41 protein-coding genes and 2 pseudogenes are annotated in these 48,645 nt (G+C 67.7%); 21 read left to right on the top strand and 22 right to left on the bottom strand.

Annotation, left to right across the window (positions count from 1 at the left end; genetic code table 11):
* The first annotated feature begins 468 nt into the window (after window positions 1–468).
* Together HUW62_RS13725 and HUW62_RS13720 are read left to right on the top strand one after the other, a co-directional pair.
* Entirely contained in the window at window positions 469–1,893 is a 1,425-nt protein-coding gene (locus HUW62_RS13725) for an MATE family efflux transporter (RefSeq protein ID WP_163869173.1), read from the top strand.
* A 166-nt stretch (window positions 1,894–2,059) separates the two neighbouring features.
* On the top strand, window positions 2,060–3,784 hold the full coding sequence (locus tag HUW62_RS13720) for a serine hydrolase domain-containing protein (RefSeq protein WP_368670406.1): 1,725 nt from the start codon (window positions 2,060–2,062) through the stop codon (window positions 3,782–3,784).
* Here HUW62_RS13720 and HUW62_RS13715 read toward each other — a convergent pair.
* Complete coding sequence (locus HUW62_RS13715; RefSeq protein ID WP_163869175.1) at window positions 3,723–4,337, bottom strand: hypothetical protein; 615 nt, start codon at window positions 4,335–4,337, stop codon at window positions 3,723–3,725. The two genes, HUW62_RS13720 and HUW62_RS13715, sit on opposite strands and share 62 nt — an antisense overlap.
* Before the next feature lie 230 nt (window positions 4,338–4,567).
* Between HUW62_RS13715 and HUW62_RS13710 the strand changes: the two genes are divergently transcribed.
* On the top strand, window positions 4,568–5,185 hold the full coding sequence (locus HUW62_RS13710) for a CAP domain-containing protein (protein ID WP_163869176.1): 618 nt from the start codon (window positions 4,568–4,570) through the stop codon (window positions 5,183–5,185).
* A gap of 69 nt (window positions 5,186–5,254) precedes the next feature.
* Here HUW62_RS13710 and HUW62_RS13705 read toward each other — a convergent pair whose 3' ends face one another.
* Window positions 5,255–6,133, bottom strand: coding sequence for an aldo/keto reductase (locus HUW62_RS13705; protein ID WP_163869177.1), 879 nt, complete (start codon window positions 6,131–6,133; stop codon window positions 5,255–5,257).
* A gap of 260 nt (window positions 6,134–6,393) precedes the next feature.
* On the opposite strand from HUW62_RS13705, the gene HUW62_RS13700 reads away from it, so the two are divergent.
* Complete coding sequence (locus tag HUW62_RS13700) at window positions 6,394–7,983, top strand: hypothetical protein (RefSeq protein WP_163869178.1); 1,590 nt, start codon at window positions 6,394–6,396, stop codon at window positions 7,981–7,983.
* Window positions 7,980–9,011 (top strand): DNA adenine methylase, encoded by a 1,032-nt coding sequence (locus HUW62_RS13695; protein WP_176434698.1) that lies wholly within the window; start codon window positions 7,980–7,982, stop codon window positions 9,009–9,011. The genes HUW62_RS13700 and HUW62_RS13695 overlap by 4 nt, the downstream gene beginning before the upstream one ends.
* Before the next feature lie 12 nt (window positions 9,012–9,023).
* Here the strand turns inward: HUW62_RS13695 and HUW62_RS13690 are convergent, their stop codons facing one another.
* The 3 genes from HUW62_RS13690 to HUW62_RS13680 form a co-directional block, all read right to left on the bottom strand.
* The gene (locus tag HUW62_RS13690; RefSeq protein ID WP_176434697.1) at window positions 9,024–9,707 is read right to left on the bottom strand and encodes a MotA/TolQ/ExbB proton channel family protein; all 684 of its coding nucleotides are present in this window, start codon (window positions 9,705–9,707) and stop codon (window positions 9,024–9,026) included.
* Between the two features lie 217 nt (window positions 9,708–9,924).
* Window positions 9,925–10,467 (bottom strand): DsbA family protein, encoded by a 543-nt coding sequence (locus HUW62_RS13685; protein ID WP_163869181.1) that lies wholly within the window; start codon window positions 10,465–10,467, stop codon window positions 9,925–9,927.
* Entirely contained in the window at window positions 10,464–11,003 is a 540-nt protein-coding gene (locus HUW62_RS13680) for a redoxin domain-containing protein (RefSeq protein WP_176434696.1), read from the bottom strand. The genes HUW62_RS13685 and HUW62_RS13680 overlap by 4 nt, the downstream gene beginning before the upstream one ends.
* A 165-nt stretch (window positions 11,004–11,168) precedes the next feature.
* Here HUW62_RS13680 and HUW62_RS13675 point away from each other — a divergent pair, with 165 nt between their 5' ends.
* Window positions 11,169–12,101, top strand: coding sequence for an RluA family pseudouridine synthase (locus tag HUW62_RS13675; RefSeq protein WP_176434695.1), 933 nt, complete (start codon window positions 11,169–11,171; stop codon window positions 12,099–12,101).
* Here HUW62_RS13675 and HUW62_RS13670 read toward each other — a convergent pair.
* The 3 genes from HUW62_RS13670 to HUW62_RS13660 form a co-directional block, all read right to left on the bottom strand.
* Window positions 12,083–12,835, bottom strand: a complete 753-nt coding sequence (locus HUW62_RS13670; RefSeq protein ID WP_163869184.1) for a class I SAM-dependent methyltransferase — start codon at window positions 12,833–12,835, stop codon at window positions 12,083–12,085. The two genes, HUW62_RS13675 and HUW62_RS13670, sit on opposite strands and share 19 nt — an antisense overlap.
* 175 nt (window positions 12,836–13,010) lie before the next feature.
* Complete coding sequence (locus HUW62_RS13665; RefSeq protein ID WP_163869185.1) at window positions 13,011–13,760, bottom strand: hypothetical protein; 750 nt, start codon at window positions 13,758–13,760, stop codon at window positions 13,011–13,013.
* Window positions 13,761–14,078: 318 nt separating this feature from the next.
* A complete protein-coding gene (locus HUW62_RS13660) occupies window positions 14,079–14,591 on the bottom strand; it encodes a hypothetical protein (RefSeq protein WP_163869186.1) in 513 nt (170 codons plus the stop codon).
* Between the two features lie 74 nt (window positions 14,592–14,665).
* On the opposite strand from HUW62_RS13660, the gene HUW62_RS13655 reads away from it, so the two are divergent.
* The 5 genes from HUW62_RS13655 (at window position 14,666) to HUW62_RS13635 (ending at window position 17,653) form a co-directional block, all read left to right on the top strand.
* The gene (locus HUW62_RS13655) at window positions 14,666–14,884 is read left to right on the top strand and encodes an SDR family oxidoreductase (protein WP_176434694.1); all 219 of its coding nucleotides are present in this window, start codon (window positions 14,666–14,668) and stop codon (window positions 14,882–14,884) included.
* A gap of 71 nt (window positions 14,885–14,955) precedes the next feature.
* The gene (locus HUW62_RS13650; protein ID WP_163869187.1) at window positions 14,956–15,339 is read left to right on the top strand and encodes a hypothetical protein; all 384 of its coding nucleotides are present in this window, start codon (window positions 14,956–14,958) and stop codon (window positions 15,337–15,339) included.
* 241 nt (window positions 15,340–15,580) lie between these two features.
* Complete coding sequence (locus HUW62_RS13645) at window positions 15,581–16,327, top strand: class I SAM-dependent methyltransferase (RefSeq protein ID WP_163869188.1); 747 nt, start codon at window positions 15,581–15,583, stop codon at window positions 16,325–16,327.
* 11 nt (window positions 16,328–16,338) lie between these two features.
* A complete protein-coding gene (locus HUW62_RS13640; protein ID WP_163869189.1) occupies window positions 16,339–16,893 on the top strand; it encodes a pyridoxamine 5'-phosphate oxidase family protein in 555 nt (184 codons plus the stop codon).
* A gap of 112 nt (window positions 16,894–17,005) precedes the next feature.
* Window positions 17,006–17,653, top strand: coding sequence for a hypothetical protein (locus tag HUW62_RS13635; protein ID WP_163869190.1), 648 nt, complete (start codon window positions 17,006–17,008; stop codon window positions 17,651–17,653).
* 37 nt (window positions 17,654–17,690) lie between these two features.
* Here HUW62_RS13635 and HUW62_RS13630 read toward each other — a convergent pair whose 3' ends face one another.
* The 6 genes from HUW62_RS13630 to HUW62_RS13605 all read right to left on the bottom strand — a co-directional run bounded on the left by HUW62_RS13630 (window position 17,691) and on the right by HUW62_RS13605 (window position 24,803).
* Window positions 17,691–17,888, bottom strand: coding sequence for a hypothetical protein (locus HUW62_RS13630; protein ID WP_163869191.1), 198 nt, complete (start codon window positions 17,886–17,888; stop codon window positions 17,691–17,693).
* Between the two features lie 218 nt (window positions 17,889–18,106).
* Window positions 18,107–20,185, bottom strand: a complete 2,079-nt coding sequence (locus tag HUW62_RS13625; RefSeq protein ID WP_163869192.1) for a sodium-translocating pyrophosphatase — start codon at window positions 20,183–20,185, stop codon at window positions 18,107–18,109.
* A 525-nt stretch (window positions 20,186–20,710) separates the two neighbouring features.
* A complete protein-coding gene (locus HUW62_RS13620) occupies window positions 20,711–21,346 on the bottom strand; it encodes a TetR/AcrR family transcriptional regulator (protein ID WP_176434693.1) in 636 nt (211 codons plus the stop codon).
* Window positions 21,343–21,660, bottom strand: a complete 318-nt coding sequence (locus HUW62_RS13615) for a multidrug efflux SMR transporter (protein WP_163869194.1) — start codon at window positions 21,658–21,660, stop codon at window positions 21,343–21,345. Before HUW62_RS13615 ends, HUW62_RS13620 begins: the two co-directional genes overlap by 4 nt.
* Window positions 21,661–21,682: 22 nt before the next feature.
* Complete coding sequence (locus tag HUW62_RS13610; protein WP_176434692.1) at window positions 21,683–22,423, bottom strand: 3-oxoacyl-ACP reductase family protein; 741 nt, start codon at window positions 22,421–22,423, stop codon at window positions 21,683–21,685.
* 133 nt (window positions 22,424–22,556) lie between these two features.
* Window positions 22,557–24,803 carry a S41 family peptidase gene (locus tag HUW62_RS13605; RefSeq protein ID WP_176434691.1) on the bottom strand — a complete coding sequence of 749 codons (2,247 nt, stop codon included), beginning with the start codon at window positions 24,801–24,803 and terminating at the stop codon, window positions 22,557–22,559.
* 136 nt (window positions 24,804–24,939) lie between these two features.
* On the opposite strand from HUW62_RS13605, the gene HUW62_RS13600 reads away from it, so the two are divergent.
* The 4 genes from HUW62_RS13600 (at window position 24,940) to HUW62_RS13585 (ending at window position 28,831) form a co-directional block, all read left to right on the top strand.
* Window positions 24,940–26,142, top strand: coding sequence for an SGNH/GDSL hydrolase family protein (locus tag HUW62_RS13600; RefSeq protein WP_176434690.1), 1,203 nt, complete (start codon window positions 24,940–24,942; stop codon window positions 26,140–26,142).
* 47 nt (window positions 26,143–26,189) lie between these two features.
* Window positions 26,190–26,687 (top strand): hypothetical protein, encoded by a 498-nt coding sequence (locus HUW62_RS13595; RefSeq protein ID WP_176434689.1) that lies wholly within the window; start codon window positions 26,190–26,192, stop codon window positions 26,685–26,687.
* Between the two features lie 211 nt (window positions 26,688–26,898).
* Window positions 26,899–27,690 (top strand): DNRLRE domain-containing protein, encoded by a 792-nt coding sequence (locus HUW62_RS13590; protein WP_176434688.1) that lies wholly within the window; start codon window positions 26,899–26,901, stop codon window positions 27,688–27,690.
* Between the two features lie 214 nt (window positions 27,691–27,904).
* Window positions 27,905–28,831, top strand: a complete 927-nt coding sequence (locus HUW62_RS13585) for a hypothetical protein (protein WP_176434687.1) — start codon at window positions 27,905–27,907, stop codon at window positions 28,829–28,831.
* 80 nt (window positions 28,832–28,911) lie between these two features.
* On the opposite strand, the gene HUW62_RS13580 is transcribed toward HUW62_RS13585, so the two are convergent.
* The 5 genes and pseudogenes from HUW62_RS13580 to HUW62_RS13570 all read right to left on the bottom strand — a co-directional run bounded on the left by HUW62_RS13580 (window position 28,912) and on the right by HUW62_RS13570 (window position 31,685).
* The gene (locus HUW62_RS13580; protein ID WP_368670405.1) at window positions 28,912–29,454 is read right to left on the bottom strand and encodes a transposase; all 543 of its coding nucleotides are present in this window, start codon (window positions 29,452–29,454) and stop codon (window positions 28,912–28,914) included.
* 98 nt (window positions 29,455–29,552) lie between these two features.
* Window positions 29,553–29,759 (bottom strand): annotated as a pseudogene (locus HUW62_RS48710) (hypothetical protein); the annotation flags it as partial.
* Between the two features lie 86 nt (window positions 29,760–29,845).
* Window positions 29,846–30,196, bottom strand: a pseudogene (gene tnpB, locus HUW62_RS49960) (IS66 family insertion sequence element accessory protein TnpB); the annotation flags it as partial.
* 433 nt (window positions 30,197–30,629) lie between these two features.
* Window positions 30,630–31,184: a hypothetical protein gene (locus HUW62_RS13575; RefSeq protein WP_163869200.1), complete on the bottom strand. Its 555-nt coding sequence runs from the start codon at window positions 31,182–31,184 to the stop codon at window positions 30,630–30,632.
* Window positions 31,185–31,253: 69 nt separating this feature from the next.
* A complete protein-coding gene (locus HUW62_RS13570) occupies window positions 31,254–31,685 on the bottom strand; it encodes a hypothetical protein (RefSeq protein WP_176434686.1) in 432 nt (143 codons plus the stop codon).
* A 280-nt stretch (window positions 31,686–31,965) separates the two neighbouring features.
* On the opposite strand from HUW62_RS13570, the gene HUW62_RS13565 reads away from it, so the two are divergent.
* Window positions 31,966–34,332 (top strand): hypothetical protein, encoded by a 2,367-nt coding sequence (locus HUW62_RS13565; protein ID WP_176434685.1) that lies wholly within the window; start codon window positions 31,966–31,968, stop codon window positions 34,330–34,332.
* Window positions 34,333–34,394: 62 nt separating this feature from the next.
* On the opposite strand, the gene HUW62_RS13560 is transcribed toward HUW62_RS13565, so the two are convergent.
* Window positions 34,395–35,717 carry a carboxypeptidase-like regulatory domain-containing protein gene (locus tag HUW62_RS13560; RefSeq protein ID WP_255203409.1) on the bottom strand — a complete coding sequence of 441 codons (1,323 nt, stop codon included), beginning with the start codon at window positions 35,715–35,717 and terminating at the stop codon, window positions 34,395–34,397.
* Between the two features lie 537 nt (window positions 35,718–36,254).
* Here HUW62_RS13560 and HUW62_RS13555 point away from each other — a divergent pair.
* The 3 genes from HUW62_RS13555 (at window position 36,255) to HUW62_RS13545 (ending at window position 43,502) form a co-directional block, all read left to right on the top strand.
* A complete protein-coding gene (locus HUW62_RS13555) occupies window positions 36,255–40,040 on the top strand; it encodes an FG-GAP-like repeat-containing protein (protein WP_176434684.1) in 3,786 nt (1,261 codons plus the stop codon).
* Window positions 40,041–40,158: 118 nt separating this feature from the next.
* Window positions 40,159–40,980 (top strand): SMI1/KNR4 family protein, encoded by an 822-nt coding sequence (locus HUW62_RS13550; RefSeq protein ID WP_368670407.1) that lies wholly within the window; start codon window positions 40,159–40,161, stop codon window positions 40,978–40,980.
* Between the two features lie 416 nt (window positions 40,981–41,396).
* Window positions 41,397–43,502, top strand: coding sequence for a DUF4157 domain-containing protein (locus HUW62_RS13545; RefSeq protein ID WP_176434682.1), 2,106 nt, complete (start codon window positions 41,397–41,399; stop codon window positions 43,500–43,502).
* A gap of 27 nt (window positions 43,503–43,529) precedes the next feature.
* Here the strand turns inward: HUW62_RS13545 and HUW62_RS13540 are convergent, their stop codons facing one another.
* Window positions 43,530–44,174 (bottom strand): pyridoxamine 5'-phosphate oxidase family protein, encoded by a 645-nt coding sequence (locus HUW62_RS13540; RefSeq protein WP_163869212.1) that lies wholly within the window; start codon window positions 44,172–44,174, stop codon window positions 43,530–43,532.
* Window positions 44,175–44,338: 164 nt separating this feature from the next.
* Here HUW62_RS13540 and HUW62_RS13535 point away from each other — a divergent pair, with 164 nt between their 5' ends.
* Window positions 44,339–45,268, top strand: a complete 930-nt coding sequence (locus HUW62_RS13535) for a LysR family transcriptional regulator (RefSeq protein ID WP_176434681.1) — start codon at window positions 44,339–44,341, stop codon at window positions 45,266–45,268.
* 135 nt (window positions 45,269–45,403) lie between these two features.
* On the opposite strand, the gene HUW62_RS13530 is transcribed toward HUW62_RS13535, so the two are convergent.
* Window positions 45,404–46,651: a sigma 54-interacting transcriptional regulator gene (locus tag HUW62_RS13530; protein WP_163869214.1), complete on the bottom strand. Its 1,248-nt coding sequence runs from the start codon at window positions 46,649–46,651 to the stop codon at window positions 45,404–45,406.
* Window positions 46,652–46,890: 239 nt separating this feature from the next.
* Between HUW62_RS13530 and HUW62_RS13525 the strand changes: the two genes are divergently transcribed.
* Window positions 46,891–48,645, top strand: a 1,755-nt coding sequence (locus tag HUW62_RS13525; RefSeq protein WP_176434680.1) for an SPFH domain-containing protein, incomplete at its 3' end; no start/stop codon positions are given.

Here is a 48,645-nt window from a genome sequence, read left to right as displayed (position 1 = left end):
GCCAAGGGTCGCTGCTGCCAAAAGCGCTCGGAATACATGGTGTTTCATCGATGAACTCCTCATCTGACCACGGGCCATGGACATCACTGCGAGTGAAACCATGTCTCATGGTTTTACAGCTTTTTCAAGCTAGTGCCATCTGGTCAGCATTTGGAGCGACTCGCAGCCGCGGCTGCGGCTGGCGCTGAAGCTGGGGAAGCAGCTGCCCGAGCTGGAGGGTGGGGTTGGACCATGACGAGGGACGCACCTTCATGCGACAGACCCTCACACTCCCCTTCCCCCGCGCTCTCGCTGGATGCCATGACGCGCGCCATCGAGCGCTCGGTCATGGACCTGGCTGGAGAGCCGCTCCCCCCACCCCTTCTCCCGGACAAGGATTTCGTGCTCACCTGCGTCCTCGCGCGTTTTTCACTGCGAGTCCCCGCTCCATCATATTACGCTCATCATACGTCACGCGGGAGCTGAACCATGCAGTTGAAGAGCGCGGTCCCCTTGAGCACCGAAGCCAGCAGCGAGCGCGGGACGCCCCCAGGCCCCGGAGGCGCGAGCGGCATCCGGGAGGCGCTGTTGCACGGCCCCATCCTCCCGACGCTCTTGAAGCTGGCGGTGCCCACCACGGTGGTGCTGGTGGCGCAGGCGTTCGTCGGGGTGGCGGAGACCTGGTACGTGAGCTTCCTCGGCACGGACGCCCTGGCCGGGGTGTCGCTGGTGTTCCCCATCTTCATGTTGATGACGATGATGTCCAACGGCGGCATCGGCAGCGGCGTGGCGTCCGCGATTGCCCGGGCGGTGGGGGCGAACCGGCGGGAGGACGCCGACGCGCTGGTGTGGCACGCGGTGGTGATGGCGCTCGGGCTGGGGCTTGCGTCCACGCTGCTCGCGTGGCTCTTCGGCCCCATGCTCTACCGGACGCTGGGAGGCTCGGGGGGCGCGCTGGAGGCGGCGGTCCGTTACTCGAACTATCTGTTCGCGGGCGCCATCCCCTTCTGGGTCGTCAACCTGCTCGCGGCCGGGCTGCGGGGCGCGGGCAACGTCAAGCTGCCGGCGACGGTGACGCTGGCTGGCGCGGGCATCCTGGTCGTCATCTCCCCCGTGCTCATCTTCGGCGCCGGGCCCTTGCCCGCGCTGGGCATCGCGGGCGCGGGGTTGGCCATGGTGATGTTCTACGTGGGCGCCGCGCTCTTCCTGCTGCGACACCTGGCGTCGGGCCGCACCACGCTGCGCCTGGCACCGGTGCGCCTGGAGGCGCGCCTGATTCGAGACATCCTGCGCGTGGGCCTGCCCACGGCGCTGAGCGCGGTGCAGCCCAACCTGACGGTCATCATCGTCACGGGCGCGGTGGGCCTGTTCGGCGTGGAGGCGCTGGCGGGCTACGGCATGGCGTCCCGGCTCGACTACCTGCTCGTGCCGCTGCTCTTTGGCCTGGGCACGGCGGTGCTCACCATGGTCGGCACCAACGCGGGCGCGGGCAATTTCGAGCGCGTCCGGCGCACGGCGTGGGTGGGTGGCTGGCTGGGCTTCGCGGTGGCGGGCTCCATTGGACTCTTCGCCGCCGTGGCGCCGAACGTGTGGCTGCACCTCTTCAGCAAGGATGAGGCGGTGCTGGCGCCGGGCCTGCTGTACCTGCGCATCGTCGCGCCGTTCTACGGCCTGCTGGGGCTGGGCTTCGTCCTGGGCTTCGCCGCCCAGGGCGTGGCGCGCGTCTTCTGGCCCGTGCTCGCGGGCACCGCGCGCATGGTCGTCGCGGCGGGGGTGGGCTGGGTCGCCGTCGTGTACTTCGGCGCGGGGCTGCCCATGCTGTTCGCGCTCGTCTCCGCGGCGCTCGTGGCGTTCGCCGGAGTGACGGTGGCGGCCACCCTCGCGGGTGCCATCTTCCGCGAGGGGCCGAAGTAGGCCCCTCAGCGGCCGGCAGCCACCCAGGCGTCCATGCGCGGCTCCCACTCCGGGCCATGGTAGGTTGCCTCGCGGCATGGCTCCCATCCGTAACTCGGTTACCAGGAATTTCTCGGCACGCTTGCTCCTCTTCGCCTGGCTCCCATGGCTCATGGGAGCCGCGCCCGTGCCGACTGACGCGGCGGCCGAGTCCCTCGTGGGAATCTGGGGCAGTGAGCAAGTCCTGGGGCCGCAGGTCCGAGGCGAGCTGACGCTGACGCGCGGGGAGAGTGCCTGGCGCGCGCGCATCGCGGGCTTCGACGTGCCGGTGCGACAGGAGGGGAAGGCTGTCTCCTTCGTCCTTCCCGGCGGCCAGGGCGAGCTGCGCGCGCGGCTCACCGATGACCGGACGCGCATCGTCGGGCACTGGATTCAGCCGCGCGTGCGCACCAGCGGCATGACGTTCGCCACGCCGGTGGAGCTGCGCGCCCTCCAGGCCCAGGTCTGGCGTGGAACGGTGGCGCCCCTGGAGGACCGCTTCTCGCTGTACCTGGTTGTCCAGAAAGACGCCGACGGCACGCTGAGCGCCTTCATCCGCAACCCGGAGCGCAACTTCGGCAACAGGCTGCTGTTTCGCGTCAGCGTCCAGGACGGCCTCGTCAGGCTGGTCGCCACGAAGGGAACGACTCGCCTGGAGGGGCGCTTCGATGCCCAGGCCCGACGGTTGTCCTTGTTCTACCCGTCGTTGGACGCCACGTTCGACTTCACCCCGCGCGGGCGCGACCAGGCCGTGGGCCTCTACCCGCGCACGCCGGCGTCGGGCACGTACGCGTATGAGAAGCCCGTCGCGGAGCGGGACGGCTGGACGACGGCTTCGCCCGGCGACGTCGGCATGGACGTGGAGCCCCTGCGCGAGCTCGTGCAGGGCATCCTGGACCAGCAACCCGGGCCTGATTCGACGCCCGCCATCCAGGGGCTCCTCATCGCGCGCCGGGGGAAGCTGGTGCTCGAGGAGTACTTCCACGGCTTCGACAAGGAGCGGCCCCATGACCTGCGCTCCGCGGCCAAGACGTATGCGCCGCTCCTGCTCGGCATCGCCCTGGACCAGGGCGCGCCCTTCACCGTCGACACGCCCGTGGTCTCCCTGTTCCCCAAGTACAACGGGAAGCTCGCCCACCTGGATGCGCGCAAGCGCAAGCTCACCGTCGAAAATCTGATGACCATGTCGACGGGCCTCGCGTGTGACGACGATGACGAGGCCTCTCCGGGCAACGAGGAGCGGCTCGATGACACGGTGCCCGACTGGTACAAGTACACGTTGGATTTGCCGATGGTGCGCGCGCCGGGCACGAAGGGCGTGTACTGCTCGGCGAACATCAACCTGCTGGGCGGCGTGCTGAGCAAGGCCACGCGCACGTGGATACCGGAGTTCTTCACCCGCTACGTCGCCGAGCCGCTCCAGATGCGCGGCTACCACTTGGACCTGATGCCTTCAGGGGAGCAGTACCTGGGAGGCGGCATCTTCATGCGGCCCCGCGACGCGCTGAAGCTCGGGCAGCTCTACCTCTCAGGCGGCGTGTGGAACGAGCGGCGCATCATCAGCCAGCGCTGGGTCGAGCGCTCCACGGCGCTCCACGCGACGATGGAGCCCGGAAGGACCTACGGGTATGCGTGGTGGCGCCACGAGCTGCGCGTCGGCGACCGCGTGTATTCCGAGTACGAGGCCAGCGGCAACGGCGGACAGCTGGTGATGGTCGTCCCCGAGTTGGAGCTCGTGGTGATGTTCACCGCGGGCAACTACAACCACGTGGGCCTCTGGAGGAAGTTCCGCGAGGAGCTGCTCCCCCGGTTCATCCTCCGCGCGGTGCCCCCGCCGCCGCCAGGCCGTAGTCCAGGCGGAACGCGTCCGTGAGCCACTCCGCGAGCTGCGCCCGGTGGGGCGCGAGGTCCAGCTGAAGCGACTTCTCGCGCACCCGCTCACGCACGCGCGTCATCACCTCGCCGCAGTCGCGCTCCTCCACCAGTCGCCCGCCCTCGAAGAGCAGCTCCTGGATGCGCTTGCTGCTCCAGGCGGGGTGCAATCCGTCGTGGTAGGGCACCCCTCGGGTGAAGCCGTCCACCACCAGGAGCCCCCCGGTGAAGGCCACGGGGGTGCGCAGGCGCGTGTAGATGACCCGCTCGTGCGTCTCGCTGAGGTAGGTGGGCAGCAGGCCGGACAGCGGCGTGCCACGGCCCTCCTGGACGGCCTGCTCCTCCTCCGCCGTCAGGCCGATTCTCAGCTCCTCCAACTGGAGCCGCTTGTCCGCGACGCGGTAGAGGCAGAGGAAGCCTCGCTGGCAGGCCGTCGACATGGACCGGGGCGTCAGCCCGTGGGCGGAGGGTTCGAACAGGCCCGAGCCACGGACCCCCGCGAGCTCGAAGGCGTGCTTGCGGTATTCGACGGTGTCGCGGAGCTGCGCGGTCATGGTGGCATGCCTTCGCTGAGAGAGTCACCTACAGCGTACCCCAGACCACCCCCGAACGCGGGCCTCATGGCTCGGATGTCGACGAGGTCCCCTGGAAGAGAGATGGGCGGCAGGACACCGCGCGAGCAGGCGGGCGCAGGTTTCCCTCTCGACATCGAGTCGAGCCTCGCCAGGATGAGGGAACCGCCTTTCGCGAGGCGGCCACACGTCTGGCTGAGAAAGGATTCGATATGAATTCCCGCTCCATTCCCGTGTTCCTGCTGGGTGCCGCGCTGCTTGGAGGTTGTGGAGGTCCCGAGACGCCCATCTCCGCCGCGGAGGAGGAAGGCGCGCTGGTGCCCGCGGTCCGCACGGAGACCGGTGGCACGGCCTCTGGAAACGTCACGGCCAGCGCGGTGTGTGACGACGTGGCGACCTGGGACCCGGCGTGGGCGAGCTTCGAGGACCAGGTCCTCACGCTCGTCAACCAACGCCGGGCCGCGGGCGCCGTCTGTGGAACGACGTCGTACGCGCCCGCTCCCGCGCTCACGCACAACGCCAGCCTGCGGTGCGCGGCGCGCAGACATTCCAAGGACATGGGCACCAACAACTTCATGAGCCACACCGGCTCGAACGGCTCCACGCCCTGGCAGCGCATCACCGCCACGGGCTACACCTACCGGCGCGCCGCGGAGAACGTCGCGGCCGGGTATTCCACGCCAGCGGCGGTGGTCAACGGCTGGATGACCAGCAGCGGGCACTGCACCAACATCATGAACCCGCTGCTCGTGCACATCGGCATCGGCTACTTCAATGCCCCCGGCAGCACCTACCGGCACTACTGGACCCAGGACTTCGGCACGCCTTGATGCCGAGGGGTGGCTCGCCGTGGGCGTCGACTGGCCCACGGCGGTTCGCCGCGTCGGGACGTCGCGGCTTCAGCGCCCCGACGCCTGCGCGGACACGGCGTCCAGTTCGTCCTTGGTGAGCTTCACCTCCGCGCCCGCGAGGTTCTCCTCCAGGTGCTTCACGGAGGAGGTGCCCGGAATCGGCAGCATCACCGGCGAGCGGGCCAGGAGCCACGCGAGGGCAATCTGCGCGGGTGTGGACTGGTGCTTCTTCGCCACCGAGTCGAGCGCGCCGCCGGCCTTCGCCAGTCCGCCCGTGGCCAGAGGGAACCAGGGGATGAAGCCCAGCTTCTCCTGCGTGCAGTAGTCGAGCACCTTCTCGTGCACGCGGTCCGTGAGGTTGTAGCGGTTCTGCACCGACACCACGTCCACCACCTTGCGGGCCCGCTCAATCTCCTCCACGGAGACTTCCGACAGGCCGATGTGGCGAATCTTGCCTTCCTTCTGGAGCGCCTTCAGCTCGCCCAGGGACTCCTCCACGGGGACCTTCGGGTCGATGCGGTGGAGCTGGTACAGGTCGATGCGCTCCAGCTTCAGGCGGCGCAAGGACAGCTCCAGCTCCTGGCGCAGATACTTGGGCGCGCCCACCGGGTGCCACTCATTGGGGCCGGTGCGCACGAGCCCCGCCTTGGTCGCCACGACGACGCCCTTGGCGTAGGGGTGCAGGGCCTCGGCGATGATCTCCTCGCTGACGAAGGGGCCGTAGGAGTCGGCGGTGTCGATGAAGTCCACCCCCAGCTCCACGGCGCGGCGCAGGACGCGCACGGCCTCCGCCCTGTCCTTGGGAGGGCCCCAGATGCCGGGACCGGTGAGCTGCATGGCGCCGTAGCCCAGGCGATGGATGGGCAGGTCGCCGCCCAGCTTGAAGGTTCCGCTTTTCTCGACGGGTCGTGACGAGGTTCCGCTCATGGACGCTTCCTCCTGACCTGAAAGTAGGGCGTCTGCATAACGACCCACCAGCTCGTCCGCACGACCCGTCACCGGGCATGGGGGCGGCAGCGGTGAGTCGTCCGGCACCTCACTGTGGTTCGATGACGTCCAAGCAGGTGAGGGAACGGCCAGCGTCGGCCCGGTATCGTGGGCAGGCGTTCGCGGGCACCTCGCGATATTCTTCGGGCAATCGAGCGTTCCAGCCCTCCTGTTGGACCTTGAGGGAAGAGAGCCCGTCGATGCGTCGAGCCCTGGTCGGTCTCGCTGTGTTCCTTGTCGGTTGTGCGACAACCGCCCGGCCCCCGGAGGACGCGGTGGCGCAGGCACCGGCTCCACCTCCCGCGTCCCCCGCACCGGAGGCACCCCGCTACGAGCACATCTTCATGTTGCCCGTGGAGAAGGCCCTGGCCGAGGCCACGAAGCTCATGACGGAGAAGGGCTGGGTGCTCAAGCCGCTCGAGGACCCGAAGTATCTGCTGACCGAGTGGCGGACCGCGCAGATGGGCAACAGCTCCTGGGGCTGGCAGAGCGACGGTGACGCCACGCGATATCTGGTGGCCGGCGAGCTGCTCTCCGAGCGCGCCTCCGTCATCCGCATCTTCCGCATGAAGCGCGTGTCCTTCGGCAACGACGTCGAAATCAAGCCCGAGGCCTCGGGGGAATTGAACTCGCGCTTCATGTTGATGGAGCGCTTCGAGCAGAGCTTCGTGAGGCGAGGCGCCCCCGTGGAGCTGGCCCAGCGCGAGCGGGACAACGCGCCTTGGATGGAGATGGACGGCGCCGTCCAGGGCACCCGTGACTTGGAGTTGGAGCAGGCCCTCACCCTGCGCCTGGAGTCACGCCCCTCGCTGGAGACGCTCACCGGCTCGCTGCGCCTCACGCGCGATGACTCCTTCGCCAGGGACCCGACCTTCTATCTCAAGCGCTGGAAGCAGGAGGTGCAGGAGCCCTGCGAACGGAAGGTCCAGGGCTTCCAGGCGATGCTGAAGCCGGGGCTGACGTTGCTCATCGGCGAGCAGCTCGGCACGCGTGAGATTCCCACCACCGTGGGAGACCTGGCGTGTGAGGCCGCGCGGACGGGACACGGCGTCACGCTGGCGCTCGCCATTCCGGAGAAGGAGCAGGAGCGCATCAACACCTATCTCTCCAGCGCCGGGAAGCCCGCGGACCAGGATGCGCTGCTGCAGGGAAACTTCTGGCGCAAGCTGCAGCAGGACGGCCGAGGCAGCCGCGCGGTGATGGACCTCATCGACCGGGCCCGCGCGCTGCGTGCCGCTGGCCGCGCTGTCTCCGTGGTGGCCATGGACACGGACATGAATCATGGGAAGGCACGCGATGCCCACATGGCTCGCAAGGTGTTGAACCCGCGCGCCTCGCGGCCGAAGGACGTGTTCCTGGTGCTCGCCGGCAATGCGCATACGCGCCTGGGTGACGCGGACTGGAGCGACGACTTCGTCCCCATGTCGAAGCACCTGCTCCAGAACACCCGGGACTTGAAGGTCCTGGAGGTGGGCTACGCGCAGGGCCGGCGGTGGGGCTGTGATTTGGAGCAGGATGGGGAGATGATTTGCGACGTCATGGGCCTCACCCCCGGTCCCCAGGTCGCGATTCCGGCCGGGACTCCGCCTGGAATCCGCATGCTCCCTTCACTGGACGACGAAGGGTTCCACGGGTTCCTGGACGTGGGCGTGCTGTCCGTCTCCCTGCCCGCCATCGCCCTGCGCGGGCACGAGCCGCCGGAGGCCACGGAGTCCGCGCCCGCCATCGCTCCAGCGAACCAGGTGCCCTCCACGGAGACGCCCAAACCGGTCCCGGTGGAGGGAGGTTGACCAGCATCGAGAACTTCCCGGCGACCCGATATCAGGGGAGCAAGCTCAAGGTCCTGGGCTGGCTCTGGGAGCAGCTCCGGCCGCTGGAGTTCGACTCCGTGGTCGACCTCTTCGGCGGCACGGGCTCGGTCTCCTATCTCTTCAAGGTGCACGGCAAGCAGGTCCACTACAACGACTGCCTCCGCTCCAATCACCTCATCGGCAAGGCGCTCATCGAGAACCCCTCGACGCGCCTGGCGCCCGAAGACGTGGTGTCACTCCTCGTTCGACGGAAGCGGACCTACGAGGACTTCATCGCGAGGACCTTCGGCGGCATCTACTACCCGGACGAGGAGAACCAGCTCCTCGACGTCGTGGCGCAGAACCTGGCGGAGCTGACGGAGGACTACCGGCAAGCGCTCGCGTACCACGCGGTGTTCCAGGCCTGCATCGCGAAGCGCCCGTACAACCTCTTCCACCGCGCCAACCTCTACATGCGCGAGGCGACCGTCGAGCGCTCCTTCGGCAACAAGGCGACATGGGACAGGCCCTTCGCGGACCACGTGGCGAAGCAAGCCGCTGTCGCGAGCGACGCCGTCTTCGACAATGGCCGGGCGAACCTCGCGACGTGTGCGGACGCGGCGCTCCTCGAAGGCAGGGCGGACCTGGCGTACCTCGACCCGCCGTATGTTTCAGCCAAGGGCGTCGGCGTGGACTATCTGGGCTTCTATCACTTCCTGGAGGGGCTGACGGAGTACAGGGATTGGCCGAAGCGGTTCGATGACCGCTACAAACACAAACCCTACCGTCGCGTGGAGACGCCGTGGACGCAGCCAGCGCGCATCGCCTCCGCCTTCGAGGCGGTGTTCGAGCGATGGAAGGACAGCATCCTCGTCGTGTCCTATCGCTCGGATGGCGTGCCTTCCATCGAGGAGCTGAAGCGACTGCTCCAGCGCCACAAGCGGCGCGTCACGGTGAGAGAGCGCGACTACCAGTACGCGCTCTCCACGAACCAGACGAGTCGCGAGGTGCTGCTCATCGCCGAGTAGGTCGCTCGCGCCTCATGCCATCACGGAGGCGCGTGCGCGCTTGAGGGCCCGAGCCGCCACGTCGAGGAACTCGTTGCTCGCCTCGGCGAGGTCCACCGCGCGGGCGTCCACCCAACCCTGCAAGGAGTTGTAGCCCATCACCGCGGGGATGGCGACGAGCAGCCCGAAGGCGGTGGTGACCAGCGCCTCGGAGATGCCCGCGGAGATGGTGCCCAGGCCGCTCGTCCCTGTCGCGCCCATCTGCTCGAACGAGGAGACGATGCCCATCGTCGTACCGAGCAGTCCGATGAAGGGAGCGGTGGAGGCCACGGTGGCCAGATGGCCCAGACCGCGCTTGAGGCTCTGCACCTCGCGCTGCGCCTGACGCTCCAGGCTGCGTGCCACCGACTCCATGACCTCGTCGCGGCTGTCGTCCGAGGAGATGCGGTAGGCCGTCAGCCCCGCGCGGATGGTCCGGCCCAGGTAGCCCACGTCCACGCCTGGCTTGCCCTGGGAGGCGGAGTCGAAGTCACCCTTCGCGAGCAGGGTGCCCATCTCCGAGGCGAACTTGCGGGAGTGTCGACGGGACGCACGAAAGACCAATGCGCGCTCGGCGACGATGATGAGGGACAGCACCGACATGACGCCCATCGCGATGACGATGAGCCTCGCGAAGAGGCCCATGTGGGCCCACAGACCTGGGAGGGTGAATTGCATGGCGATTGGGAGACGCGCCTCCTCGCGCGTGGGGCCACGAAGGCCCCGGGGGATGACAACGGGTGGGAGCACCCGACCGCCAAGGTACGCAGGCCCCCGCGCCCGACGGCGTGTCCGCCTCCATGAGACTGTCATTGTTCAGTCATGGGAAGCGAGAGGACTCGAGCCTCCGGAACCCTGGCCTGCGGCGAGGACTCCGGGGGCTCCGGTTCATGGCTCAGGAGTAGTCGGGCACTCCGACATCACCGCCCTGGAGAACGGAGAGGAGCGCGGGTGCGCTGAAGTCACCCAGGTAGCCCCGGCCGTTGATGAAGAAGCCCGGGGTGCCGCTGACTCCGCTGCGCACGCCACCCATGAAGTCCCGGCGGATGCGTTCGAGGAAGCGGTGCTCGGAGAGGTCCCTGGCGAAGCGCCCCATGTCGAGGTCCAACGTCCGCGCGTAGGCCAGCAGGGACTCGGCGTCGAGCGCCTCCTGATTCTCGTAGAGCAGGCGGTGCATCTCCCAGAAGCGGCCCTGTGCATCCGCGGCCTCGGCGGCCTCGGCGGCCTGCATCGCGAAGGGATGCGCCTCGGTGAGGGGGAAGTGACGGAAGACGTAGCGTAGTTGGTCGCCCATCGCGGCCAGCACCTTGTTCACCTCCCAGTAGGCCGCTCCACAGTAGGGGCACTCGAAGTCGCCGTACTCCACGAACGTCAGTCGTGCCGTTGGCGGGCCGATGAGGTGGTCCTGGGAACCCACGGGAATGCGCAGCCTGCTCATGGACTCGCCTCCTGCTGGGACTGTCCTCCGGCCGCCTCGGAGCTGAACGTTCCGGTGAGGCGCTCCAGCGCATCCAGCACTCCGTCCGCGCCGGGGTTGACCTCCATGGGCGAGACATGGCTCCAGAAAATCTTCCCTTCGGGGTCGATGACGAAGAGGGCACGCTCGCAGACGCCGTCGTCTTCCCGGTAGACGTGGTAGGCGCGCGACAGCGCTCCCTTGGGATGGAAGTCCGAGGCCAGCATCATGTGGAGCCCGCGCTCACGAGCGAAGGCCTGGTGGCACCACACGCCGTCGCAGGAGACGCCCACCACCTTCGCGCCCAGGCGCTCGAACTCCGGCAGCAGCTCGTTGAAGAGCGACAGCTCGTCGCTGCAGACGGGGCTCCAGTCGGCTGGGTAGAACACCAGCACCAGCGGAGCGCCGCGGAACTGCTCGAGAGAGAGCCTCTGGTCCGGAGACACCGGAGCGTCGATGGGTGGCGCGGGCGTGCCGGGGGGCAAGGGCGCGTCGGGCTGCTTGACGGAACGAGCCATGGAATCCTCCTCCAATGAACCTGGGACTCAGGCTCGTGAAAGGCACCATGGACTGGGATTCGGGCCTACGAGCGACGCATCGCCCGGCGATGGCGAAACCGACAGGGCTCCGTGTGAGCCCAGCCACGCCTCCCGTCGTGCGCCCGTGAGGTGTAGGGTGCGCGGGTGTTGCTCAACGATGGCTATGTGTACCGCGAGAAGCTCGGGAGCCGACCGGGCAGCAGCGCGCTCGCCCACATGACGGACAAGTATCGCCACTCCTCGGAGGAGGAATGGCGGGCGCGCTTCGCTCGGGGCGAGGTGCGACTCGATGACCTCGTCGCCGATGGCTCGGAGCCGCTGAAGCCCGGGCAGTTGCTGTGCTGGCACCGCCCACCGTGGGAGGAGGCGGATACGCCTCAGTCCTTCGACCTCGTGTTCGAGGACGCGGAGCTGGTCGTCGTGGTGAAGCCAAGCGGCCTGCCGACCCTGCCCTCGGGAGGCTTCCTCAAGAACACCCTGCTCTCCTTCGTCCAGGCACGCTGGCCCGAGGCCGTCCCCATGCATCGCCTGGGACGCGCGACGTCGGGCCTGGTGCTCTTCACCCGCACCCGCGACGCCGCCGCGCGCCTGGCGAGCGACTGGCGCGAGGGCCGCGTCCACAAGCGCTACCGCGCGCTGGCCCAGGGACTCGCCACCGAGGAGACCTACGACATCCGCGCGCCCATCGGACTGGTGCCCCATCCCCTGCTGGGAGAGGTGCATGGCGCCAGTGCGCGAGGAAAGCCCTCACACAGCACGGCGCGCGTGCTGGAGCGGCGCGCCGAGCACACCCTCTTCGAGGTGGACATCCACACGGGGCGCTCCGAGCAGATTCGCATCCACCTCGCCTTCATCGGCCACCCACTCGTGGGAGACCCGCTCTTCGCAGTGGGAGGCCTGCCTCTGGCCGAGAACCCCGGCCTGCCCGGAGACGGCGGGTACCTGCTGCACGCGGAGTCGCTCGCCTTCCAGCACCCTCGCTCGGGCGAGCACCTCCAGCTTCGCGCCCCGCTCCCGCCCGAACTCCGCGGCCAGGACTCGCGTGCGGCCAGTCCGCGTCAGGCGCCGGTGGTCTGACCCAACTCCAGGTCCGAGAGCCGCCACAGGCCCATGTGGCGGCCCTTGTGCGGGTCCTCCACCAGATGCAGGGGCTCCGGGAAGTTGAACGGCGCCAGCCTCAGATTCACGGGCCTCCACATGCCGGTGACGATGTCCTCGTTCTGGCTCAGTCCCACGTGGGTCGTCGCGAGCAGGTGCTCGGTGCCGCTGCGTCGGAGGTTCGTCAGCGCCCGGAAGATGTTCCGGTACGACAGGTGGATGAACAAATCCCTCACCATGACCACGTCCACCTTCGGCAGGTCATCCTGGATGAGGTCTCGGACCATGAACTGGCGGCGCTCGTTGCCATGCTGCTGCTGATTGAGCGCGATGAGGTCCGGGACGATGTCCGCGCCGATGTACTGGTCCAGGTCCAGCTCCACGTGCTTCATCCAGTTGAAGTCGCCACAGGGAACGTCCAGCATCGTCCGCGCACGCGCCTTGCGGAGCACCTCGGGCAGCTCCCGGCGGATGGACTCCGTCGCCTTCAGCGTCGAGCCCGGCCCCGAACGCGACTCCGAGTCCAGCCAGAAGTTGTGGTGGTAGATGCGCGAGAACCAGAACCGCCGATACTTCTGCTCCAGCGCGCCGAGCTGAGGAACATGCTCGTTGAGCCGCGCCTTCGCCGTCGACACGGCCTCGTTCACATACGACTTCATCGCGGACCACACCACGGCGCGCTGAGGGTTCTTGGGCGAGGAAGAGGAGTCCATGGCGAGGGGGGCCTTTCGGTGACGCGGCGAGCGGCATCGGATGTCTGGGTCGCGAGTCGGGCGACACACAGTACACCGGATTCCACACTCCGTGTCACATCGAGCCTGGCTCCTGGGAGCGAAACAACCCGGGGACAGGCGGGTACAAGACCTGCCCCCGGTGATGACCGACCGCTCAGTCCTGGACCCAGCGGAACGTCACGCGGTCTCCGCCGGTGAGCATCGACGAGAGGTTGGAGAGCTCGTACACGTCGGTATGGGTGCCGAAGATGCCCTTCGACTTGCTGAAGACAAACTTGGTCCCCGAAGCCAGCATGACGCTCGACCACTCCGAGTTGGTGTCGCAGTTGGAGGTCGACGGCGACGGCCAGTTGCACCAGCTGCTGCCAGACTCGTTCCAGACCTTCCAGGGCTGGCCGCTGCTGATGAGCGTCACCTGCTTCCACCGGCTGATGCCCGACGCGGACTGGAGGCGGAACTCGACGACGTCCGAGGCCGCGACGCTGTGGTCGATGGTCACGTCGATGAGGTCACCATCCGGCAACTCGACACGCTCGGTGAACGGGAAGAGCGCCTTGTCGCAGGTGAAGCAGGTGTGCGTGAAGTCCCCAGGAGACGTGCAGCCGCTGGTCGCGTACTCCCCGGAGTACAAGCCGTCGGACGCGCAGAACGAACACGTGTGGGCGTAGACGGTGGTCGCACACGAATAGCGATAGACGACCTCCGTCGCCGAGAAGTCCGACCAGGAGATGGCCGTCGCGGCCATGGCGGAGACATTCCCACCGGACTCCTCCTGCGAGGGCTCGGGCCGGGTGGCCTCCGTCGGGGCTCCAGGAGCTTGTCCATCGTCCAGGGGGCCGCATCCAGCACCCCCTACGAGGCCAAGGCCCAGCACGGTCGAGACAAGCCATTTCCGCATCTGCATGGTGAGTTTTCTCTCGGGTGACGCCCAAGGCGGGCGCGACGCATCGGGCTGCGCAAGCGACGAAGGTTCACGTTGAAAGACACGGCAGCCGCCAGGCTCCCGCCACCACCAGTACGTCGGTCGTGGCGAGAACCTCGGTCCGCAAGGGATACGTACTTCCACGGAATGCTGGCTGCGGGCGGTGACGCTTTTCCGGAATGAGCAGCGAAATCGGCTCCCACCCACGCGGCTCTTGACAGCACGACCCGGGTCTCCTCCTGGGTCGTGCCAGCCATTCCCCCCACACCGTCAGGCGAGCCAGGCGCGGGGACGCTCGCGTCAGGGCGCCGGGACACCGACGACGGTGCCGCTCGTCAGGATGGCGCCGCCGGACTTCGCCGTGCGGATGCTGAACACATACGAGCTGTTCGCCTGAATCCACGGGGCATTCTCGCAGTGCTGCCCGGCGTTGCTCTCCTTCGTGAAGAGCTGCTCGGGCGCGCCATTCGCGCTGACCTTGATCCACACCGGATACCGGAGCCCCGAGGTCCTCCAGCAGATGCGCGACGTCGCCAGCCCGCCCGCTGGCACGCTGACCGTCTGGGGCGTCCCCCAGACCGCGGCCGTGGCCGGAGTGGGCGAGCAGGACACCGCGTTGGGACAATTGCCGAAACACGCGGTGCTGCAGGCAAAGCCCGTCTGGGTGTAGCCAGGCGGGCACAGGGGCCCGCAGGAGATGAGCTCGGACTCCGCTGTCTCCAGTGGGGGCTCGGCATCATCGACAGTGCCGCTCCCGCAGGCAGAGAGGAGCGCTGCCAGGAAGCTCGCGACAAGGAGGCGTCTGTTTTTCATGGGTGGGTCCTCATGCTGTTCGTGTCCGGCAAGGACATCGAATGCCGTGCGGTAGGGTGAGGGGCCCCGCGTTTGTGAATCAGCCCGCACCGGGCCTCACCCGTGACACCGCCATCGACTGGGGCGTGCCCGCCACCCAGGTGGGCGTGTTCCTCGACACGCTCGCGAGCCACGTCCCCATGAAGCGCCCGGGTGTCCCTCGCGACATGGCCGACGCCGCGTACTTCCTGGCGACGTGCGCCTACGCCACCGGCATGGTGCTCGACATCGACGGTGGCTGGACGGCCGTCTGAGCGCGGGCCCCGACTCCGGCACACCGGGTCCGGCGTGCCCCGTTCGACGGGGGCATGGTAGACAGAGGGGCATGGACGCGACGCTCGCTCCTTCGTGCCCCCTGCATCCCGAGCGCCCTGCTGATGGAATCTGCAGCCGCTGTGGCACCTTCCTGTGCGAGGGGTGCCGCAAGTGGCAGGTGCAGCGGATGCTCTGCCTGCGCTGTCACAAGGTGGCGTTGGGAGAGAAGCCCTCCCCGCGCGCGACGATGGCGCTCTTCTTCGCCACCGCGGGCTTCCTCGGGTTCGCTCCAGGGCTCGTGGGACTCGTGCTGGGCTACCAGGAGCTGGCGGCCATCCGCGCGGGCACCGCGCCCGGCTCCGGCGAGGGCTGGGCCCTGCTCGCGCGCAACCTGGGCTGGTTCCACCTGACGATGCTGCTCATCATCGTCGCCGGGTGGATGGCCCGGAGCTGAGCCGCTACCCGAGCGGGCGAAAAACCATACACATCCAACCAGGGTCACGCACTGGATTTCCCTGACCCGACCCCGCACCGATTTGAGTTTGATTTCCACTGCGGGCAACTCATCGCCCCAACCTCTTCGACAAGCACCGTCAGACGCATCCTGATTCCTCGCGGCCGATTGACGCAAAGCCCATGCGTCCGCATGATGCGAATGTCATCAACAGTCTTCTCATCCAAATGGAGACACGGCCATGGCAGCCTCTTCCTCCGAGAGTCAGTTCGACGATCTGGGTGCTGCCTACGAGAGCGCCGACGAGTGGCCATTTCGTGAAGAGATTGAATTCCCGAGCGTGCTGCATGCCCTGGGGAATCTCACGCGATGCAGCGTGCTCGACTATGGATGTGGAAGCGGGCTGTACGCTCGACTGCTGAAGTCCCGAGGAGCCGCTCGCGTGGTGGGTTACGACCAGGCCACGGGCATGCTGAGACATGCGCGAAAGCTCGAGGAGGAAAGACCTCAAGGCATCGAATACACCTCCGAGCTGTCGGCGTCCCTGCGAGACCCATTCGACCTCGTCGTGGGGGTCTATGTCCTGCCCTATGCCACGACTCGCACGGCGTTGGAGGCGATGTGCAAGGAGATGGCGTCCGTGCTGCGCCCCGGGGGGAGATTGATGACGCCCTGCCTGAATCCGGATTACGACCCCAGCGTCGGCTATTACAGGCCCTATGGCTTCTGCCTCGTGGCGGACGAACCGCATGTCGATGGAGCGCCGGTTCGATTGGACCTCTTCCACTCCTCCGCCGAAGCCAGCGTCACGGCCTGCTACTGGTCCAGGGCATCCATGGAGCGAGCGCTGGAAGCGGCGGGGTTCACCTCCGTGAAGTGGAAAGCGGTCTGGCCTCCGAGCTTCTCCCGAATCGAAGAGGCCCCCCCGTGGATGGAAGCCTATCTGCGCAAGCCCCACGCCATCCTGCTGGATTGCCAGTTGGGCTGAAGGAGAAACGAATGACGACGCAATCTCATGCGCTCCTGCAGCGGCTCGAGCTGCTCCTGAAGACCGCTCGCTTCGTCACGCTCGCGACCGCCTCGGCGGAGGGCAGGGCCTGGGCGTCGACCGTCAACTATGTGCCTCACATCGACACCCGGGTTCGCCTCCTCTGGTATTCGATGCGTGAGGCGCGGCACTCGCGCAACATCGAGGAGAACGCGGCGCTTTCCGGGTCCCTCTTCCGGACGGACCTCCAAGAGACCTCGCCAGTCGGGCTGGATGGCCTGCAATTCAGCGGCACCTGCCATGCGGTGGATGAGTTCGAACTGGAGAAGTGGCGCGGCCACTTCTACCAGTGGAACTTCCCGGATGAGTCCGTGAGGAGCCAATGGATGCTTCCCTCCACGGAGTTCCTGGGCCAGGGGCCTCGCAGGTTCTATTCCCTGACCATCGAGGAGTGGTGGCTGCTCGATATCGATGGCTGGCTGAAGGACAAGCGGGACAAACGAATCGATTTGCCCCCGCCGGGCCGGGTCGCGGAGCTCGCGGCACACGGCGAATTCGCGGTCTGATTCGCGGGATGGGGAGAAGGACGACCCTCTCCGCCGCCCCTTTTGCATCGCCCCACATGCACGGCTAGCCTCCGCCTCACGACCCGATTCGGGTCAGCGGTGGGGGATTCACATGGGTTCGAAGAAGCTGGCGCTGGAGGCCGGAGGGCCGCAGCGCCTGGAACTGTCCTGGGGACTGTTCTGGAAGAAGTTCACCGTCACCCTCGACGGCAAGGTGGTGGGGACCACGGATGGCGGTTCGTCCGAGCTCAAGAAGGGCGTGGACTTCAGGCTCCCTGACGGGAGCACCCTGAGCGTCCAAATCCAGTCGGGAGTGCTCCAGGTGGACCTGGCGGTGAAGCGGGATGGAGTCCCCCTGCCCGGCTCCAGCACGGACCCCGAGCAGCGAATCAAGTCCGCCGCGTACATGCTCTACTTCCTGGCGGGCCTCAACACCCTGGTGGGCGTCATCGCCATGGCGATTCCCAACGAGGCGCTGGAAGCACTGGGCATGGGGATTGGCTCCGTCCTCTTCGGCGCCGTGACGGCGGTGCTCGGCTTCTTCACCTATCGCGGCACCCGCGTGGCCCCCATCCTCGCCATCGTCCTGTATGTCGGCGACACGCTCATCACGCTGATGGACACCGTCGCCCAGGGCGGCAAGCCCCAGGTCTTCGGCTTCATCATCCGCGTCTACATCGTCGTCACGCTCGTCAAGGCGGTGCAGGCCGTGAACGAGCTGCGACGCCAGGGTGAAGCGGGAGCGCAGCTCCAGCCCTGACGCCCGCCCCCCCGAGGCAGGCGCGGGCCGCTCCCCGTCAGAGGGCGGGCTGCTCGCCCTGCTTCAGGACATCCACCTGACGCTGGAGCGCCTGCAGTTCGTGGAGCTTCCCCCGCAGCTCGTCGCGAAGCTCGCGCATGTCTGTGTGGAGGACTTCGTCGTGCAGCTCCTCGATGCTCTCAGCCAGACAGGCATGGAGGAGGCGAATCTGCTGCTGGGAGAGCTCCAGGACCATGGGACACCTCTCTGACAGCGGAAGACAGCGGGTGCGAACGCGCGCGCGTCTGCTGCTTCCAATGCCTGACGCCCAGGCGGTCGCGGAACACCGTGAAGCCTATCACGGGCTCGCGCGCCGCTCCCGGCGCCCTATCCGACATGTCTTGGAAAGGTGTTGGCTGTCCTACATACGCACGCGGCGCCTCGGGTCAGGAGGCGCCGCGTCATCGACGCTGACTAGCGGAGCGCGATGAGGGAGGCCACGAGCAGGGAGACGACGCTCATGACCTTGATGAGGATGGCAACGCCAGGGCCCGAGGTGTCCTTGAACGGGTCGCCCACCATGTCGCCGACGACGGCGGCCTTGTGGACGTGCGAGCCCTTCGCGTGGCCCGGCAACTTGCCCTTCTCGATGTACTTCTTGGCGTTGTCCCAGGCACCGCCCGCGTTGGCCATGTAGAGGGCCATGGTGGCGCCGACGACGAGCGCACCGGCCAGGAGGCCCGCCAGGGCGCTGGGCCCCAGCACGTAGCCCACCAGGGGCGGGGCGACGACGGCGACGAGGCCCGGGAAGATCATCTCGCGCAGCGCGCTCTTGGTCGCGATGTCGACGATCTTCTTGGGGTCGGGGTCCGCCTTGAGCTCCATCAGCCCGGGAATCTCGCGGAACTGACGGCCAATCTCCTCGACGATGGCACCCGCCGCGCGACCGACGGCGAGCATCGTGGAGGCGCCCACCATGAACGGCAGGATGGAGCCGAGCAGCAGGCCCACGATGACCTTCGGGTCGGTCAGCAGCAGGCTCATCTCCGGCAGACCGGCCGCGACGCGCGTGTGATTGACCTCCAGGTTGAACGCCGAGAAGAGCGCGATGACGGTGAGCGTCGCCGAGCCGATGGCGAAGCCCTTGCCGATGGCCGCCGTGGTGTTGCCCACCGCGTCCAGTTCGTCGGTGATGGCGCGGACCTCGGGGCCCAGGCCGGACATCTCGGAGATGCCACCGGCGTTGTCGGAGATGGGGCCGTAGGCGTCCACCGTCATCACGACGGCGGTGCCACCCAGCATGCCCACCGCGGACAGCGCGATGCCGTACAGGCCGAGCGCCTGGTCAGCGATGTAGGCCACCAGCGCGATGGTGGCCATGGAGATGCCCACGCTCTCCATGCCGACGGCGAGGCCGCGGATGAGGTTGGTGCCGGCGCCAGTGATTGACGCCTCGGCGATGCGCTGCACCGGCGTGGAGGACGTGTAGTAGTCCGTGACGAGGCCGATGATGGCGCCACCGAAGGCGCCCGCGGCCAGGGCCACGGTGATGGACTGGGAGAGGCCGAACACGTTCATCATCACGTACGACAGGCCCACCAGGATGACGGGGGGCAGGATGAGCGCGCTGCGCAGCACCTGCGCGGGGTTCATCTTCTTGAGGGCGCGCGCGATGAAGATGCTCAGCACGCTGACGACGAGACCCACCGCGGACAGCACCAGCGGGAGCACCACGCCGGCCACCTTCGCGCCACCCGTGGCCGAGGAGTCCACCACGAGGCGGGAGAGCTCCGTGGCGTTGGCCGTCAGGGCAATCGCCATGGCGGCGACGATGGCGGCCACCATGGACTCGTAGATGTCGGCGCCCATGCCGGCCACGTCGCCCACGTTGTCGCCCACGTTGTCGGCGATGACGCCGGGGTTGCGCGGGTCGTCCTCGGGGATGTTCTCGATGACCTTGCCGGCGATGTCGGAGCCGACGTCCGCGGCCTTGGTGTAGATGCCGCCGCCCACGCGCGCGAAGAGCGCGATGGAGCTGGCGCCCACGGCGAACGAGTGGAGGATGGGCGACAGCTGCGCGTGGCCCCTGAAGAAGTAGTAGACGCCGCCCATGCCAATCAGGCCCAGGCCGGCGACGGCGAGCCCCATGACCGCGCCGCCATCCAGCGCGACCAGCAGCGCATTCGGCTTCGAGCCGGTGCGCGCGGCCTGCGCGGTGCGCACGTTCGCGAACGTCGCGGCCTTCATTCCGATGTAGCCGGCGAGCAGCGACAAGAACGCGCCCACCACGAAGCTCGCGCTCGCGAGGCCCCCGAGCGCCCAGCCGATGAACACCGCGATGACCGCGCAGTACACCGCGAGCACCTTGTACTCACGCACGAGGAACGCCATCGCGCCTTCGCGGATGTATCCCGCGATGCGGTTCATCGTCGCGTCGCCGTCGGGGAGTGCCTTGACCCGGAAGTAGAAGTACGCAGAGAAGAGCAGTCCCACGGCGCCGATGACACCCGGTGCGATTGCCCAGAAATTCGACTCGAGACTCGACAACTCCATCCAATCCTCCAGAGCAGTCCCCGGGGCTCAAATCCCCCCTCTGGGGCGCTCGCGTGCAGCGCACGTTGCGAGCAGGCCCTATACGGGATTTCCACCGAACCTGGGAGCCTTCTGGGAGCGATCAGCAGAGAGGACGGCCCACCGAGGGAATGGGCCGACGCGGAGACACGGAGGGGGGCTCACGGCGCCCGCCTTCTCGTCTCCACTCGGGACGTATTCACTCGGAGTGGTTCCCGGTGCCCCTCCGCGAGTCACGACCGCCGCTGTTTACAGGTGTTTCATCCCAGGCCCCGGACCGCCAGCCCGCACTGTGAGCAAAAATCCAGGTCTATGTTTCACCGGGAGGGAGGCATGTCGACTTCGACACCCCACCGGGTCAGCTGGCTCAGGGGTGGGTGGAGCGCTCGCCACCCTCGCCGCCGTACCTCAATCAGTTTATCTCGAATTCTTATACTTCCGGGTGTATCAGCCGCCTCCCTCGGAGAATCGAGTCCACCGCCGCGAGCGGGGGCGCCGGCTCGCGGCTCACCGGGCGGTGGCGGGCCACGCGAGCATCGCGGCATCGATGATGGCGTTCAGCTTCGCGACGGACGCGCCATCGCGGGCCTGGATGGAGAGGCCCTCGAGCACCGTGGTGTAGAACGCGGCGAGCTGCTCCACGGGGGCGGACCTGGGGAGTTCTCCGAGGGCGACTCCCCGCTGGAGCCGGCGCTTCAGCGCGCGCTCACCGCTCAGGCGGTTCTCGGCGAGGAAGGTCCGGACGGCCGCGTTCTCCGGTGCGCCCAGGAGCGACGCCAGGACAATCATGCACCCGCGAGGCTTGTCGGCGGCGGTATAGGCCCGCGCATTGGCGCGCAGCATGTCCTCCACCGCCGCGCGCGCGGAGGTCGCATCCTCCAGGCCGCGGGTGACGTGGAGTCCTTCGGTCCGGTCATAGAGCTCCACGGCCTCACGGAAGAGTTCCTCCTTGCAGCCGAAGATGGAATAGAGGCTGGGCTTGTTGACGCCCATCGCCTCGACGAGGTCCTGGATGGACGTGCCCTCGTAACCGCGTGCCCAGAAGACGCGCATGGCCTCGACGAGCGCCTCGTCGCGGTCGAACCCTCGGGGCCGTCCCATCACCGCGGCGGGCTGCTTCTGCTTCGCCTTCTTCGTCGTCATCCGTCGATTGCCCTCAGGCCCGCGACGCCGATGCCAATCAACGCCAGGCAGACGATGCGCGCCACCGAGACCTGCTCGCCGAGGAATAACATGCCGGAGACGGCGACACCGGCCGCGCCGATGCCGACCCAGACCGCGTAGGCCGTTCCGACCGGCAGGTGTTTCAGCGCGAGCCCCAGCAGCACGAGGCTGGCCAGGGCGATGCTGATTCCCAGCACGCTCGGCCAGAATCGCGTCAGCCCCTCGGCCCGCTTGAGCGCGAGCGCCCAGGCGATTTCGAGGGCGCCGGCCACCACCAACAGAAGCCACGCCATGACCACCTCCGACGGATGCGAGTCACGCGGTGAAGCCACCGTCGACCGCGATGGAAGCCCCGGTGATGAAGCGCCCGCCCGGGCCGGCCAGATGTCCCACGGTGGCGGCGATGTCCTCGGGGAGGGCGAAGTGTTTGACCGCCATGAGCGCCAGCTCGCCCGAAACGTGGGGGCCATCCGCCGGATTCATGTCCGTGTCGGTCGAACCGGGGTCGACCACATTCACGGTGATGCCTCGCTCGCCCACCTCCCGCGCCAGGCCCTTCGTCAGGCCCACGAGCGCGGACTTGCTCATCGCGTAGAGAGTGACTCCGCCATAGGGCACGCGCTGCGCGAAGCATGAGCCGATGGAGATGATGCGGCCACCGTGCGGCATGTGGGCGAGCGCGGCCTGGGTGGCGACGAACACGCCCCGGACGTGGACCGCCAGGGTCCGGTCCACCTCCTCGAGTGAGACGTCCTCGAACGGCCCGGACGGGAAAATGCCGGCGTTGTTGACCAGGATGTCCAGGCGCCCCAGCTCCGACGCCGCGCGCTCCACGCCTCGCCGGACGGCGTGAGCGTCTCCGCTGTCCGCCTGGATGGCCACGCCGCGTCGGCCCAGCGCCGTGAGCTCCTCCACCAATGCCGCCGCCTTCTCCCCGGAGTTGGCATAGGTGAAGGCGACGTCAGCGCCACCCCTCGCCAGATGTCGGACGATGGCCGCGCCGATTCCCCGCGTGCCGCCCGTCACCAACGCCGCCTTGCCGCTGAAGTCCGTCATGCCCACCTCGACTTATGAACCGGTCGTTTAAAATATCTAGAGTCCGGGGTCTCCCCCGTCAAGACTATTTAACCGACCAGTTCATAAGTCCGAGCGCGGTGGCCTTCGGGCGCGGATGGGTTCTGCCGTTGACTCAGCGATTCGAGGCCGCGTTTTTTTGCGCGGGCTCCTTGCTCAGGAGTTGGACGGCGCGCTCCAGCAGCTCGTCCCGGCCCGCCTGGAGCCCCGCCACCGTCGGCCGCAGCAGCACGTGGGGCTCCAGCCCCTTGCGCTGCAGTTGCCGACCATCCCCGTGACGCACCTGCTGGCCGGTGAAATAGAAGGTGACGCCGCCGGGCAGCACCGCCTGGGTGACATCGCCGTTGGTGCCCGCGGTGGCGCTGCCCACGAAGACGGTGTCCGCCGCGGCCTCCAGCATCAGCCCGGTGTGCTCGGACTGGCTGATGGCTCGCGAATCAATCAACGTCACCGTGCGGCCCCGATACTTGGGAGTGCCCTTCTCCGCCAGCGCGTCGACGGACTTCACCCAGCCGACGTGCTGCGGGCCGCCCACATAGGGGCGCTCATACACGGCATAGGGGCGTGAGCCCTTCACGTCGAAGTAGGGCCCGAGCGCCCACAGCGTGCCGCGAGGATAGTCACGCAGGTCGAACACGATGCCGCGAGTGTCCTTGAGCGCCTCGAACATCTGGGGCACCTGTTCGACCTCCAGCGTCCCCAGGTCCACGAAGCCGATGTTCCCCTCCATCACCCGGAAGGACGCCCCCGTCGGAGGAGGCAGCTTCGCCCGGGGCGTGCGGATGAGCTTCGCCTCCTTGGGCCCCTGGGCACCTCGCACACTCAGGACGGCGGTGGAGCCCTCCGCGCCCCCGAGCGCGAGCAGCAGCGTCATGTCCCTGTGGTAGCCGGGCAGTGAGGCCGCCACGTAGGGGGCGAAACGGCGCGCCCGTGCGTCGATGGGCTCCCCGTCGACCTTCTCGATGATGTCGCCTGGAGCGAGCCCCTGAGCGGAGGCCGCATCGCGCACCTTCACCACCACCGCCTTGCCGTCGACGTCCGTCACCCAGACCGGCGGGATGACGCCGTAGAACCGCTGAAGCTCCGGGTGGCCTCGCACGCGCGTATGGGCGTCCTGGAGCCAGGTGGTCGCCTCGGCCAACGCGAGCACGTACGCCGTCGCGTCCTTCGCCGCGTCCAGCTTCTCGAGCAGCACTGGCAAGCGGGACTCCCAGGGCCGGTCCATCAGCTCCGGGTAGGCGAAGAAGAAGCGCACCACCGTCCACAGCTTGGCCCCGGCCAGCAGCCGCAGCTCACGGGAAGGATAGAGCGAGTCCTGGTAGCTCGGCTCCGGGCGCCAGGCGGCCGTGGGCCGTGAGAGCGCTGCCAGGGCCTTCGGCTTGGGTGGGCGGGAGGCCAGCAGGAGCGCCTGTCGCATCCCTTCATCCGGGCCCTCCAGACGCGCACGCACGGGGCGACTCACGTCCGGCTCCAGGGGCAGCACCGGCTCGTCCAGGCTCAAGAGGACGCGGTATCCCTCGCCCAGCGGCAAGGAGTCCTGGGTGTTCATCGCGCCGTCATCGAGCGGGCCTTCGGCCACCAGGAGCGCCTTGCCGCGAGCGCGCAGGGCCAGGATGGACAGGTCGATGGCGGAGTCCCCGTCGACCAGGAAGACGAGCAGCGCGGGCTTCTTGCCCGGGGTGCCCGTGACGACCTCCGCCGTGGGCACCTTGAACTCGGAGCGGTAGAAGCTCTGCATGTCATCCTGTGGCCGCAGTCCATCGTGGCGAAGCGCGCGCAAGCCAGGAACGCTCAGCTCGCCGTCGATGAAGTGGGGCAACAGCCGCGCCACCATCCACGAGACGCCGTAGCGCTGGAGGCCGCGCATGCGCAGGTCCAACACCACCGCGCGAGCCTTCGCCGCGTCCACGTCCAGCGTCCCCTCCAACTCCTGCAACGACGCATACCCCTGGGGCCCCAGGAGGTTGCGCAGGTCGAGCACGAGGACGTCCTTCTCCCAGCTCTTGAGCGCGCGAAGCGTGGGGGGCTTGCTGGAGACGGTGGGCGGAGTCTCAGGCTCCACCCGCGTGGCCCCGTCTCCCAGGGTCGCGAGCATGCCCTGGACCGCGGCGGCATAGGACTCCGCGTCCCGCGCCGCCTCCACCTTGGGCAGCGCGGAGAGGAAGGCGGCATCCCACTCGGCGGGAATGGAGAAGGCCCGGGGATGGCGGAACCGGACGTCACCCCAAACCTTCACCAGGCGCATCCGGCGCTCGGCGCGGAGCGCCTCCGGCGTGGTGGACCCCTGGGCGTTGGCGACCCCCGTGAGGAGCAGGGCTCCCAGGCACAGCAATGAGGCCCACCTCAGCGAACCACTCGTCATTCGTGCCCACCCCTTGTCACCTGAACCCACGAGGCTACCCCAGGTCCGTGAGGGGCTCCAAAGAGCCTCGAATGGCAGACACCCGGGCCATCCATCTTGAACGCCCGCCCGCGCGCCACGATGATTCTCGCCACCCATGTCCACGAGACTGAAATCCTCGCGCAGCCTCCCGCCCACTGTCCTCGCCCTGTGTCTGACAATGGCCGCGTGCGACCCGGCGGAGCTTCCCGACACACCGCCATCGGTGAAGTGGGTGACCATTCCGGCGTCCGACGACCGGGTGCAGTACACCGGACGGACGTACGACTCCGGCACCGGCGTCATCTTCTCCCATCCCGGCGTCACGGTTCGCGCGCGCTTCTGGGGAGACGCCCTCCGGATGCGGCTCAACGACGCGGGCCTTGGCGGCGCGACGGGGACCAACTTCTTCGATGTCGTGATTGACGGGGCGGAGCCGAAGCTGCTGGAGGTGCGGCGCAGCCAGTCCTTCTATGAGCTCGCCACGGACCTCACCGAAGGACTTCACACGGTGGAGCTGATGAAGCGCACCGAGTCTTCGGTAGGCCACAGCGAATTCGTGGCGTTCGAGGTCCACGGTGAGCCCAGGGAGCCCCCTGCCCGCCCGGAGCTCAAGATGGAGTTCATTGGAGACTCCATCACCTGTGGCTACGGTAACGACATCACCGTCTTCCCCCGGCCGCCCCCATGGAGCGCGCCCACCTTCACGTCGAAGAACGAGAATCACAGACGGACCTATGGCTGGCTCACGGCCCAGCGCCTGGGGGCCGAGTCCGTCCACATCTGCTATTCGGGTCGAGGCGTGTACCGCAACCTGGACGCCTCGCGGGTGGGGCGGGTGCCGGACATCTACGAGCTCGCCGTCCCGGACCATCCCGCCACCTGGGACTTCTCCGGCGAGTCACCCGATGTGATTGTCATCAACGCCGGCACCAATGACACCTTCGCGGGCTCGGGCACCGCCGAGTACCTTCCGGATGAGACGGCGTTCAAGGCGGCCTATCGGGCGTTCCTCGGGCGACTGAGGACGCTGCACCCTCGAGCACACATCATCTGCACGATGGGAACCATGACGGACGGCTACAAGGAAGCCGAGGGAAATGGCGGGCCCCCGGTGGAGTCCGTGCATGTCGGCCACTGGCTCACCGACTTGGTGGCGGAGAGGAATCAGCAGGGTGATGCCCGCGTCTACCGCCATGTCATGACCGTGCAGGACCCGGCCATCGACGGAGTCGGAGAGGATTGGCATCCCTCCGCGGGCACGCACGCGAAGATGGCGGAGGCACTGGGCCGGTTCATCGAGGACGTCGTGAGGCCCTGACGCGTCAGGTCCGGGCTGTGACATGGAATTCAGGGTAGGCTTGGAGAATGCGATCCGCACTCCTTGCCCTCGTCCTGTTCGCCACGGCCTCCACGTCCTGTAGCGCCACCGCCGGGCGCTCCGACCCGCCCACGCCGGAGGACTTCTTCCGCCGCCCGGACCGGGTGCAAATCTTCATCGCGGACCTGGTGGGGCCGGGGGAGCGGGATGAGACGACTCCCGGCAACGGCTACTTCGTCTACGCCAAGGAAGGCCCCGAGCTGAGCTCGAGGCAGCGCAGGGCCCTGGCGGACATCTGGAAATCCCCCAAGGACTTCGTGCCCTACCCGGAGAGGAAGTGTGGCTTCAACCCGGACATCGCCTTCCGCTTCTGGATTGGAAAGACGTTTGTGGACGCAGTGGCCTGTTTCAGTTGCCGGATGCTCATGTTCCGTGACGCCCAGGGCAACCCCCTCCCGGATGCCGGCTTCCTGGACGGATTCCCGGTCATGCAAGACCTCGCGAAGCAGTCGTTCCCCGAAGGCGGGTTCAGCGCGGGCTGGTGAAGGCAGGACTCGTGCGGGCTTCGCTCCAACCCGCACAGGCATCTGACTGTGAATGTCCTGCGGGCAGGACGTCTGTCATTCCAAAGACAAAGCCATCGTCCTTGTCGACAGTATTGCCGGTGAGTTGACACGTCGATGATGGCTTCGACGTTCGGCCATCAAGAATCATACGGCACTCAGGGCTTCCCGGACGTCACCCGAGAGGAAGACCATGCGTTCTCACCGCGACGTTCTCACCGGCACTTCTCCCGCTGTCTGGCTGCTCCTGCTGTCCGTTCCACTCCTGTCGGCCTGTGGAACAGGGCCCGATGAAGCGAGCATCGAGGAGGACTCCTCGAATCAATCCCTGTCCGGTATCACCTGCGTGACGTTCCGACGCGGCGCCAGCGGGACGGTGGCCGACACCACGATTGCCTCGCTCACTCCCAATTCGAACTTCGGGTCCCTGCAGTTGAACGTGGATTACCTCAATCCCATCATCCTCGCCTCCCGGCAGGAAGCGCTCCTGAAGTTCGACGTCAGCTCGATTCCGTCCAACTCCACCATCAACTCCGCCACGCTCCAGCTGTTCGCCGTGGCGCAGCTCAACGCCGTCACGGTGCATGCGGCCACTGCCGCCTGGGACGAGTTCACGGTGACCTTCAACAGCTTCAATCAGCAGTTCAGCCCCACGGTGCGGGCCACCATCCCTCCTGCCCTCCTGTCGGCGCGGAACGTGAATGTCACGGGACTGGTCACCGACTGGGTCTCCGGCAGCCTCGTGAACAACGGCCTCCTGCTCGACACCGCCGCGACGGCTGTCTCGGTGCCTTCCATCTTCTACAGCAGCGAGAGCACGGACATCGCCAATCGGCCCGGCCTGGAGGTCTGCTACACGCCCCCTGAATGCGCGGTGACCTACGGACAATGCGGCGGGTTGAATTGGACGGGGCCCACGTGCTGCCAGGCTGGCTTCACCTGCACGTATGTCAACGACTCCTACAGCCAGTGCAATCCCCCCTGACCGGGACACTCGGTCCGCACTGCTGCGGCGCCTCTGCTTGTCGAGGCGCCGCACGCGACCCGACACACCCGCTCAAGGCGTCAGCGAGCACGGCCCGCGCCGCGGCTACACAGGGGCTCCGTCATAAACTCCGTCCAGCTTGGGGACCATTGGGTGTACATGGAAACCCGCATCGCTCGAGGCGACCTGATGCGGGTGCCAACCCGGAGAGTTCATGTCGGCAACACAGTCAGGCAGGGTGTTCTATCGGGGAGGCCATGCCGGCCCCGGCGTCCTCGGTGTACTCGCGGGCCCTGTCGACAACCCCGACGAGACGGAATCGACGATTTTCTACACCGTCCGCGGCGATGAGTGGTCGAGGCAGGAGTTCGCGTTCGAGCTCTCCTCGCTGACCCATCTGGCTCAGCCAGGCAGCGCCGATGCCGGTTGGTGGTTGCTGGGCAAGCGCGGTGAAGTGGTCGCCTGCAACGGCGAAGCACCGCGCATCGAGCGCATCTCGACAGGTGGCACTGGCACCCCCGAGAAGAAGTTCGGTTATCTCAGCCAGATTCGGGTCATCGATGGTGCGTTGTTCATCTGTGGCTACCGTCGTCAGGTCTATCGCCGGGACGGTGCGGAATGGCGCTTGCTCAGCGATTCCATTCTCGACCGGCGCGCCAAGGGGCCGTGGACCGGGTTCACGTCCATCGACGGGTTCGCGCGGAACGACGTCTACGCCGTGGGCGATGATGGGGAGATCTGGCATTTCGACGGCGCGGCCTGGAAGCAATGCGAATCGCCCACGGACCAGACTCTGGCCGAGGTCCGCTGTGTCGATGGGAAGGTCTGGATTTGCGGTGACGGGGGTCTTGTCCTGTGTGGTGACAAGAACGGCTGGCACGTCGTCTGGGACAAGAAAGAGCCGTCCGAGAACTGGTGGAGCCTGGAGCGCTTCATGGGACGACTCCATCTGGCCGGCAACGAGTTCCTGGGCGTGCTGGAGGACGGACAGGTCAGCGAAGTCGACGTCGGTCTGAAGGACTCCGTCACCACCATGGCGCTTCACGCCAGGGATGGCGTCCTCTGGGCGTTCGGCGAGGAAGACATCCTGTCGTGGGACGGCGGCAGCTGGCGAGAATGGGTGGCGCCGGAGAATCGCTAGTCAGCCTGTCCAACGTCCCGCACCATGGAGCCGACCCACTGGGACAACGCGCGGGCCGCTCGCGAAGAATCGCGTCGGCCTCATGCGCCGCCCTTGAGCAACCGACCGACGGGTGACACGGGGTGGCTGCCAAGGCGCATCAACACGTCAGCGAGGTACGCCTCGGGATTGACGCCGTTCGCCTCGCACGTGGCGACCAGGGAGCTGAGCCCCGCCAGATTCCGACCTGCCTCGTCATTTCCGACAAAGAGATAGTTCTTCCTGCCCAGGGCCAGGAGGCGCTCGGCGAGTGGCGCCGTGGCCCGGCCCACCTCGTGGAAGACGTCACAGAGCGTGGTGCGCGCCACGGGCATGCCCGCGCGGGCCAGGGCCTTGGCCTGGCGATACAGCGGAATCGAGTCGCAGCACTTCGCCGTCACCACGTGCGCCAGGAAGCCCGGGCCGTACTGGCCCTGCTCAATGGCCTTCGGTGCGGGCGCGGTGAGGATGCCCGCGCCGCAGGGACAGACGAGCGTCTCCTGGAGGTGGACCTGCGCTCCACGTGTGCGGGCACATGCTCGAGGATTTCGGTGCGCTTGCCGGGGCCCAGGGGCTTCAACGCCGTACCACCGCAGGCCGGACACCGCCGCGCTTCGTCGGGCACTCGATGGTGAATCACCCGCTCGGGCAACGTCGCGCGCGCCTCGCGCTTCCGCCGCCGCTCCTTCAGCGTCGCCTCATGCGGCCTGAGCACGTCCCCGGAGGACTTTCGCAACTCGTCCTCGACTCTGGGGAGCTTCTCGCTCTTCTTTCCAAAGACGGTCCGCTGGAGGAGGGCGAGCTGGGATTCGATGCGGCCCACGCGCTCTTTGAGGGTGAGGTTCTCCCGCTCGAGCTCCTCGGCTCGCTCACGCCACTCGCACTGGTGCGTCTCGGCGAACGCTGCCATCTCTCAGGGAGAACCAGCCCACCACTGACGGGCATTGCCTCGGCGACTGGGGGCGGTGCCCACTTGCCTGGTCTCCGGACGTGCGTCACGTCGATTCCGTCGAGGAGCATGGACAGTTGGGTGGCATCCAGCTGCGCTCCCAAGGCGTCCTTGGCGAAGGCAGGCAGGCGGAAGCGGCCCTGCTCCAAGCGCTTGTAGGTGAGGACGAAGCCGCCGGCGTCCCAGGAGAGAATCTTCACCTTGGGAAGGAACGCCGCCCGAGGGCTGCCCCCCGTCTCGGACCGCCGAACCGGCGTGGCCGGTGACTTCTTGTACAGCCAGTACTGGAAGGCACCGAGCGAGACCTGGTGTCTGTCCGCGAATTCCTTCTGCGTCAGCTCGCTCGCCTCGAACTCCTCCACCAACTGCGTCCACTCATCCGGATTGGGTCGTCGCATGCCGGAGTGAACCGGCGAATCCACCCCGGTTCAGGACGCCCGCCGTCGGTCGGTTACGCATGAACTGGAGCCGTTGCTGTCCGGCCGGCCCACTATCTGAAGAGGTCCCCAGAGGCCAGACAGGGTGGCGCAGCACGCCATCGTCAAACTCCATGGTCCGCACCAATTGGCATTGGATAAGGGCATGGGTAAGGCGCCGCTGGGTGGGGCCCTAACCAGTCCCAACCCACCGACAGGGCGAAGACAGACCGCAAGAAATGCCTGCTGTCAGACTGGCGGGACGCCGCTCAACGTTGAGTCAGTAGCTCCGCACAGACGATTTCAAGCTGGAACGAACACCCGCAGGCGCCCACGAAAAAGCCCCGGGCCCCATGCCATGAGCATGGAACACCGGGGCGGATGCACGGAGAGCCTCGCGGGCTCCCGGCCAGTCCTACTGTCCGCGCACCAGCTGCGACTGCGCGAAGGCAGCGAGCTGCTGGGCGTTGAACTTGCCCTGCGCGATGTCCCCCGCCACGGTGGCGGCATTGCGAACCGTCTCCACGGTGTCCGCCAGCTTGCCCACGTTCTGCGCCTTGCCGAGCATGCTGCTCACGCCCGCCAGCGGGCCACCGGCCACCATGGACAGTCCGTTGTCGATGAACTTGTCCGCGAACGGCTTGGCCAACTGGCCGATGCCGAACGGCAGGGAATCCAGCGCCTTGCCGACGATGTCCTTCAGCGGCCCGGTGATGGCGCTGAGCCCCTTTTCCAGGAGCCCGGAGACCTTGCCGAGCGCCTCGGAGACCTTGCCGAGCGCGTCGCCAATCCCCTTGGCCAGTCCGCCCAGGCCCCCCAGCGCCTTGCCAATCCCGCCCAGCGCGTTGCTGATGCTGCTGGCGGCCTTGCTCGCGGCGTCAGCGGCCTTGCTGGCCGCATTGCTCGCGGAGTTGCTCGCGCTGTTCGCACCGCTGCTACCACCCGCGCCACTGGAGCCGCCGACGGACATGGGATTTCCTCGTGAAATGTAGGTTTACGTGATTATCGAGGACCGACCGGGAGAGTTGCGTCCGCCAGACTAGAGCTCGGGCACCTGGGGCAGGTCCTTGAGGAGGGCCTGGCCTTTTGCCTCATCGGCCTCGACCCGCGTCTGATTCTCGTCGCCCCGCAAGGAGGGCTTGTTCTGGGAGGCGGACTGGTTCGCCTCGAAGCCCGTGGAATAGGAGGCCGGCGGCCCCAGGCCCAGCTCCCCCCGGGCGGCGCTCTTGAAGAACTCCCCCACCTCCTGGAGGGTCGGAGGATCATACCCGGCGGCCCGCAGCGCCTCGTCCGGGACGACCTGCAGCACCGGCTCCTTCTCCGGGTGCTGGGCGTAGTCGAGCACCAGCTCCACGTAGGCCGCCAGCTCCATCCCCACCGATTTGGCGATGCGCTGGGTGTCCGGATCCGCGAGCAGCTCGGCGCGGACATTCTCGACGGGACGCGTGAGGCGGGGCTTCTGCTCGGACATGTGGGACCAGCTCCATCGGCGGTGAAGTACGACCTCCCAAGGTTAGCCGGACCTGGAAGCAGGCTCCAGGCTGTCGCCCATTCCAGGGGCTCCCAGACGTGCGAGTCCCCCGCCCGGGCCACCCGCACAGAGAGTGTCCACCAGCCAACACTCATCCCGCCCTTCAGGGCACACCCTGAGTGAAGTGTAAAATATAAGGAACTCGGGGATTTCTGGCGCCATCCCTGGCGTCGGACATCCCTCGTTCCAGACAGTCAAACACTGCCGAGGGAGCCATTACATGCACCATGTCTTGAAGTCCGCCGTCTGTCTTACCGCGCTGCTGGCGGCGCCCGCGTGGGCGTTCAAGCCGGAAGCGCCATCCGCGCCGGGCTCACTGGCGAGCCAGGCATTCTTCAAGCCCGAGCTCACCATCCCCAGCGGACAGCTGTCGCTCGAGGAGGCGCTGCCGAAGCTGAGCCGCGCGAGCGCCAGCGCGTGGGATGACTTCTTCGCGCGCAACGGCCGCGGCTTCCAGGTCTATGTCGATGCCCAGACGGGCACGGCCGCCAACCTCATGGGCTCCATCCCCCTCATCCCGGGCACCGGCGTGGGCAACAAGCTCACGCTGGAGAACGTACGCCAGCGGCTCGGGCGCGGCGTCGCGCGGGTGGACGCAGCCGTCGTGGGCGACCTGGTCCTGCGCTTCATCGAGTCCAACCAGGCCGCGCTCGGCGTGGACGTGCTCCAGTTGGGAGAGCCCCGCGTCGAGCAGATTTCCGAGCACCTGTGGCAGGTCTCCATCCCCCAGCAGCTCAAGGGCATCCCCGTCCGCTACGGGCGCCTGGCCGCCACCATCAGCCACGGCAACCTGGTGCTGATGGGCACCGAGTCCTGGGCCAACGTGGACATCTCTCCTTTGCCGCTGCTCGCCGCCGAGCAGGCGATGATGGCGGGCTTCGAGCGCTTCGGCATCTACGAGAGCCCTCCGACGTTCTGGAAGCAGCCCACGCTCGAAATCGTCCCCGTGGCCCGGCAGGGCGCGGCCTTCGGCGAGTCCTACGGCCACCAGCTCGTGTGGAGCTACGGCTTCCAGCAGCCGGGTGAGCACGAGCGCTGGAAGGTCACCGTCGATGCGACGCGCGGCGAGGTGCTGTCGCTCGAGGACGACAACCACTACTTCGACCAGAGCATCAAGGGCGGCGCCTTCCCGCTGACCAACACCGAGTCCTGCACCGGCACGGCGACGTGCGGGCTGAGCTTCGCCAACACGCCCATGCCCTGGGCCGACACCGGCTTCGTGGCGCCGGACGACTACACGGACAGCGCCGGCGTCTTCAACTACACGACGGGCACCACCACCACCACGCTCAACGGCAAGTACATCCGCATCCAGGACAACTGCGGCCCCGTCACCGCCTCCGCCGCGGGCACCATCGACCTGGGCGGCGTCACCACGCAGCACGACTGCGCCTCGCCGGGCTTCTCCGCGGGCAACACCTCCGCGTCGCGCAGCTCCTTCTACGAGCTGAACCGGATTGCCCAGATTGCCCGAGGCTGGCTGCCCACCAACGTGTGGCTCAACGGGCAGCTCACCTCCAACATGAACATCGTCAGCACCTGCAACGCCTTCTGGACCGGGTCCACGGTCAACTTCTTCCGCAGTGGCGGCGGGTGCCGGAACACGGGCGAAATCGCCGCCGTGTTCGACCACGAGTGGGGCCATGGCATGGACGACAACGACGTCGCCGGCACGCTGAGCAACTCCAGCGAGGCCTACGCGGACATCGCGGCCATCTACCGGCTCCCCACGTCGTGCGTGGGCCACGGCTTCTTCCAGACCGGGGACCAGGGCTGCGGCATGACGCCGGACGGCACGGGCTACAACGTGAACGAGGCCCAGACGGGCGCGCCCTGGTGCGCCAGCCGCTGCTCGGGCGTGCGTGACGCCGACTGGGCCGCCCAGGCCCCCAACACGCCCGCCACGCCGCAGAACTTCGTCTGTGGTCGGTGCGGCGGTGGTGGAGGACCGTGTGGAAGGCAGGTCCACTGCGCGGCCTCTCCCGTCCGTCAGGCGGCGTGGGACCTGGTCGCTCGTGACTTGCGGGCCGCGCCGTTCAGCTACGACGCCAACACGGCGAACATCATGGGCAACAAGCTGTTCTACCAGGGCAGCGGCAACATCGGCACCTGGCACGCCTGTGACTGTACGCTCGGCACGTCGAGCGGCTGTGCCGCCACCAACGGCTACATGCAGTGGCTGGCCGCGGACGACGACAACGGCAACCTCATCGACGGCACGCCGCACATGTCGGCCATCCATGCAGCCTTCGCCCGCCACAACATCGCCTGCTCCTCGCCAGCGCGCATCAACGCGGGCTGCGCGGGCGGCCCCACCACGGCGCCTACCCTCACGGTGACGCCGGGCGTCGGTCAGGCGTCGCTGTCCTGGACCGCGGTCGCCGGAGCCAACCAGTACTGGGTGATGAAGTCCGACGGCTTCGCCGCGTGCAACTACGGCAAGGCGAAGGTCGCCACCGTCACCGGCACCACCTACACGGACACGGAGGTGATGGCCGGACGCGCGCACTGCTACTCCATCGTCCCGGCCAGCAGCAACGCCTGCTACGCGCCCGCCAGCATCTGCACCTGCACCACGCCGACCTGATGATTTGAGTCGGTGAGTCCCGGCGCGGCCCACCGTGGCCGCGCCGGTGCTTCAGGCCCGGCTCACGGGTTGTAGACGAACGTCACCGAGGAGTTGCACGGCTGGGTGCCGTTCACGATGTCCGCCAGGGTGATGTCGCCGAAGGGGGACACCGTCGACTTGGGGAAGCCCGTGCCGCCCCAGGGCGCGCCCGAGTTGAACTGGGTGAAGCCGCCCGTCGGCGTGTAGATGGGATACGTGCTCGGGTCCGTCGGGTTGGGGTTGGAGAAGATGGTCATGTTGGCGGCGCAGTCCGCGGGCGCACCGGGGAACTCGACGCCCACCTCCTGGTCCACGTTCGGACGGCTGTTGTAGAGGACGACGAAGGGGATGCTCGGCGTCACCGTGTCCGTGAAGGGAACGAAGGTGTTGCCCGCGTTCTGCATCGCGAGGTTGAGCTTGATGTCGTAGCAGTACGCGGGGAAGCCCACGAACTCGACGGTGGTGCAGGCCGGCGTGGTCATCTCCAGGTCGATGTTCCAGGTGCCGAGGCCGCCGTTGGACGGAACCACCGAGCTGGGCGTGGACGCGGGGCCGCCGATGAGCGTGAAGGTGCTGCCGGAGCTGTCCGGGCGGAAGTTGGCGCGCTGCTCCACCCAGCGGTTGAGCGTGGCGTCGAACCGCCACGCGGCGGCACGGCAGAACCCCGTGAACACACAGGAAGGCATGACGCCTCCGGCCGCCTGCGGAACGCGGATGGAGACCTGGGCGGTCCGGTCCTTGGCCAGGTTCAGCGCCTGACCGTCGGCGGTGCTCGCCCCGATGAAGAAGGCGCCCACGGACTCGAGCGCGACCTGCCTGCCGTTCTGGTTCACCGCCGTGAAGTCACCCGGCATGTCGCGCGGGCCATACGTGGCGGCGGAGACGAGCACCGTGCCCGTCGCCGGCTGGCCGGCCGCGTTGACCAGGGAGCCCGCGGGGATGCTCACCACCAGGCCGCCCGTCTCGAGGAGGATGTTCTGCGTCGCGCTGAACTGCTTGATGGGGGCGCGCGGCAGGACGTGGGTGCTGTTGAGCCGGCCCGCGCTCAGGTAGTCCGTATCCGGCGCGAAGCCCGCCTTGCTCACGCTGATGATGTAGCCCGTCGTGCTGTTGACGGACACGAAGTACTTGCCGGCCGTGTCCGTGGTCCGGTTGATGCCGTTGATGACCACCTGGGCGCCGGCAATCGGCTGGCCGCTGGGGTCCACCACCGTGCCGGTGAAGGTGGCCAGCTCCTGCGACACCGTCCCTTCGAGCACCTCCCCGGGAGTCTTCTGCGACGGGTCTACCGCGGGAGCTTCGAGGCACCCGAACGAAAGCACCGCGGGCGCCAGGACTGCGAGACACCAATTCCTCATCGTCATGACAGGTTCTCCTCGGCTGCGTTGACGCCGGCCGGGGACCAAGGACTGGCACCGGCCGGCACGGCGCGGACACCGTAATGAAAAAGTGAAGAAGCACACACTCCGGGTATGCCCAGAAGGACAGGAAAGTGTTTTGTAGCCGACGATTCACCCTGGGTCGCTCGCACCCGCCCCACTGGATGGCGCAGGGCGGCAAACAGGGTCGCTGTCAGGTTACGGGGCGACCCGAGGCTGGACCATCCGGCGAGGCGCTTACGCCCCAGTCCTACCCATCCCGCTCTTGATGATGGCGCGCCTGTCGGAATGGCACACGGCGCGAAATTCTTTGTTTCGTTTCTCCATGACGATAACAACCCCGCTACTCCATTCGCGCGCGACGTCGTGTGGACGGGGGGATGCGCCTTGGAGCCCTGCCGAAGGGGGTCCTCGGCCCGCTCGCTTTCGCTGAATCCGATTCCTCGCGACATTCTCCCGGAGGGGCCGTTGAGGAGGACAGCACTCCTCGGACGAACCGGCCCACCTGAGAGCACAGGCATCATGAGACTTGTCATCCTCCTCCTGGCAGCGACACTCGTCGGTCTTGGACCCGTTGGCTGTGGTGGAAAGTCCTCGGAGGACTCCGCCGACCCCGGCGACCAGCTCCTGGCGGACGCGGGGCCCACCGGCGCGGGGGGAACGCCTGACACGAGCGAGCGCGACTCGGGCCAGCCCCCTCTCAGCGATGCTGGCGAGTCGGACGCCGACGCGGGCCCGAGCGATGCGGGTGCATCCGACGCCGGACGAAACGACGCGGGCCCCCAGGCGCTGGCCGCGCCCACGAGCGTGACGGCCACGCCGGGCATCCGCGAGATGACCGTCTCATGGGGCTACACGCCCGCTCCCTCGGGCAGCGCGCTGGCCTCCTTCGAGGTCATCGCCACGCCCTCGAGCGCCAAGGTCACCGTCGGTCCCTCGGCGCGCACGGCGGTGGTCACCGGCCTGGCGAACGGCACCCAGTATCGCTTCACCGTCACCGCCCTCTTCGCCGACGGAACCCGACAGGCCTCGAGCCCGTCGGCCCAGGTGCGCACCTTCGCCGTCCCGGGCATACCGACCTGGACCCAACGGAGGGGCGCCGACCAGGCGGTGCGGTTGGAGTGGACCGCGCCCTCGGACGGCGGGCAGCCCATCCAGGGATACACCGTCACCACCGCCCCGGGCGGACAGGTCCTCAATACGACACAGACATCGGCTGTCGTCACCGGCCTCACCAACGGGCTGACCTACACGTTCACGCTGGTGGCGACCAACGCGGTGGGGGCCTCCACCGCCACCAGCACCACGGTCCGAGCCGCGGCCGTTCCAAGCGCGCCCCAGAACGTCTCGGTGACGTCTGGCGTTCGCTCGGCGACGGTGAAGTGGACGGCACCCACGAGCAACGGTGGGGCGAGCATCAGCGGCTACGTCATCACCACCCATCCGACCGGCACGTCCCAGACGGCCTCGTCCTCGGCGACGAGCCTCTTCGTGTCGGGGCTCTCGAATGGCGGCACGTACAGCTTCAGCGTGGCCGCGGAGAACTCGTCAGGTGTGGGGGCCCTCGCCACCACCTCCTCCGTGACGCTGCCCTCGCTGCCCTCGGCCCCCCTCAACCTCACGGGCGTGTACCACCAGGGACAGCTCGAGTTGGACTGGCAGCCCCCTGCTTCCGATGGTGGCCGGCCCATCTCTGGTTATCAGCTGACGTCCTCTCCCTCGGGCCTGGAGCAGAACCTCCCCGCCTCGCCCACGGTGCTCAGGCTGTCGGGGCTTGCCGCCGACAGCACGTATACGTTCACGCTGACGGCGCGCACGGACGTGGGAGTGGGCCCGGCCGTCACCTCGGCGCCCATCTTCCTGCGGGCCCAGCCTCGAGCGCCCACCGACGTGCGCATCGTGTCCACCGTGGCCGGAGCCGTGGTGCGCTGGAACGCGGCCTCCGCGCCCGCCACGGACCCCATCACCGAGTACGTCGTCACGGCCTCCCCGGCTGGCGGCTCCGTCACCGTTCCAGCGGGTGCGCGCGTGGCGACGATTCCGGGACTGGTCTCCGGCACCACTTATCTGTTCCAGGTGAGGGCTCGTAACTCAGGGGGCCTGGGCCGCCCCTCCGCTCCGGCGTATCACCGCCACGTCGTGCCCCTGGCCTGTGAGACGAACGGATTCACTCCCGTGTCCAGCTTCAGGCTCCCCACCGGACCGAACTTCACGGGGGCCGGGGACTTCAATGGAGACGGGAAGCACGACGTCCTCGTGGGCAACCTGTTCAACATCTTCGTGCTGGCCAGTGGCCCCGGTAGGACTTTCACGCGGCTGGCCAACTCCGCCAGCAGCACCAACATCTTCGGAAATGCGCCCCCCGAGGTGGCCGACTTCAATGGGGATGGGAAGTTGGATGTCGCCGTCATCATGGACACCGACGGCACGAACAAGACGGGAGGGTTCGCCCTCTACCTCGGCCAAGGCACGGGCACGTTCCAGGCCCCCCTGGAGGTGCCCCTGGGGACGAATCGCACCACCACGTTCGACTGCCTCACCGCCCGGGATTTCAACTCGGATGGGATTGTGGACCTCTTCGCCCACATCGAGCTTGGACAGACGCTGCTCTACCGCGGCAAGGGGGACGGCACCTTCTACTCGCCGCCCACCACCATCATCTCCTCCAATACGCACGACTGCCCCGCCGTCGCCGACTTCAATGGCGACGGGTATGTGGACTACGCGCGGCTCGACACCGCCAACAACCGCATCGTCCAGGCCAACGGCGCGGGGACAGGCTCGTTCAGGGTGCCTGTGTATGCTCCGTGCACCAGTTGCTATGGTGATTTGATTGCCGGTGACTTCGACCACGACGGCGCCGTGGACGACCTGGCCCTGCTCCACCCGGAGAGGGTCCGTGTGTTCAGTCCCTCGGGAGGAACGCTGGCCCTGGTGAATGAGCACCCCTTTGCTCCGCCCGTGGGCGAAACCTGGACGGGCCCCATCGTGGCGGACATGAGCGGCGACGGGAGGGGCGACTTGTTCTGGACGAGCACACCCGGCTCCCAGCTCAACATCCTGCAGGGCGGCACGGCGCCTTCGACCTTCGCTCCGCTGCGCAGCCATGGCTTCAGCGGCAACGTCTATTCTCCCGCCGCGGGGGACTTCGATGGCGATGGGAAGATGGATGTGGCGCTCGCCGACCGCTTCGCCGTGAGACTGTTCTGGGGTGGGAATCAGGCGCCGGAGAGCATCAAGCTCGAGGGCATCCCGGCAGGGCTCGCCAGTGGCGATTTCAACGGAGATGGCGCCACGGACCTGGCCGCTGGGAGCTTCGAGAAGAACGCCATCCATCTGTCGCTGTCGGGGAGTCCGACTCGAAGCTCCGCGCTGCTCTCACCCCTCTTCGTGCCTCCGGCGGGCAGCTCGGCCACGGGGGGCGCGCAGGACATCGTCGCGGTGGACCTGGACGAGGACGGCCGGGAGGACCTGGCCGCCATCACCGCCACCCCCAGCTTTGAGTCGAATACGGATTTTCTCGTCGTCTTCAGGCGGATGACGAGCGGCGGCTTCGCTCCGGCGGAGCGATATCTGGAGGCAGGCCGCCGGTCCGAGCTCATCGCGGTGGACCTCAATGAGGATGGCCGCTTCGACCTGGTGTCGACGGAGCGAACCACGTCCTCGAAAATCAAGCTCAGCGTGTGGCTCAACACGGGCGGCGGCAAGTTCGCGCCCCGCGCCACCGTGGAGGTGACCGCGAACTACACCGTGGACACCTTGCTCTCCGCGGACCTGGACCGGGACGGACACATGGACCTGGCGGTCATGCGGCCCGGCAATCCCAACATCGACCTGGGTCAGGTCTATGTCCTTTGGGGCAAGGGGGACGGCACGTTCTCCGGGCAGACGTCCTTCACCGGTGAATACACGCACCGGAACATGGGGCGCGTGGACCTGGATGGACAGGGGAACGTGGGACTGTTGCTCGACAGGGGCGCGGTGGGGCTCTTGACGTTCGATGCGGCCCGACAGCCCACGCTGACGCCACAGCACGCCTTGGGGATTGGCTATGGCACCGGCATCCTGAGCGCGGACTTCAACGCGGATGGCCGCACGGATTTGTTCTCCTTCGGCGACCAGGAGAGCCGCCTGGTGATGCAGTCGGCGCCTGGAACGTTCGCCCTGGGGCCGCAGACGTCCTGGGGGTTCACCGTCCAGGACGCAATCATCGCGGACTGGGATGGCGATGGACTGCCCGACCTTGCCTTCAGTGACGTGGAGGCCAAGGCCGCGACGTTCGTGTTGAATGTCTGCCTGCCTCCGTGAGGTGACGCCCATCGGTGCCGCATGGCGAAGGCGCGGCACGGGCGGGGATATGGAGTGAGCAGCAAAGCTCCGTCGCATTCTCGCGAAGCGCGAGTGAACCGCGCTTGTTCCTGAGCGCATCAGCCTCGACCGGCATGGTGACCTGAGCGATGAACTGCCCGGCCTGATTCCCTTCGGCATGGATGGCGGCGGCGGCGTCTGGTACCTCGACGTCGAGGACCGCCTGAAGCGGGGCCCGGGCGCCGTCTTCTTCCTCCCCATGAGCGAGACCTCCGGCGATACCCGCTTCATCGCCGCGTCCTACGACGAGCTCCTGCAGCGCATCTCGGAGGGCATGAAGCCAGACGACATGCCCTCCTTCGACCAGCTCGCATCGGAGAGTGCGCCCGGAAACGTGCGGGTGCCGGGCATCGAGGGTCTGGTGGACGTCGAGCGTGTCCACGCCTCCACTGGCAGGCCCGCGCTCGTCACGGTGCATGGCGATGCACGCTGCGACGAGGGCTTCGTCGCGCGAGCGGGGACCCGCGTCTATCTCACCGAGAAGGGACGCATCCACTTCGTCACCCTGGCCACACGCGCCGTCGTGGACGGTATCCCGTGTGCCGCGGGCACGGACCTCGCACCCCACCCGGAGACGGGACGCCCGCTGCGATTCACACCGGCCGAACCCGTGGTCGTCGACGGCCTTCCAATGGCACCCTTCCACGAAGTCAGGGCCATGGACCCGGTGTTCTCCTCCGAGACAAGCGGTGTGCTGGCCCATGACTTCGACGTGAAGGGGCTCCCCCTCGCCGGTGGCACCTCCGTCCGTCTCTCCCCCTGGCTCTTCAGCGGCACGCTGCGCGCCGACGCGGAGGTCGCCGGAACCCTGCTCCCCTCGGGCACCTGGTTCGAGCTCTCGAACGGCGTCATCTTGCACACCCGCCCGCCCGCGACGTGACGCCAGTGAGCGGGACTCCTTCAGGGCCCATCACTTCGTCCAGACCCGCGACGCCCTGGACTCGCTCAGTTGGGCAGCCCAAACCACCCAAGTGGTATGGGCCAAGCCTGCTTCGAGAGGGACCCTCGCGATGGTGGAGTCTCCCCGACAGGGAGAGACGTCCCCGCTCCTTTCCGCGCCCCTCATGGACTGCCACACTGTCGGGAACCCACACAGACATCAGAATCGCGCTGAGAGAGCGGTGCTTCGCCGCGCCTCGGCCCTCCGGAAGGCCCCGCTTGAAAACGTTCGCGTCGAAAGCCGGGGAGGCTCCGGAGAAGAGGCCTGGGAGTAAGCACTCGACCAGGAGCGGCGGTGCCCAGGAAGACACCGCTGCGGGACCCACGTTGCCCCAGGGCCCGAGGGTCGCCTCGTTGATGCAACTCCAGTCCATGTACGACCGGAGTCCTCGCGTCGCCGCACAGGCGAAGCTGGCGAGCGCGCTTTCCTCCCCACCCGTGCAACGGCAGGAGAACCGCACGGGCCTGCCCGACACCCTCAAGGCCGGCATCGAGTCGCTCTCCGGAATGTCCCTGGACGATGTCCAGGTGCATTACAACTCCTCCCAGCCCGCGCAGCTCCAGGCCCTGGCCTATGCCCAGGGGAATGACATCCATCTGGCCCCGGGCCAGGAGCGCAACCTGCCTCACGAGGCGTGGCACGTCGTGCAGCAGGCGCAAGGGCGTGTCTCCCCCACAGGTCAGACGCAGGGCGCCGCCTTGAACGACGACCCCGCCCTGGAGGCGGAGGCGGACCGCATGGGCGCCCGCGCCGCCGCCAGCAGACAGGTGGAAGACGCGCAACCCGTGCAGCGAATCGCCTCGGCGGGCGACACGGTGCAGCGCTCCGTCGTCCTGGGGAGGGAGTCCACGTCCTGGTACCACCTGTTCTCGGGCTCGACGATGAAGCGACTCCTGTCGATGGACGACTTCGACGAAGTCCTGGCCCAGGTGATGGAGTTCCTCCGGGGACTGCCGGACGAGGCCACGCCGGAGGAAGGGGTCAGCCCCAAGAATGTCGCCGTGTGGAAGGGACTGAAGGAACACACCCTCAATAACGAAGGTCAGATAGCCAAGACACTCGCCCGCTGGATTGGGGCGCATACGACGGCGGTCGCCTCGACCACGGGCGTCGACGAGCGGGCCGAGTGGAAGGAGTTCGAGAACGTCGAGGAGCTGGCGCTCGCCCTGGCGCACGAAACGCATCCCCAATACCAGAAGAACATGGCGTACGAAGGCCAGTTGGCCGACGTCGTCAACAACGACGACTGGGTCAGGGCTCAGCTCGAGTCCCTCAGGGAGAAGGTCGACCAGTTCATGGGAGTGGAGACCTCGTACTTCCGACAGCTCGTCGAACCCCTGGAGCGTCGCCTGGTCGGCAGCTACTCCTGGCAGAAGACCGTCACCAGCCTCTTCAGCGTGTTCAAGGACACCGACAAACGCGAGCCGCCCGGGGCCATCTCCGAGAACAAGCAGGTCATCACCGCGCAAATCACCTTCCTGCATGACTTGATGGAGCGGTGGAGCTCCTCGGGTGCCGGGTCCATGGCGGCGAAGGTCCACGAGACGTTCGGCGTCGCTCCGGTGCTGCCGGACGCGCCCGACAAGGCCTTCGAAACCACCATGCTCGACGAGGACCGCTCCGAGTTCACCCAGGACCGACCTCCCAGCGTCCGGCACCATCGCGCCACCAAGCTGGTGGACCAGGAGGAACGCGACGAAGTCCTGCTCGACCTCACCATCCAACGAGCCATCCGCGCGGCCGAGAAGTCGCTGGCGGCACTCGACAAGATAGGTCGCCTGCGGGAGGAGGTGAAGGCGGCTTCGACTCTCGAGGAGAGAGAGACCCTGGAGCTGGAGATCGCCGAACTGGAGAGCAGAATCGAGGCCCGCAAGGCCCGGCTCGCGTTCGAGGGCCTCGGCCAGCTCAGCTTCAACGACAACCAGACTCCACAGCAGACGGTGGAGGCGCGCGCGGAAGAGGGACAGAAGCTGCCGCCCTACGGGATGATCGCCAACTATCTCAAGACGCAGCAGCAGGAGCGCGCCAAGGACAAGCTCAAGCGTGTCACCGTCGGGGCCATCGACAAGTCGTCGAAGGCCAAGGGGCGGAGAAACGTCGGCACCCGGCTGGAGAACAACCCGGACACGCTGCTCGCGCGGCTCATGTCGGCGCCCATCACCGCCGGGCGCTCGATGACCACGGCGCGGATGCTCCAACTCGTCGAGAAGGTGGGAGGCTCCGACGAGGAGAAGACGGCGGTGGCCTACGCGCTGTTCGCCTATTGGGCGCGCACGTACAACCAGGGCCTGACGCCGGTCCACACCTTCCACGAGACACTGGACGTGGCGCGGAACTTCGGCGTTCCCTACAAAGCGTTCCACTACCCGACCTCAGAGGACGGAACGCTCGACCTGATGATGCCGGACAGGTTCGTCCCCATGTCCGAGGTGGCGAGAGACTCCGTCGCTGACGAGGAGTGAGACACCCAGGGTGACCTTCACGAGTTTTCACGGCGTCTTCGCTGACAGCGCGCGCTTGCTCGCACTGCCACCCGCTTGTTCGCGAAGCAATGCGTTCTCGCGCTCCAGGGACTTGAGCCGCTCCATCAAGGGATTCACCATCTCGCGCACCTCGTCCTCCGTGAAGCGTGGGGTGATGTGCTGAGGGCAGTTCCAGTCCAGCCCCTCGACATGCAGCACGAAGATGCGTTCGGCCGGTGCGTCCCCCGCGACGCGTGAGAAGAGCTCCGGGTCATCGGTGCGCGTCACCGTCGTGGCGCGCGCCAGGACCTTGAGTCGCGCACGGTTGGGATAGTCGACGAAGATGAGCGCGACACGCTCGTCGCTCGCGACGTTGCCGACGCTGATGTACTGCCGGTTGCCTCGCAGGTCGGCGAAGGCGAGGGTTCGCTCGTCGAGGACGTGCACGAACCCCTTGGGCCCACCGCGATGCTGGATGTAGGGCCAGCCCGATTCACCGATGCTGGCCATGTAGAAGCTGTCGCGCTCGCCGAGGAAACCCACCTCGTCCTCGCCGAGAGTGTCGGGGGTGCTCGGGCCGTGTTCGAGGCGCGCGTATGAGCGACGACTCCCCATCTTCTCCTGGGCGGCCTTCACCATGGGAGTGAAGGCGATTTCCGAAAAGCCGCGCATCGTTCTCCTCCTTTCGTGTTCAGCGTGCGTGGTGGTGGACGACGGGGAAGTCGATGTCCGTCCCCGCGACGCGTGTCGTCGCCACACCCAGGAACATGTCGCCCAGAGGCGCCGATGAGAATGCCCGGTCAGCGCAATCCATTTTTGCGTATCCTGAAAGAATCATGGACCGCCTGGATTCGCTCCGCGCCTTCATCGTCGCCGTCGACCACGGCAGCCTGTCCGCCGCCGCGCGAGCGCTCTCCCGCTCTCCTGCCTCTGTCACCCGCGCCATCGCCTCGGTGGAGCAGCGCCTCGGGACGACGCTCCTGCGGCGCACGACACGTTCGCTCCGGCTGACAGAGGCGGGCGAGCGCTACCTCGTCGTCGCGCGCCGTGTGCTGGCCGACCTCGACGACGCGGAGAAGTTCGCGGGCGCGGCGGCGGCCCAGCCGCAGGGGTTGCTCACCGTGACGGCGCCCACCTCGTTCGGCTCGCTCCACGTGCGCCCGCTCGTGGACGAATACCTCGCCGCGAACCCTCGGGTGCGCGCGCGACTGCTCCTGCTCGACCGTGTCGTCAGCGTGGTCGAAGAGGGCATCGACGTCGCCGTACGCATCGGCCATCTCGCCGACTCCGCCCTCATGGCGACGACCGTGGGGAGCGTGCGCCGCGTCGTCGTCGCGAGCCCCGCGTATCTCGCCCGGCACGGGCGACCGACCTCGGCGGCGGCGCTCGCGGAGCACCGCTGCGTCGTCTGCACCGCCGTCACGCCCAACGACACGTGGACGTTCGGCGCGCGTCGGGAGGGGGAGCGTGGAAAGCAGGTGCGCGTGACGCCGGTGCTGAGCGTCAACCTCCCGGAGGCCGCGATTGGTGCCACGAAGAACGGCGTCGGGGTGACGTGCGTCGTCTCGTACCAGGTCGCCGAGTCCGTCCGCTCCGGCGCGCTCGTGGTGCTCCTCGCCGAGCTCGAGCCGCCCCCGGTGCCGGTGCACCTCGTCTACCCCGCCACGAGCGCGCGCACGGCGAAGGTCCGCGCATTCGTGGAGCTGGCGACGCCTCGCCTTCGAGCGACGCTGGCCGAGAAAACAGGGCGTCCCCGCGCCAGATAGCAGCGCGAGCGGACGGGTGACGTGCGCGTCCCGGTCCAGGCTTGAGCCGCCCCAGGGAACACCGAGGAAGCGGCAGGCACGGTGTCCACCATGGCGGATGTGCCTCCCCCGGGGCTCGTCACCCGCCCCTGGGGCTCACTTGCCGCCGCGAGCTGTCACGCCGAGCCGTTTCATCATCGTGCGCACCGTGCCGCCAGGGTCCTTCGCCGTGCCTCGGCCGACCTCACCCAGCAGGCGCGCGGCCTCCGCGGCATTGCCGCTGGCGCGCCGCAACGCGGCCTTGAGGGCGATTCGCTCCAGTCGCTCGATTTCGGCGCGCAGGTTCATCGTCCCCAGCGTCACCCGGCGCTCGACTTCGTGCTCGGACACCAGCACGGAGCTGCTCGCGCGCTCGCGCTGCCACAGCCGTCGCGGCAGGTCCGATACGAGCAGCTCGTCGCCGACGCGCTTGGCCACCAGCGCGCCGTAGATGACATTGCGCAGCTCGCGGATGTTGCCGGGCCACGGATAGGCGCGCAGCACGTCGAGCGTCTCGGGCGTCGCGCTTCGGACGCGGGGACTGTCCGGCGCGGGCTCCTCGACGGCGTAGTAGCGCTCCATCCAATGCAGCACCAGCGGCGCCACGTCCTCCTGCCGCTCGCGCAAGGGGGGCAGGTGAATCTGCACCGTGGCGAGGCGCTCGTAGAGGTCCTCGCCGAACAGCCCGCGCTCGATGAGTTGCTTCAAGTCCCGGTTGGTCGCCGCGAGGATGCGGAAGTCCACCTTGCGCCACGCGTTCTCACCCAGTCGCGAGATGACCCGGTCCTCCAGCACGCGCAGCAGCTTCGACTGGAGCGCATGCGGCGTGTCGTCAATCTCGTCCAGCAGCACCGTGCCACCCTCGGCCGCGGACACCAGTCCGTCATACCCATGCACAGCGCCGGAGAAGGCGCCCTTCGCGTAGCCGAAGAGCTCGCCCTCCATGAGCTCATTGGGGATGGCCGCGCAGTTGATGGGCACGAACGTGCGCGAGCGCCGCTCGGACCATTCGTGGATGAGCCGCGCCGCGACCTCCTTGCCCGTTCCCGTCTCTCCAGTGAGCAGCACCGGCATCGAGGTGCGAGCGGCCTGGGCGAGCTGCGCGAGCAGCGCCTTCGCCGCCGCGCTGTGCGCGATGAGCGTCCCCGGCACGTTCGGCGCCGGAGCCTCGATGAGGCTCTCCTCCAGCCGCCGCACCAGCCGCGCCTCCCAGTCGCTCGCGCCCTTCCAGAACACGTCCATGGCCCCCTGCTCCACCGCGAGCCGGAGCGCATCGACAGGAACGGGCGTTTCACACAGCCACAACCACCGCCCCGTCTTCGGCGCGCTCGCGAGCCGTGGCTGCGCGGAGCACACCACCGTCACCCGGGGCTCGGCTCCTCCCAGTCGCCAGCCCGCATCATTCAAATGCTGGAGCAGGGCTCGTCCTGGAGCAGGACCTTTCCAGTGAAAGTTACGCATTCCACGATTCAAACATGGAAACAGCATGATTTGAATCAGGCGCCAGCCGAGCAGTTCCAGGAGTTCCGGCCACTTGGCCCTGGCAGGGGGCATGCACTGAGGGGGGCCACCCGCGCTTCCGCGGGCCGCAAGAGAAGGGCCTCATGGAATACAACGTGGTTCTGGTCGGGGTCGCGCTGCTGCTGGGTATCGGGCTGGTGCTCGTGCTCAGTGGCTTGCAGGTGATCGGCGAGAACGAGTCGGGGTTGGTCATCAAGAAGTACGGCGCGCCGCTGCCGCCCGGACGGCTGGTGGCGCTGGAGGGCGAGGCCGGCTACCAGGCGGAGCTGCTCCCGCCGGGGTGGCACTTCGGCTACCCGTTCTGGCGCTTCAAGGTGACGCACGTCCCGGTGGTCATGGTGCGGCAGGGACACATCGCGCTCGTCGTCGCGAACGGCGGCGCGCCGATTCCGGCCGGGAACATCCTCGGGCGCGAGGTGGACTGCGACGCCTTCCAGGACGCGCGCGCGTTCCTCGACGAGGGCGGGCAGAAGGGCCGCCAGCTCGCCTTCCTCACCGCGGGCACCTATCGCATCAACCCCGCGCTGTTCACCGTCATCACCCCGGAGAACGCGGAGGCGTTCGACATGTCCACGGAGGACCTGGAGGTCTTCAACATGGGCCCGGACAAGGTGGGCATCGTGACGACGTTGGACGGTCGCCCCATTCCTTCGGGGGACCTGGCGGGTTCGCCGGTGGAAGGGCATGACTCGTTCCAGAGCGCGCAGCGCTTCCTGGACGAGGGAGGCTGCCGAGGCCTGCAAGAGCAGGTGCTGCTGTCGGGCTCGTGGAACCTCAACCCGTGGTTCGTACGGGTGGAACAGTCTCCGATGACAGAGGTCCCCATCGGCTACGTGGGCGTCGTGGTCAGCTACGTGGGCCGCGAGCACCTGGACGTGTCGGGCGACGAATTCACCCATGGAGACCTCGTCGAGCGTGGGCGCAAGGGCGTGTGGATTGAACCGTTGCTGCCGGGCAAGCATCCGCTCAACACGCGGGTGATGAAGGTGGAGCTGGTGCCCACGACGAACATCGTCCTCAACTGGGCCCAGCGGACCGAGCAGCACAAGTACGACGAGAAGCTCAGCCCCATCACCGTGCGTTCACGGGATGGTTTCAGCTTCACGCTCGACGTGTCGCAGATCATCCACATCAGCATGAAGCAGGCGCCGCGCGTGATTTCCCGCGTGGGCTCCATGCAGAACCTGGTGGACCACGTGCTGCAGCCCACGGTGGCCAACTACTTCCGCAACTCCGCGCAGCAGGTGTCGGTGCTGGAGTTCCTGTCCGCGCGCACGGACCGACAGCGAGAAGCGTATGAGGCCATCCGTGGCGCGCTGGGTGCGTATGACGTCGAGTGCATCGATACGCTCATCGGCGACATCCAGCCGCCGGCGGAGCTGATGAAGACGCAGACGGACCGGAAGATCGCCGAGGAACTCCAGCGCACGTACGAGGTGCAGCGCGAGGCGCAAGTCCGTCGCCGCGAGCTGGAGCGCGCGACGTCGGTGGCGAACATGCAGGGCGAGGTGGTGCGCAGCGAGCAGATGGTCGCCATCAGCGAGAAGGGCGCGCTCGCGGTGGAGGAGACGGCCAAGGGCGAGGCCGCCCGCACGCGGCTGCAAGCGGAGGCGGAGGCGCACGGCATGAGGCAGCGTGCGGAGGCAGAGGCGGCGGCGAAGCGACTGCACGGCGGCGCCGAGGCCGAGGCAACGCGGCTCATCGGCGAGGCGAAGGCGGAGGCGTATCGGACCGGCGTGACGGCGCTCGGTGCCCAGGCCTTCACCGCGGTGCAACTGGCCACGGTGCTCGCGCAGCACGGGGTCAAGCTCGTCCCTGAAATCGCGCTGGGGCAGGAG

It is taken from the genome of Myxococcus sp. AM011 (assembly GCF_013372595.1).
GTDB lineage: Bacteria > Myxococcota > Myxococcia > Myxococcales > Myxococcaceae > Myxococcus > Myxococcus eversor.
This window is presented reverse-complemented; position numbering and strand designations above follow the sequence as displayed.

Bases quoted from the DNA above. Each gene is read 5' to 3' on its own strand.
- HUW62_RS13710 (WP_163869176.1), top strand. From the start codon at position 4,568: ATGAATTCCCGCTCCATTCCCGTGTTCCTGCTGGGTGCCGCGCTGCTT.
- HUW62_RS13630 (WP_163869191.1), bottom strand. From the start codon at position 17,888: ATGGTCCTGGAGCTCTCCCAGCAGCAGATTCGCCTCCTCCATGCCTGT.
- HUW62_RS13585 (WP_176434687.1), top strand. From the start codon at position 27,905: ATGTCGGCAACACAGTCAGGCAGGGTGTTCTATCGGGGAGGCCATGCC.
- HUW62_RS13545 (WP_176434682.1), top strand. From the start codon at position 41,397: ATGCAACTCCAGTCCATGTACGACCGGAGTCCTCGCGTCGCCGCACAG.
- HUW62_RS13535 (WP_176434681.1), top strand. From the start codon at position 44,339: ATGGACCGCCTGGATTCGCTCCGCGCCTTCATCGTCGCCGTCGACCAC.
- HUW62_RS13645 (WP_163869188.1), top strand. From the start codon at position 15,581: ATGGCAGCCTCTTCCTCCGAGAGTCAGTTCGACGATCTGGGTGCTGCC.
- HUW62_RS13670 (WP_163869184.1), bottom strand. From the start codon at position 12,835: ATGGACTCCTCTTCCTCGCCCAAGAACCCTCAGCGCGCCGTGGTGTGG.
- HUW62_RS13680 (WP_176434696.1), bottom strand. From the start codon at position 11,003: ATGGCTCGTTCCGTCAAGCAGCCCGACGCGCCCTTGCCCCCCGGCACG.
- HUW62_RS13640 (WP_163869189.1), top strand. From the start codon at position 16,339: ATGACGACGCAATCTCATGCGCTCCTGCAGCGGCTCGAGCTGCTCCTG.
- HUW62_RS13565 (WP_176434685.1), top strand. From the start codon at position 31,966: ATGCACCATGTCTTGAAGTCCGCCGTCTGTCTTACCGCGCTGCTGGCG.
- HUW62_RS13650 (WP_163869187.1), top strand. From the start codon at position 14,956: ATGGACGCGACGCTCGCTCCTTCGTGCCCCCTGCATCCCGAGCGCCCT.
- HUW62_RS13590 (WP_176434688.1), top strand. From the start codon at position 26,899: ATGCGTTCTCACCGCGACGTTCTCACCGGCACTTCTCCCGCTGTCTGG.
- HUW62_RS13715 (WP_163869175.1), bottom strand. From the start codon at position 4,337: ATGACCGCGCAGCTCCGCGACACCGTCGAATACCGCAAGCACGCCTTC.
- HUW62_RS13555 (WP_176434684.1), top strand. From the start codon at position 36,255: ATGAGACTTGTCATCCTCCTCCTGGCAGCGACACTCGTCGGTCTTGGA.
- HUW62_RS13635 (WP_163869190.1), top strand. From the start codon at position 17,006: ATGGGTTCGAAGAAGCTGGCGCTGGAGGCCGGAGGGCCGCAGCGCCTG.
- HUW62_RS13600 (WP_176434690.1), top strand. From the start codon at position 24,940: ATGTCCACGAGACTGAAATCCTCGCGCAGCCTCCCGCCCACTGTCCTC.
- HUW62_RS13615 (WP_163869194.1), bottom strand. From the start codon at position 21,660: ATGGCGTGGCTTCTGTTGGTGGTGGCCGGCGCCCTCGAAATCGCCTGG.
- HUW62_RS13605 (WP_176434691.1), bottom strand. From the start codon at position 24,803: ATGACGAGTGGTTCGCTGAGGTGGGCCTCATTGCTGTGCCTGGGAGCC.
- HUW62_RS13540 (WP_163869212.1), bottom strand. From the start codon at position 44,174: ATGCGCGGCTTTTCGGAAATCGCCTTCACTCCCATGGTGAAGGCCGCC.
- HUW62_RS13700 (WP_163869178.1), top strand. From the start codon at position 6,394: ATGCGTCGAGCCCTGGTCGGTCTCGCTGTGTTCCTTGTCGGTTGTGCG.
- HUW62_RS13560 (WP_255203409.1), bottom strand. From the start codon at position 35,717: ATGACGATGAGGAATTGGTGTCTCGCAGTCCTGGCGCCCGCGGTGCTT.
- HUW62_RS13575 (WP_163869200.1), bottom strand. From the start codon at position 31,184: ATGTCCGTCGGCGGCTCCAGTGGCGCGGGTGGTAGCAGCGGTGCGAAC.
- HUW62_RS13685 (WP_163869181.1), bottom strand. From the start codon at position 10,467: ATGAGCAGGCTGCGCATTCCCGTGGGTTCCCAGGACCACCTCATCGGC.
- HUW62_RS13660 (WP_163869186.1), bottom strand. From the start codon at position 14,591: ATGAAAAACAGACGCCTCCTTGTCGCGAGCTTCCTGGCAGCGCTCCTC.
- HUW62_RS13595 (WP_176434689.1), top strand. From the start codon at position 26,190: ATGCGATCCGCACTCCTTGCCCTCGTCCTGTTCGCCACGGCCTCCACG.
- HUW62_RS13570 (WP_176434686.1), bottom strand. From the start codon at position 31,685: ATGTCCGAGCAGAAGCCCCGCCTCACGCGTCCCGTCGAGAATGTCCGC.
- HUW62_RS13690 (WP_176434697.1), bottom strand. From the start codon at position 9,707: ATGCAATTCACCCTCCCAGGTCTGTGGGCCCACATGGGCCTCTTCGCG.
- HUW62_RS13725 (WP_163869173.1), top strand. From the start codon at position 469: ATGCAGTTGAAGAGCGCGGTCCCCTTGAGCACCGAAGCCAGCAGCGAG.
- HUW62_RS13620 (WP_176434693.1), bottom strand. From the start codon at position 21,346: ATGACGACGAAGAAGGCGAAGCAGAAGCAGCCCGCCGCGGTGATGGGA.
- HUW62_RS13705 (WP_163869177.1), bottom strand. From the start codon at position 6,133: ATGAGCGGAACCTCGTCACGACCCGTCGAGAAAAGCGGAACCTTCAAG.
- HUW62_RS13610 (WP_176434692.1), bottom strand. From the start codon at position 22,423: ATGACGGACTTCAGCGGCAAGGCGGCGTTGGTGACGGGCGGCACGCGG.
- HUW62_RS13665 (WP_163869185.1), bottom strand. From the start codon at position 13,760: ATGCAGATGCGGAAATGGCTTGTCTCGACCGTGCTGGGCCTTGGCCTC.
- HUW62_RS13625 (WP_163869192.1), bottom strand. From the start codon at position 20,185: ATGGAGTTGTCGAGTCTCGAGTCGAATTTCTGGGCAATCGCACCGGGT.